A 56,223-nucleotide genomic window follows, 5' to 3' on the forward strand; every position below is an offset into this window, starting at 1 on the left:
GCGCGGCCGAGCCGGCCCGCCAGCGCGGGTCCGGCGATGCTTGCGCCCGAGATCAGCACCTTCTTCGCGGACATTTCCACTCCTTCGGCTAATTGCGTCTCGTGGACACAATAGCTAACTGATTACACTGGACGCAATTGTTTCCAGGAGGCTCACATGACGTCCGACGAAACGGTGTCCGGGGCATCGGCCTCGCCGGACGACCTGCTGTGGCCTGGCCCGGCAGCCGTGCGCCGCGGTCCGAAGCCCAGGTTCACGGTCGCCGAGATCGCCGACGCCGGCACCCGCATCGCCGATGCGGAGGGCCTGTCAGCCGTGACGATGCAGCGCATCGCCCACGACCTGGGCAGCACCAAGATGGCGCTCTACCGGTATGTCCCCGGCCGCGCCGAGCTGGACGCGGTGATGCTCGACCGGGCCTTCGGCGCGCCCGCACGACACGATTCCGACGACTGGCGGCGCGCATTGGCGGCATGGGCGGAGGGCGTCCACAGCCGCGCCCTCGCCCATCCGTGGTCGGTCGAACTGGCCCAGCGCCCGCACCGCCCAGGGCCCTTCGAACTGGCCTGGTACGAGGCGGGGCTGGCCGCGATGGCGCAGCTGGAGCTGCACGGCAGCGAGAAGCTCGACGTGCTGGCGCTGCTGGCCGGTCACGCGATGTCGATCGTCCGGCAGGAGTCGGCGAGCGCGGCACCCGAGCAGGATCTCGCCGCCGCGATGGCGCGGATACTGACCGACCGGGCCGCGGACCACCCGTTCACTGTCGCCGCGTTCGCAGACCCCGCGGGCGCGCGGGGCGATGCGCTGCGCTTCGGTGTGGAGCGCATCATCGCCGGTGTGGAGGTGCTCGCGGCAGCGCGCCGCGAAGCGTGACGCTCCCCGCGGTGCTGCTCCCCCGGGACGACGACGGATGCCTCCCGCGGGCGGATGCGCGCCGCCGAGGAGCGAGCGAGCATGGACGCATGGCCTCCTTCCGATTCGGCGTCGTGACCGGCGCACACGGTGACGCGCGGGCGTGGAGCGAGACGGCCCGGCGCGTCGAGGGCGACGGCTTCGCGGCGCTGCTCGTGCCCGACACGCTCTTCACGCCCTCGCCCTTCCTCGCACTGTCGGTCGCCGCGGCCGCGACCTCGACGCTGCACCTCGGCACGTGGGTGCTCGCGGCGCCCCTGCGCAGCCCGGCCGCGACCGTCCGCGAGACCCGTACGCTCGTCGAGCTGTCGGGTGGCCGCTTCGAACTCGGGCTGGGAGCGGGGCGGCCGCAGGGTGAGGCGGATGCCGTCGCCCTGGGTGTTCCCTGGGGCTCCGGCCGTGAGCGCGTCGATCAGGTCGAGGCCACGATCGCGGCGGTGCGCGGGGCGCTGGGCGACGACCTGCCGCTGACGCTCGCGGCGGGCGGCGACCGTATGATGCGGATCGCCGGACTCCAGGCGCACACTGTCGCGCTGCCGCTGCCGCCGCACGCCGATCTCGCAGCGGTGACCGAGGTGGTCGCCCGCGTGCGCGCGGCCACTGTGGCGGGCCGGCCGCCGGTCGAGCTGTCACTGCAGATCGCGGGCGTGGGCGACGCGGTGCCCGAGTGGCTGCGCCGCGGCGGTCTGACGCCCGAATCGCTGCGCGATGCGAGGGCTGTCGCCGCGCTGTCGGGCGACGTCGCCCGCGATACCGAGGCGCTGCGCGCGCTGCGCGACGCGACCGGGGTGTCGTTCTTCACGGTGCCCGACGAGCTGTCGGCACTGCTCGCGCCGCTGGTGGCCGAGCTCACGAGCACCTGAACGGCGGATCACTCGCCGCGGAACTCAGGCTTGCGCTTCTCCTGGAACGCCGCGAAGCCCTCGCGGTAGTCGGCCGTGGCGCGCAGCGCCTCCTGGCTGCGCGATTCCTCGGCGACGGCATCCCACAGCCGCGCGTCGCGCAGGTGCGCGACCAGCCGCTTGGACGCAGCGAACGCCGCCGTGGGCCCGGATGCCGTCATCGCAGCGCGCTCGCGCGTGAAGGCGAGCAGCTCGTCAGCCGGCAGAGCGCGGCTGAACATCCCGGCCGCCACGGCATCGGCGCCCGAGATCAGTTCGCCCGTGAAGATCAGGTCGAGGGCGCGGTGTGCGCCGAGCCGGTCCAGCAGCAGCGCGTGCGCCCCCGAGTCGGGGATCGCCCCGAGGTTCGCGAACGGCGAGCCGACCTTGGCGTTCTCGGCGACATAGACGACATCGGTCGCGATCGCGAGCCCCAGCCCCACTCCGAGGCACGCGCCCTGCACAGCCGCGAACGTGGGCACCGGGAACGCCGCGATCCGCCGCATCACCTGTTCGAGCGCACCGAGGTAGCCCGGCACGTCGTCGGTCTCGGGGTCGACGCCGGCGATGTCGCGGCCCGCGCAGAAGGCACGGCCTTCCCCGCGCAGCACGAGCGCACGGACCCCGGATGCCGCCGCCTCGGCGTACGCGTCGTCCAGTCGCCGCAGCGCCTCGAGCGAGAGCGCGTTGAGCCTGTCGGGCGCGTTCAGGGCGATCTCGGCGACGGCGCCGTCGAGGGCGAGCTCGATCATGGGGACCTCCTAGACGTCGTAGTCGACCACCACGGCCTCGGTCGTGGGGTGGGACTGGCAGGTGAGCACGTAGCCGCGCTCGAGCTCGTCGGGCTCGAGCGCGTAGTTCTCGGTCATCGTGACCGACCCCTGCAGCAGGCGCGCACGGCACGTGCCGCACACGCCGCCGGCGCACGCGAACGGCACGTCGGGCCGCACCCGCAGCGCCGCGGTGAGGATCGACTCGCGCGCGGCCACCGGGCTGTCCACCGACTGCGACTGTCCGTCGAGGGTGAACTCGATGCGCGTGACAGGTTCGTCCTCGGCGATCGCCACCGGCCCGGCGGCGGGCTCGTCGCGCGGGCCGTCGGCGGGTGTGAACAGCTCATAGCGGACGTGGGCGGCATCCACGCCGATGTCGGCGAGGGTGTCGCGGCACAGCTGCACGAGCGCGAACGGTCCGCACAGGAACCACTCGTCCACGGTGTCGGGCAGTACGAGCTCGTCGACGATGCGCCGCAGCCGCGGCTCGTCGAGCCGGCCCGACAGCAGGGGTGCGGTGCGCTGCTCGCGCGAGAGCACATGGTGCAGCGCGAGGCGGGTGGGGTAGCGGTCCTTGAGGTCCGACAGGTCATCGAGGAACATGACGTCCAGGCTCGAGCGGTTCGTGTACACGAGCGTGAACCGCGACGTGGCCGAACGGGCCAGCACGGTCGCGGCGAGCGCCATCAGCGGAGTGATGCCCGAACCGGCCGCGATGCCCGCGACGTGCGCACCGTCGAGGTCTGCCAGCGACGATGTGAACGAGCCCTGCGGGTTCATCACGTCGATCTCGTCGCCGACCTTCAGCTCGGTCTGCGCCCATGTCGAGAATCGGCCGCCCCGGTCGCGCTTGATGGCGACGCTGACGGTCCCCTCCTCGGTCGCCGGACCGAGCGACGGCGGCCGGCACAGCGAGTACGACCGGCGCAGCTCGCGCCCGTCGACGTGGGCGCGCAGCGCGACGTGCTGTCCGGCGAGATACGCGAACTCGCCGTGCAGCGCGGCGGGGACGGCGAAGGTCACTTCGATCGCGGCATCCGTCAGCGGCCGGATCTCGGCGACCCGCAGCGTGTGGAACCGCGCGCGGCGCCTGCCGCCCGACGGTCCGCCGACCGCGCTCGCGAGCAGGGCGTCGGCGACCAGCTCGTCGTCGCCCGGTCCGTCCGCAGTCATCAGTGCACCTTGAAGTGGTCGAAGGGCTCCAGGCATGCGCGGCACTCGTACAGCGCCTTGCACGCGGTCGACCCGAACCGCGCGAGCTCGCGGGTGTCGAGCGAGCCGCACCGCGGGCAGCGCACCGCCAGCTGCAGCGGGATCGGCCCGGTCACCGCGCGGCGACCGTTCGGCGGGGCGATGCCGTACTCCCGCAGCTTGTGCTTTCCGGCATCCGTCATCCAGTCCGTGGTCCAGGCGGGCGCGAGCACGAGCCGCACCTCGACGTGCGCGAACCCGGCGGCGGTGAGCGCGAGCACGACGTCGTCGCGGATCGCCTCGATCGCCGGGCACCCCGAGTAGGTCGGCGTGATGGTGACGGTCACCCGGTCGCCGTCGAGCTCCACGGCGCGCAGCACCCCGAGGTCCTCGATCGTGAGGACCGGCACTTCCGGGTCGAGGACGGATGCCGCCACCTCCCACGCGCGGTCGGTCATCGTGGCGCTCACCACGTCACCCCCGGGTGCCGCCGGGCGAGCACCTGCATCTCGGCCAGCAGATAGCCCAGAGTCGGGAAGTGCGCGCCGCGGCGGCCGCCCGCCGACGACATCGGACCCTGCGGCACGTCGAGCCCGGCCTCGGCGAAGACCGCGGCGATCACGGCGTCGAACCCCGGCTGCAGCATCGAGGGGCGCACGGCGATCCCCTCGAGCCGGTCGATCAGCGGCTCGTCGACGAACAGCTCGCCGATGTACGGCCACACCTCCCCCACCGCGCGCACCATCCGCCGACGGGACTCGTCCGTGCCGCCGGCGAGGCGCAGTGTCCACTGCACCGCATGGTCGCGGTGGTACTCCACCTCTTTGACGGCCTTCGCAGCGATCGCGGCCAGCGTCTCGTCGGTCGACCACTGCAGTGCGGTGTACAGCTCGAACAGATACGTGGATGCCGCCAGCTGGCGCGCGATCGTCTGCCCGAAGTCGCCGTTCGGCTGCTGGAAGAGCCACGCGCAGCGGAACTCGGGCTCATCGCGCCAGTACGCCAGGTCGTCCTCGCTGCGCCCGTCGAACGTGCCGGCGTAGCGCAGGAACGAGCGGGCGTGCCCGAGCAGGTCGAGGGCGATGTTGGCGAGGGCGACGTCCTCTTCGAGCTCGGGCGCACGGGCGATCCACGCGCCCAGCTGCTGCGACAGGATCAGCGCGTCGTCGCCGAGCCACAGCGCGTACTCCGCGACATCGGCCGATCCGGCGCGCCCCTCGCCGCCCGCGAGCTCGGCCGACAGCATGACCTCGTCGACCGTGACCTCGCCGTGCGGCTCGTTCCCGCGATCGGCGTGCGACGTCTCGCTCACAGGTGCGGCACCCCCTCGGACGCCGTGTAGTACGACGCGTGCCGGTAGTTCTTGCCCGCGGGGCTCTCGAAGAACGCGCCCTTCGAGTCGGGGTCGCTCGTGGTGATGGCGTCGGCCGGCACGACCCAGATCGAGGTGCCCTCGCCGCGCCGGGTGTACAGGTCGCGGGCGTTGCGCAGCGCGAACTCGGCATCCGGCGCGTGGAGCGACCCGGCGTGCACGTGGCTGAGCCCGCGGCCGGCCCGCACGAACACCTCCCACAGCGGCCACGTCTCGCGGTCGGCCGCACCCGGGGTCGTCATCATGCCACCTCGCGTCGTGCGAGCTGCTGCTTGCGGGCATACTCCGCGGCCGCCTCGCGCACCCACGCACCGTCCTCGTGGGCACCCCGGCGGTTGCGGATGCGTTCCGCGTTCATCGGCCCGCGGCCGGCGAGCACCTCGTGGAACTCGGTCCAGTCGATCTCGCTGGTCCGCCAGCGCCGGGCTGCGGCATCCCATTCCAGTTCCGGATCGGGGAGCGTCACCCCGAGCACCTCGGCCTGCGGCACGAGCATGCCGATGAACCGCTGCCGCAGCTCGTCGTTCGAGAAGCGCTTGATGTTCCACGCCATCGACTGCGCCGAGTTGGGCGACTCGTCGTCGGGCGGCCCGAACATCATGAGCGACGGCCAGTACCAGCGGTCCACGGCATCCTGAGCCATCTCGCGCTGCGCGGGCGAGCCCTGCATGAGCGTCAGCAGGATCTCGAACCCCTGTCGCTGGTGGAACGACTCCTCCTTGCAGATGCGCACCATCGCGCGCCCGTACGGTCCGTACGAGGCACGGCACAGCGGCACCTGGTTGCAGATCGCGGCGCCGTCGACGAGCCAGCCGATCGCCCCCATGTCGGCCCAGGTGGGCGTCGGGTAGTTGAAGATCGACGAGTACCGGGCGCGGCCCTCGATGAGCTGCTCGGTCATCTCGTCGCGCGTGATGCCGAGGGTCTGCGCGGCCGAGTACAGGTACAGGCCGTGACCCGCCTCGTCCTGCACCTTGGCCATCAGGATCGCCTTGCGCTTGAGGCTCGGCGCCCGCGTGATCCAGTTGCCCTCGGGCTGCATCCCGATGATCTCGGAGTGCGCGTGCTGCGAGATCTGCCGGATCAGCGTCTTGCGATAGGCCGCAGGCATCCAGTCCCGCGGCTCGATCCGCGAGTCGCCCTCGATGATCGCGTCGAACGCCGCCTGGGCGTCCGCCTCGTCGATCAGCATCTCGGTCGTCATCGTCGACTCCGTTCGATTCCTGTGTCCGCGCCTTCGGCTCCAGTGCCTGCCGAAGGATTACAGACCGTTCGTTCAGTAAAGTCTACGCCGTCCGCCGCGTGGTCAGCGAGCGGCCGCGGAACTCCGCCACCACATCGCCCGTCTCGTCCGTCACCGTCACGTCGTAGAGGCCGGTGCGGCCCGTCACGGCACGGCGGCGCGCGTGCGCGGTCAGCGTCTGGCCGGCGTAGGTGGCCTTGAGAAAGGAGATGTCGGCTCCCGCGGCGACCGTCACGGCGGCGTCTTCGTTGCACGCCATGGCGAACGCGGTGTCGGCGAGCGCGAAAACGATCCCACCGTGGGTGATCGCGAACCCGTTCGTCATGTCGTCCCGCACCCGCATGGACACGACCGCCTCTCCCGGTTCGTCGCACTCGACGAACATGCCCATCGCGGCCGACGCCCGGTCGCGCCGGAGCATGTCGCGCTGCCCCGCGAAGTGCTCGGCCGGATCGGTCACGGCGTCACCGGCGCTTCGGCGGTGCGGGATGCCGCGCCGCCGGCTGGGCCCTCGTCCCACGTCTTCGCGACGAGGGTGAGCACGTCGTACGTCGCGACGATCTCATCGCGCTGGTTGAGCAGCACGGCGTCCCACCGCACCTCGCCGTACTCGTCGGTCTCGCGCGGCGTGATCTGCTTGGCGGTGAGCACGACGCGCACCTCGTCGTCGGGCGACACCGGCGTGACGAAGCGCAGGTCCTCGAGGCCGTAGTTGGCGAGCACGGGGCCCGGCGCCGGGTCGACGAACAGCCCGGCGGCCCATGACACGAGCAGGTAGCCGTGAGCGACGCGGCCCGGGAAGAACGGGTTGGCGGCCGCGGCCTCCTCGTCCATGTGGGCGTAGAACAGGTCGCCGGTGAAGTGCGCGAACGTCTCGATGTCGTCGAGCGTCACGGCGCGCAGCGGTGAGACGAACTGGTCACCGATGCGCAGTTCGGCGAGCGGCTTGCGGAACGGATGCCGGTCGGACCGGGATGCCGCCCCCTGATGCCACACACCGGTCAGGGCCGTGAGCATCGCGGGCGAGCCCTGCACGGCCGTGCGCTGCATGTGGTGCAGCACCGCGCGGATGCCGCCGAGCTCCTCGCCGCCGCCGGCACGGCCGGGTCCGCCGTGCACCAGGTGGGGCACCGGGGCGCCGTGCCCGGTCGAGGAGCGGGCGTCGTCGCGGTCGAGGAAGAGCAGCCGCCCGTTGAAGGCCGCGGTGCGGGCGAGCAGGGTGGCGGCGACGGCGGGGTCGGCGGTGGCGACGCTCGTCACGAGCGAACCTCCGCCGCGGCCCACGAGGTCGGCGGCCTCGTCGACGGTGCGGTATGCGAGCACGCTCGCGACGGGCCCGAACGCCTCGATGTCGTGCACGGCGCCAGGCAGCGCCGTGGCCTCGCCGTCGAAGCCGATGACGAGCGGCGCGACGAACGCCCCTTCGGGCGCCGGACCGGTCGATCCGTCGGCGCGCATCACGTCCGGAGCGTCGGTCGTGCCGAGCACGAGTCGGCCGCCGGCGGCCTCCAGTGCTGCGACCGCGCGCAGCACCTCGTCGCGCTGCTCCCGCGAGACCAGCGGACCCATCGTGACGCCCTCGGCGTGCGGATCGCCGACGACGACGCGTTCGGCGATCTTGTCGCGCAGCGCCGCGACGAGCGGCTCGACAGCCCCCGCGGGCACGATCGCGCGGCGGATCGCCGTGCACTTCTGGCCGGCCTTCGTCGTCAGTTCGACCATCAGCTGCTTCACGTACGCGTCGAACTCGGGCGTGCCCGGGACGGCGTCGGGGCCGAGCACCGACGCGTTGATCGAGTCCGTCTCGCTGGTGAAGCGCACGCCGGGAGCAGCCTGCTCGCGGAGCCGGGACGCGGTCGAGGCGCTGCCGGTGAAGCCGACGAGGTCGCCGAGGCCGAGGTGGTCGAACAGGCCCGGCACGGATCCGCTCACCAGCTGCAGCGACCCGGCGGGCAGGCGCCCGGACTCGACGAGGATCCGCACCCACGCCTCGGCGATGTACGCCGTCGGCGTCGCGGGCTTCACGAGGCTCGGCACGCCCGCGAGGAACGCCGGCGCGAACTTCTCCAGCGCGCCCCACATCGGGAAGTTGAACGCGTTGATCTGCACGGCGACGCCGGGCAGCCGCGTGTACACGTGGCGGCCGAGGAACGAGCCGTCCTTCGCCAGCGACTCGACCGGACCGTCGAGGTACACCTGCGCGTTGGGCAGCTCGCGGCGCCCCTTCGATGCGTAGGTGAAAAGCACGCCGATGCCGCCGTCGACGTCGCCCTGCGAGTCGCGCACCGTCGCACCCGCACGCTTGGACAGCTCGTACAGCTCCTCTTTGCGTGCGGTCAGCGCGATCGCGAACTCCTTGAGCAGCAACGCGCGCTGGTGGAACGTGAGCCCACCGAGGCTCGCCTGCCCGACCGTGCGCGCGTGGTCGAGCGCGCCGGCGAGGTCGATGCCGTCGGTGCTGACGTGCGTCACGACCTCACCGGTCGAGGCGTCGCGCACCGCCACCGCGTCGGCCGCGTCGGCCGGAGACCACCACCGGTCGCGCAGGTAGCTGGGAAGGATGTCGGTCACTGATCGCTCCATTCGTAGAAGCCGCGGCCGCTCTTGCGGCCGAGATGCCCTGCGGCGACGAGTCGCCGCAGCAGGTCGGGAGGGGCGAACCGGTCGCCGAGCTCGCGGTGGAGCTCTTCGGCGATCGCGAGCCGCACATCGAGTCCGACGAGGTCGGTGGTGCGCAGCGGTCCGACCGGATGCCGGTACCCCAGCTCCATCGCCGCGTCGATGTCGGCGGCACTCGCGACGCCCTCCTCGAGCATGCGGATCGCCTCCAGCCCGAGCGCGACGCCCAGCCGGCTGGAGGCGAAGCCCGGACTGTCGCGCACGACGACCGCGGTCTTGCCGATCCCGTCGACCCACGCGCGCGCGTCGTCCACGAGCGCAGCCTCGGTCGCCGTGCCGACGACGACCTCGACCAGCTGCGACGCCGGCACCGGGTTGAAGAAGTGCAGGCCGAGGAACCGCCCGGGCCGCCCGAGCGCGGTCGCGAGCTCGTCGATCGAGATCGACGACGTGTTGGTCGCCAGCGCGCCCTCCGGCGCCAGCACCGCTTCGGCGCGCGTGAGCGCGTCGATCTTGAGCGCCCGGTCCTCGGGCACGGCCTCGATCACGAGCCCGCACCCGGCGAGCGCGGCGACGTCGGTCGCGGTCTCGACCGCTGCCGCGAGCTCATCGGCGGTGCGGTCCGCCGCACCGCGTTCGACGCTGCGTCGCAGGCTCTCGAGAAGACGAGTGGATGCCGCGTCCGCCGCATCCTCGTCGCGCTCGACGATCACCACGCGGGCGCCGGCGAGCACGAACGCGTGGGCGATGCCCGCACCCATGCGCCCTCCGCCGATCACCCCGACGCGCCCTGGCACGCCCCGCTCCCCGCTCGTTGAGCGAGCGGAACGAGACGAAACGCCCCGGCTGCCCGTGAACTCCCGGTCGCTCATCGCCCGCGCCCCTCGAGGAACGCCGTCATGCGGTGCTGCTTCTCGGGACTCTCGAACAGCTCGCCCTGCAGCTCCAGGTCGATCTCGGGGTGCGCGGCACGCGGTGCGAGCAGCGCCGTCTTGGTGTGCCGCGTCGCGAGCGCGTCGTTGCGCGCGATGCGGTCCGCCAGCGTGTGGGCGGCGGTGAGCAGGTCGGCAGGCTCGTAAAGGGACGACACGAGCCCCCAGTCGACGGCAGTGGCGGCATCCAGGATCCGGCCCGTCAGCAGCATCTCCGCCGCGCGACCCTCGCCCACGATCTCGCGCAGGCGCCACGTGGCGCCGGCCGCGGCGATGATGCCGAGCCCCGTCTCGGGGTTGCCGATCTGCAGGCGCGGAGTGCCGATGCGGATGTCGGCGGCGTAGGCGAGCTCGGCACCGCCGCCGAGCGCGTAGCCGTCGATCGCGGCGATGACGGGCATCGGCAGGTCTCGCACCCGCTGGAAGGCCCGCGTGTTGATGCCCCGGCGCGCGTCTGCGGCGCGGCGCTCGCGCAGCTGCGCGATGTCGGCGCCCGACGCGAACACGCCGTCCGTGCCGATGAGGATCAGCGTGCGGGGGTCGCGCTCGAGCTCGGCGCACACGTCGTGCAGCGCATCGATCGTGCGCTGGTCGATCGCGTTGCGCACGGCGGGCCTGGACAGCGTGGCGACGACGCGGTCGGCGCGGCGCTCGACGACGAGCGGCAGCTCATTCGTGACCGGCATCGGGGTCCTCTCGCACCGCTCCGTCGCGGCTGTCTCACATAGTACGTGACCGATCGTTCAGTATTGCCTCTAGTGGTGCGAGACTGGGCGCATGTCCGCGAACGCCGCCCCCACCCCCGCGCGGCGCGGCCGCCCGGGCTACGACCGGGCGCAGGTGCTCGCCGTCGCGGTCGAGCTGTTCAACGAGCAGGGGTACGACGCGACCTCCGTCGCCGACCTCGCGCAGCGGCTTGGGCTCACGAAGTCCGCGCTGTACCACCACTTCGATTCGAAGGAGCAGCTGCTCGCCCTCGCCCTGGACGAGGCGCTCGGCGGCCTCGAGGGCGTGCTCGACGACCCCGCGATCGCCGAGGCCGCCCCGGCGGAGCGGCTCGCCGCCGTGCTGCACGGTGCCGTGCTCGTGCTGGTCGACCGGCTTCCCTACGTGACGCTGCTGCTGCGCGTGCGCGGCAACAGCGACGTCGAGCGAGCGGCCCTCGAGCGCCGCCGGACGTTCGACCATCGGGTGACCGCCCTCGTGGCCGAGGCGCAGCGCACCGGCAGCGTGCGCGCCGACGTCGACGGAGCCGTCGTCACGCGCCTCGTGTTCGGCATGGTCAACTCGCTCGTCGAGTGGTACCGGCCGGGCGGACCCGTCGACCGCGAGCGCCTCACGCACGATGTGGTCACCGTCGCCCTCGACGGCATGCGCACCCGCTGAGGCGGCATCCGGCTCCGTCCGTGTCCCACTTCCGCACGCTCCGCGCCGCGGGTGCGGCGTCTTCTGGGACGCGACCGCCGGTAAGTGGGACACGAGCGCACGGGAACAGGGATGCCGCCGCCCGGGGCTCACGAGAAGCCCGGGGCGACGGCATCCACTCCCGAAGGGTCAGGCCTTGGCGAGACCGTAGATCGGGCTGACCTCCTGCTCGGCCTCGTGCTCAGGGCCGAGCGGGATGCCGGAGCGGTCGCGCAGCAGCAGCGTCGCGAGGAGTCCGAGCACCGTCATGCCGGCGAGGTACCAGGTGACCGACATCGTCGAGCCGGTGGCCTGCACCAGCGCCGTCGCGATGGTCGGGGCGAACGCACCTCCCAGGATCGCGCCGATCGCATACGAGATCGAGACGCCCGAGAAGCGGATCGATGCCGGGAACAGCTCGGAGTACAGGGCAGCCTGCGGACCGTACGTGAAGCCGAGGCCGATGGTGAGGATCGCGAGACCCAGGAACAGCAGCCAGATGCTCCCGGTGTTCACGAGCGGGAACAGCAGGAAGACGCCGGCGAGCTGCAGGATCCAGCCGATGATGTAGGTCGTGCGCCGGCCGATGCGGTCCGAGATGAAGCCCGCGGCCAGCGTCGACAGCAGCCATGTGACGGCCGAGGCGGCGACGGCCCACAGGACCGGACCGCGCTCGAGGGCGAGCGGGCCGTCGGGGTTCGTCGAGTAGCCCTGGATGTAGCCGCCCGTCGTCATGTAGCCGACGGCGTTGTTGCCCGCGAAGACCAGCGCGGCGATGATCACGAGCAGCAGGTGCTTGCGGAAGAGCGTGATGATCGGCATGCGCGCCTTCTCTTTGCGCTCGGCGAGCTCGGCGAAGACCGGGCTCTCTTCGACGCGGCGGCGGACGTAATAGCCCACCAGGATCAGCACGACGCTGAGCAGGAACGGCACACGCCATCCCCACACGAGGAACGCGTCGCCGGGCGCGATCATCGCCATGAGGGCCATGACGCCCGAGGCGAGCAGCAGACCGAGCGGCACGCCGATCTGCGGCGCCGCGCCGAACGCGCCGCGGCGCGTCTTGGGGGCGTGCTCGACGGCCATCAGCACCGCACCGCCCCACTCGCCGCCGGCCGAGATCCCCTGCAGGATGCGCAGCAGCACGAGCAGGATGGGCGCGGCGACGCCGATGGCCTCGTAGGTCGGCAGCACGCCGATGAGCGCGGTCGAGGCGCCCATCAGGATCAGCGTCCACATCAGCACGACCTTGCGGCCGTACTTGTCGCCGAAGTGGCCGGCGAGGAACGCGCCGAGCGGGCGGAACAAGAAGCTCACGCCGACGGTCGCGAAGGCGATGAGGGCGCTGTTGGCGCCGAGCGGCGCGAAGAAGAGCTGGCCGAAGACCAGCCCGACCGCCGTGGCGTAGATGAAGAAGTCGTACCACTCGACGGTGGTGCCGATGACGGTCGCGAAGACGACCCTCTTGCGATCGACCGACGCCGCGATGGTGCCGGTGGGGGTGAATCCCTCGTGGGGGGCTGTGCTCATTAGTGACTCCTGTGTCGGGCTGACGTCGTCGTCCGCCGGCGACCTTTCGGGATGGTTGCCGGATTGCCCACGATCATATACGATTTCGGATACGACGCAAGAGTGAGGGAGCTCATGACGGTAGACACGCCATCGATGGATGCCGCTGATCAGCGGTTCTCGGGTCTGCCCGGGCGTCCCGGCAAGATCATCGCGATCCACCTCAGCTACGCCTCCCGCGCCGACCAGCGCGGACGCCGGCCCGCCCATCCCTCGTACTTCTTCAAGCCGTCGAGCTCGGTCGCGGCATCCGGCAGCACCATCGAACGCCCGGCCGGGACCGAACTGCTCGCCTTCGAGGGCGAGATCGCGCTCGTGATCGGCGCGCCGGCACGACGGGTCGCCCTCGGCGAGGCATGGAGCCACGTCGCCGCGGTCACCGCGGCCAACGACTTCGGCCTGTACGACCTGCGTGCGAACGACAAGGGCTCCAACGTGCGCTCGAAGGGCGGCGACGGCTACACGCCGGTCGGCCCCGGCCTCATCGACGCCCGCGCGATCGACCCCGGCGAACTGCGTGTGCGCACGTGGCTGAACGGCGACCTCGTGCAGGACGACCGCTCCGCCGGCATGATCTTCCCGCTCGCCCAGCTGGTCGCCGACCTGTCGCAGCATTTCACGCTCGAGACCGGCGACGTGATCCTCACCGGCACGCCCGCCGGCTCGTCGGTCGCCGTCCCCGGCGACGTCGTCGAGGTCGAGGTGTCGGTCGACGGCGGTCCCACCTCGGGCCGCCTGGTCACGACGGTCGCGCAGGGCGACGCCGCCTTCGACGGCGCTCTCGGCTCGCTGCCCGGCGTCGACGACCTGCAGCGCACCGAGGCCTGGGGCTCGCGCGAGGCGGCCGGGCTGCCGGCCGAGCCTGTCCCCGCCGGAACACCTGTTCTGAGCGACGCGCTGCGCGCGAAGCTGACCTCCGCTCCCACGGCGGGCCTGTCGGCACAGCTGCGCAAGCGCGGACACCACTCCTGCTTCATCGACGGCGTCACCGCCAACCTCGCGGGCGCCAAGATCGTCGGCACCGCCAAGACGCTGCGTTTCGTGCCTTTCCGCGAAGACCTGTTCCAGACTCACGGCGGCGGCTACAACGCGCAGAAACGGGCGTTCGACGCCGTCGCCGAGGGCGAGGTCATCGTGATCGAGGCGCGCGGTGACGACAGCACCGGGACGCTCGGCGACATCCTCGCGCTCCGCGCCCGCGCGCGCGGCGCGGCCGGCGTCGTCACCGACGGCGGCGTCCGCGACTTCGATGCCGTGGCCGAGATCGGGCTGCCGGTGTTCTCGAAGGGCGCGCACCCGTCGGTCCTCGGCCGCAGGCACGTCCCGTGGGAACACGACGTCACGGTCGCGTGCGGCGGCGCGACCGTCCAGCCGGGCGATGTCATCGTCGGCGACAGCGACGGCGTCATCGTCATCCCGCCGGGGATCGCCGAAGAGGTCGCCGACGCGGCCCTCGCACAGGAGGTCGAGGACGCGTGGATCGCCGAGCGCGTCGCGGAGGGGCATCCCGTCGACGGGCTGTTCCCGATGAACGCCGAGTGGCGCGGCCGCTACGACGAGGCCCTTCGACAGGCTCAGGGACCGGCACAGACTCAGTCCCCGGCGCAGACCCAGGGACCGACCGCATGAGCACCCTGCTGGGGCAGTCCCCCGCGGCTGCCGGCGGCAGCAAGTCCGAGCAGGCGTACGAGTGGCTGCGTGCGCGGATCACGCGCCACGAATACGGCCCCGGGTACCGTCTGGTGCTCGGCTCCATCGCCGACGAGCTCGGGATGAGCGTCGTGCCGGTGCGCGAGGCCATCCGCCGGCTCGAGGCCGAGGGTCTCGTCACGTTCGAGCGCAACGTCGGTGCCCGCGTCGCCGTCGTGGACGAGAGCGAGTACGTGTTCACGATGCAGACGCTCGGCCTCGTCGAGGGCGCCGCGACGTCGCTGTCGGCCCCGCTGCTGACCCCCGCCGACCTCGATCGCGCTGCGCTCGTGAACGACCGCATGGTGCAGCTGCTCGACAACTTCGACGCGCACCTGTTCACGCAGCTCAACCAGCAGTTCCACTCGGTGCTCTACGAGCCCTGCCCGAACCCGCACATCCTCGACCTCGTGCACCGCGGCTGGTCCCGGCTGTCGGGTCTGCGCGACTCGACGTTCGCGTTCGTCCCGGGGCGTGCGCAGCACTCGGTCGACGAGCACGCCGAGATCCTCGACCTCATCCGCAGCGGCGCCGATCCTCTCGAGATCGAACTAGCCGCCCGCACTCACCGCTGGCGCACGATGGACGCGTTCCTCGACGCGCGGCATCCCTCACCCGAACTCCCGGCCTGAGCCGGCTGAACCCGTCCGAACCGGAGGAACCCATGACCGACACCGACACCTCGCTCGCGACCCGGCACGTCCCCGAGGGGCTGCCCGAGCGCATCCGCCACTACATCGACGGCGAGTTCGTCGACTCGCTCGACGGCGACACGTTCGACGTGCTCGACCCGGTGACGAACGAGACGTACGTGCAGGCCGCGGCCGGCAAGAAGGCCGACATCGACCGTGCCGTCGCCGCCGCGCGCCGCGCGTTCGCCGAGGGTCCGTGGCCGCGCATGCTGCCCCGCGAGCGCTCGCGGGTGCTGCACCGCATCGCCGACATCGTCGAGTCCCGCGACGCGCGCCTCGCCGAACTGGAGTCCTTCGACTCCGGTCTGCCGATCACGCAGGCGCTCGGCCAGGCGCGCCGCGCGGCCGAGAACTTCCGCTTCTTCGCCGACCTGATCGTCGCCCAGGCCGACGACGCCTACAAGGTGCCCGGCCGCCAGATGAACTACGTCAACCGCAAGCCGATCGGCGTCGCGGGCCTCATCACGCCGTGGAACACGCCGTTCATGCTCGAGTCGTGGAAGCTCGGCCCGGCGCTGGCGACCGGCAACACCGTCGTGCTCAAGCCCGCCGAGTTCACGCCGCTGTCGGCGTCGCTGTGGGCGGGCATCTTCGAAGAGGCGGGGCTGCCCCAGGGCGTCTTCAACCTCGTGAACGGACTGGGAGAGGATGCCGGCGACGCGCTGGTGAAGCATCCCCAGGTGCCGCTCATCTCGTTCACGGGCGAGAGCAGCACCGGGCAGCTCATCTTCGGCAACGCGGCGCCGTTCCTGAAGGGTCTGTCGATGGAGCTCGGCGGCAAGAGCCCGGCCGTGGTGTTCGCCGACGCCGACCTCGACGCCGCGATCGACGCCACCATCTTCGGCGTCTTCTCGCTCAACGGCGAGCGCTGCACCGCCGGCTCGCGCATCCTGGTGGAGCGCCCGGTCTACGACGAGTTCGTCGCGCGGTACGCCGCGCAGGCCGACCGCGTCGTCGTGGGCTACCCGCACGACCCCGCCACCGAGGTCGGCGCGCTCGTGCACCCCGAGCACTACGACAAGGTCGTCTCGTACATCGAGATCGGCAAGTCCGAGGCGCGCCTCGTCGCCGGCGGCGACCGCCCCGAGGGCTTCGAGACCGGCAACTTCGTGCGGCCCACGGTGTTCGCCGACGTCGCCCCCGATGCCCGCATCTTCCAGGAGGAGATCTTCGGCCCGGTCGTGGCGATCACGCCCTTCGACACCGACGAGGAGGCGCTCGAGCTCGCCAACGGCGTGAAGTACGGCCTGGCCGCCTACGTGTGGACCAACGACCTCAAGCGCGCCCACAACTTCTCGCAGGCCATCGAGGCCGGCATGGTGTGGCTGAACTCGAACAACGTCCGCGACCTCCGCACACCCTTCGGCGGCGTCAAGGCCTCCGGCCTCGGCCACGAGGGCGGCTACCGCTCGATCGACTTCTACACCGACCAGCAGGCCGTGCACATCACGCTCGGCCCTGCCCACAACCCGACCTTCGGCAAGAACTGATGCGTTCCGTCTCGCTCGGCTCGCTCAACGACCGCGTTGCCCGGTCGTTGAACGAGCGAGGAACGAGCGAGACGAACCGCCCCGGACCCACGAACAACGCAAGGACGCGACATGACCAGCCGTGACGACATGACCCTCACCTCCTCGGGCTTCTACGTGAGCCAGGAGGCGCCCATCCTCTCCGACAACCCGATCCCGACGCCCACCGCGCCGGCCCCCGACATCCTGCGCTGCGCGTACATGGAGCTCGTGGTCACCGACCTCGCCGCATCCCGCACGTTCTACGTCGACGTGCTCGGCCTGTACGTCACCGAAGAGGACGACACCACGATCTACCTCCGCTCGACGGAGGAGTTCATCCACCACAACCTCGTGCTGCGCCAGGGGCCCGTCGCCGCCGTCGCCGCGTTCTCGTACCGCGTGCGCTCGGCCGAGGAGCTCGACCGCGCCGTCGCGTTCTACGAGGAGCTCGGCTGCGACGTGCGCCGCAACCCCGAGGGCTTCACGAAGGGCATCGGCGACTCGGTGCGCGTGACCGATCCGCTCGGCTTCCCGTACGAGTTCTTCTACGCCACCGAGCACGTCGAGCGCCTGTCGTGGCGGTACGACCTGCACACGCCCGGCGAACTGGTGCGCCTGGACCACTTCAACCAGGTGACCCCCGACGTGCCGCGCGCGGTGAACTTCATGCAGTCGCTGGGCTTCCGCGTGACCGAAGACATCCAGGACGACGAGGGCACCGTCTACGCCGCGTGGATGCGCCGCAAGCCCACCGTGCACGACACCGCGATGACCGGCGGCGACGGCCCCCGCATGCACCACGTCGCGTTCGCCACGCACGAGAAGCACAACATCCTCGCGATCTGCGACAAGCTCGGGGCGCTGCGCCGCTCCGACGCGATCGAGCGGGGGCCCGGCCGCCACGGCGTCTCGAACGCGTTCTACCTGTACCTGCGCGACCCCGACGGCCACCGCGTCGAGATCTACACGCAGGACTACTACACCGGCGACCCCGACAACCCGGTCGTCACCTGGGACGTGCACGACAACCAGCGCCGTGACTGGTGGGGCAACCCCGTGGTCCCGTCGTGGTACACCGAGGCATCCCTCGTCCTCGATCTCGACGGCAACCCGCAGCCGGTCGTCGCCCGCACCGACACGTCCGAGATGGCGGTCACGATCGGCGCCGACGGCTTCTCGTACACCCGCCCCGACGATGCGGCCGACGAGCTCCCGTCGTGGAAGCAGGGCGAGTACAAGCTCGGCCACCAGCTGTAAGGGTCACCACCGGACGACGAGAAAGAGGAGAACGGATGCTGCACCCCGATGACATCGCGGCGATCGCCGCCGAGCTGGCTGAGGCCGACCGCACGCACAGCGTGATCCCGCGGATCACCGCCCGCTACCCCGACGCGACGGTCGAGGACTCGTACGCCATCCAGGGTGTGTGGCGCGACCGCATGATCGCCTCCGGGCGCCGGCTCGTGGGCCGCAAGATCGGGCTCACCTCCAAGGCCATGCAGCAGGCCACCGGCATCACCGAGCCCGACTACGGCGTCATGTTCGACGACACCGTGTACGAATCGGGGGCGACCCTGCCCTTCGACGCGTGCTCGAACGTGCGCATCGAGGTCGAACTCGCCTTCGTGCTCGCCCGGCCTCTGGAGGGCCCGGACTGCACGCTGGAGGATGTGCTCGCCGCGACCGAGTCCGTGGTGCCGGCGTTGGAGGTGCTGAACTCCCACATCGAGCTGGAGGGCCGCACCATCGTCGACACCATCAGCGACAACGCCGCCTACGGCGCCATGGTGCTCGGGCCGGGCCGGTTCTCGGTCGACGAGGTCGACCTCCCCTGGGTGCCCGGCGTCCTGAGCCGCAACGGCGAGGTCGAAGAGACCGGCGTCGCCGCGGGCGTGCTCGGCAACCCCGCGATCGGGGTGGCGTGGCTCGCGAACAAGTTCCACCAGCACGGCTCCCGGCTCGAGACCGGCGAGATCATCCTCGCCGGATCCTTCACCCGCCCCATGTGGGTGCAGCGCGGCGATACCGTGAGATGCGACTACGGACCGCTGGGAGTGATCGAATGCCGCTTCGCCTGAACCCCACCTTCCGCGAGCGCCTCGACGCGTCGGATCGCGCGCTGGTCGGCCTGTGGGCGTGCTCCGGCTCGCCCCTGGCGGCCGAGATCCTCGCCGGCTCGGGAGTGGACTGGCTGCTCATCGACATGGAGCACTCGGCCAACACGCTCGGCTCCGTCCTCGCGCAGCTGCAGGCGGTCGCCGCCTACCCGGTGACCCCGGTCGTGCGCGTGCCGTACGGCGACGACGTGATCCTCAAGCAGGTGCTCGACATCGGCGCGCAGAACGTGCTCGTGCCGATGGTGTCGACGGCCGAACAGGCCCGCGAGCTCGTCGCCGCGGTCCGCTACCCGCCGCGCGGGCGCCGCGGAGTCGGCTCCGCGCTGTCGCGCTCGGCCCGCTGGAACCGCGTGGACGGCTATCTCGCCGATGCCGACCAGCACGTGTCGCTGTTCGTGCAGGTCGAGTCCGCCGAGGCCGTGGGCAACGCCGCCGAGATCGCCGCGGTCGACGGCGTCGACGGCATCTTCGTGGGCCCCGCCGACCTCGCCGGCTCGCTCGGCGTGCTCGGCCAGCAGACCCACCCGGACGTGATCGCCGCCGTCGAGCGCGCCTTCGACGCCGTCCGCGCCGCCGGCAAGCCCGTCGGCGTCAACGCGTTCGACCCGGCCGCGGCTGACGCGTACATCGCCGGCGGGGCGGCCTTCATCGCCGTCGCCGCCGATGTGTCGCTCCTCGCCCGCGGCTCCGAAGGCCTCGCCGCCCGCTTCATCCCCACCGACCCGGGCGCGCAGCGCGCCTCGTACTGAGCCGAGGACGAGTGGATGCCGGCGGCCACGGGCTCCGGCATCCATTCGTCCTCGCATCACGGCGCAAGCGAAACGTGGCACAGTGAACGCATGAAGAAGTGGGTCGTGCGGTTCGTGTCGCTGCTGGTGTTCAACATCGTCGTGCTGCTGATCGTCGGCTGGCTGACCCCGGCGCGCGTCGGCTGGGCGGCACTGTGGGCCGGCATCGTCATGACCGCGCTCGTCATCTGGATCAAGCCGCTCATCGAGAAGTGGTTCCGCTCCTCGGCGGCCAAGTCCGCCGGCGGGCGCACGAAGGCGGGCGAGAAGATCGTCGAGTTCTTCATCGCCTTCGCGGTGGCGTTCCTCATCTGGATCGCCACGGTGCTGCTGTCGGGCGTGCGCATCGGCGGCGGCTTCTTCGGCGCGATCTGGGCGTACGTGCTGCCGCCGGTCATCCTGCTCATCGGCTGGGCGATCTACGGCGCGATCGACGACAAGGTCGAGACCCACGCGGGCGCCCTGTACGACAAGGCGACCGGCACGAAGACGGAATCCGTGGATGCCTCAGCCCCGCCGGTCCCGAGCCCCGAGGCCGCCGCCGCCAAGCGCGAGCTGAACGACGGCCTCACCGACGAGCAGCGCCGCATGCTGGACGAGCTCGGCGGCTGATCCGGAGGATCCGGCGCCTGCTGTCGATCGGGACGCGCTCGGATCGTCATGTCGGTGTCGCAACCCACCAGAAAGGACGACACCATGCGGTACGCACTCCTCCTCCACTACCCCGAGATGACCGCCGACGACATCGGCCCCGAGGCCATCGCCGAAGGCATGCGCGAGTTCGACGAGTACGCGAAGGCGCTCCAGGATGCCGGCGTGCTGGTGTCTGCCGACGTGCTGCAGCCGTCGGCCGTGACGACCACCGTCACCGTCGCCGACGGCGCGCTGCGCGTCCAGGACGGGCCGTTCGCCGACACCAAGGAGCAGCTCGGCGGCTCGTTCGTGATCGAGGTCGACGACCTCGACGCCGCCATCGCGTGGGCGGGCAGAGCGCCGTCGGCGACGTGGGGTCCGGTCGAGGTCCGTCCGAGCTCCACCCACTTCCGCGACGGCGCCTGGACTGCGTTCGCGGGCTGATGCCCTCCCCCACGCCCCCTCCGCGCGGCGCCGACGCGCTGCGCGGAGGCCCCGGGCATGTGGGCACGGCCGACGGCGCCCGCGCCGCCGCCGAGCGCGCTGCCCGGACGTCGTACGGCCGGCTCCTGTCGATCGTGGCCGCATCTGCCGGAGCCTCCGCACGCGTCGGGCCCGACATCGCCCTCGCCGAGGACGCGCTCGGCGACGCCTTCGAGCGCGCGCTGCGGACGTGGCCCGACGGGGGCATCCCCGCCAATCCCGAAGGGTGGCTGGTCACCGTGGCCCGCAACCGACTGCGTGATGCGCTCGGCGCCGCCGCGCACCGCACCGGCGTGCCGCTGGACGACGAGCTGGCGGCGGTGCTCGCGGACGAGCGCGCCCCCGACGCCGTGACCGAGCTGTCGCGCCGCGACGCGATCCCCGACAAGCGGCTCGAGCTGCTGTTCGCGTGCGCCCACCCGGCGATCGATCCGGCGGCGCGGACGCCGCTCATGCTGCAGACCGTGCTGGGGTTCGAGGCGGCCGACATCGCACGTGCCTTCGGCGTGGCCCCGGCCACGATGGCGCAGCGGCTCGTGCGCGCGAAACGACGCATCCGCGACGCCGGGATCCCGTTCCGCGTGCCCGCGCGCGCCGACATGCCGGCCCGCCTGCCTGCGGTGCTCGAGGCGATCTACGGCGCCTACGCGATCGACTGGCTCGACCAGGGCGACGAGCCTCGCGAGTCGCTCGCCGACGAGGCCCGCTGGCTCGCCGTGCTGACTGCGGCACTGCTCGATGACGAGCCCGAGGCGTGGGGGCTGGCGGCGCTGCTGACGTACGCGCAGTCCCGCGCGCCGGCGCGGACCGGGCGCCCCTGGCCCGCGCTGGATGAACAGGACACGTCGCTGTGGGATCGCGCCCTCATCGCCGAAGCGGCCGCGCTGCTGCGGCGCGCGTCGGCCCTCGGCCGCCCGATCGGGCGCTTCCAGCTCGAAGCCGCGATCCAGTCCGTCCACTGCGATCGCGCCCGCACCGGTGAACTCGACGTCGACGCCCTCGTGACGCTCTACCGCGGCCTCGTCGCGATCGCGCCGACCGACGGCGCCCGCGCGGCGCTGGCCGCCGCCGAGGCCCGCCGCGACGCACGGTGACGGGCGCTCAGGGCATGCGCACGCCGACCACGTTCGTCGGCGGATAGGGGCCCACCTGCGCCGTGCCCACCAGCCGGTCGCCGACGACCTTCAGGACGAATCGCACCGACATCGGCAGGGGCGCGAGGAAGTCGATGCGGAACGAGGCGGTGTCGCCGGTGATGCTTCCATCGCGGATCGCGATCGGCCCGGTGTCGCCGACGGACGTGCCGGTCAGCGTCGTGCCGGCGCTGGCCAGCGAGAGGTCGTAGCGGCGGGAGCCGGCCAGGGTGACGACGTCGATCGCCCAATTTCCATCGATGCCGGCCACGTGCCCACCCCTCGTCGCTCGCGGCCCAGGCGGCCGTCGAGGCCATTGTGCACCCCGCCTTCCCGTCACGGCGGGATCGACGTGTGTAAACCTGTTGACTCACACTGAGTCAACTGGTTTACTCGGTGTCATGTCCGACCGCCTGAGCTTCACGCTCCACGAACTCGTCGCCGAGATCGACGCCTACGCCGATGCCGTCCTGCAGGCGGAGTACGGCGTCGGCTACAACCACTTCCAGTTCCTCGCCATCCTCGCCGGCGTCGAGCCCACCGACATGACGCGGCTCGCCTTCTGCCTGGGCGTCACCAAGGCCGCCGTGAGCAAGCGCGTGCCCGCACTCGTGGCCGACGGCTGGATCACCGCGGACTCCCCCGCGGGCTCGGGCCGCAGCATCCTGCTCTCGCTCACCGAGAAGGGCGCCGCGCTCGTGCAGACCGCCGGCGCACGGCTCGAACGCGACTTCGCCGAGATGCTCGCCGCCCCGGCCTTCGCGGCCGACCCGATCGACGCGCCGCGACTGAACACCCAGCTCAACACCCTCATCGCCTTCATCCAGAGCCAGCCGGCATCCGCCGCCGCACCCCAGGAGTGACCATGTCCGCCCCGCGCATCCTCGTCGTCATCGGCACGCCGCTGCCCGACAGCCTCAACCACGCCCTCGCCCATTCGTACGCCGACTCCGCCCGCGCCGCCGGCGCCGAGGTGCGCATCGTCGACCTCGCCTCCGACCCGGTGCCCGGGCACCCCACCGCTCGAGGAGAGGTGCGGATGCCGCGCACCGACGCCGACGGCCCGCTCTCGCCCGAGATCCGGGCGTACATCGCCGAGGTCGAATGGGCCGATCACCTCGCGATCTTCTTCCCGCAGTGGTGGGGATCGTCGCCGGCGGCGCTCAAGACCTGGATCGATCGCGTGTTCGTCTCGGGCTTCGCCTACCGGTACCGGCCCGCCGGCCGACTGTGGGACAAGCTGCTCACGGGGCGGACCGCGCGCATCGTCATGACGATGGACTCCCCCGGCTTCTGGAACACCCTCACCTACCGCGACGCGGCGATCCGGTCGCTGCGCGCGGCGACGCTGGAGTACTGCGGCATCAAGGTGCGCGGCGTCACCCGTCTCACCGAGGTGCGGCACCGCACCGAGGCCGACCGCGAGCGCTGGATCGGCGGCATGGCCTCCTTCGGAGCGACGGATGCCGCGGCCGCCGTCGCACGTCCGCGCGAAGCCGTCGTGGCCTGACCCTCATGCACCGAGGCCGCGTGCACTCAGGGAGCGCGCGCGGCCTCGGTGTGTGAGCAGAGGGCTCAGCGGGCGGCGATCTCGGCGGCCTCGACCACGTTCGTCATCAGCAGCGCGACGGTCATCGGGCCCACGCCGCCGGGGTTCGGCGACAGGTAGCCGGCGACCTCGGCCACGTCGGGAGCGACGTCGCCGTAGACGCGGGACTTGCCGGTCTCGGCGTCGGTCTCGCGGGTGACGCCCACATCCAGCACGGCCGCGCCGGGCTTGACGTCCGCAGCCTGCACGATGTGCTTGACGCCGGCCGCTGCCACGATCACATCGGCCTGACGCAGGTAGGACGGCAGGTCGACGGTTCCGGTGTGCGTGAGCGTCACCGTCGCGTTGATCTCACGACGGGTCAGCAGCAGGCCGATCGACCGGCCGATCGTCACACCGCGGCCGACGACCACGACATGCTTGCCCTTGAGGTCGTAGTCGTTGCGCAGCAGCAGCTCGATCACACCGCGGGGCGTGCACGGCAGCGGCGTCGTGATCGGCGCATTGACATTGAGCACGAGCCGGCCGAGGTTGGTCGGGTGCAGGCCGTCCGCGTCCTTCGCGGGGTCGATGCGCTCGAGGATCGCGTCGGTGTCGAGGTGCTTCGGCAGCGGCAGCTGCACGATGTACCCGTGGCACGCGGGATCGGCGTTGAGGCGGTCGATGACGGCCTCGACCTCTTCCTGTGTGGCCTCGGCCGGCAGCTCGACCTGGATCGAGTTCATGCCGATGGCCTCGGACTCGCGGTGCTTCATGCCGACGTACAGCTGCGATCCGGGGTCGGCGCCGACGAGCACGGTCGCGATGCCCGGCGTGATGCCGCGCGTCTTCAGGGCGGCGACGCGTTCGCGCAGCTCGTCCTTGATGGCGGCGGATGCTGCGCGCCCGTCGAGCTTGACGGCCGTCACTGCTGCAGCCCGGGGTACAGCGGGAACGCGGCGGTGAGGGCGGCCACGCGCAGACGCAGCGCCTCGACGTCGGCGCCCGGCTGCAGGGCGAGTGCGATGACGTCGGCGACCTCGGTGAACTCGGCGTCGCCGAAGCCACGGGTCGCGAGCGCGGGCGTGCCGATGCGCAGGCCCGACGTGACCATCGGCGGACGCGGGTCGTTCGGCACCGCGTTGCGGTTCACGGTGATGTGGATCTCGTGCAGCAGGTCCTCGGCCTGCTTGCCGTCGATCTCGGCGTTGCGCAGGTCGACCAGCACGAGGTGCACGTCGGTGCCGCCCGAGCGGACGGCGATGCCCGCACCGGCGACGTCGGGCTGCGAGAGGCGCTCGGCGATGATGTGGGCGCCGCGCAGCACGCGCTCCTGACGCTCCGTGAACTCGGGCGTCGCGGCGAGCTTGAACGCGGTCGCCTTGGCGGCGATCACGTGCATGAGCGGACCGCCCTGCTGGCCCGGGAACACCGCCGTGTTGATCTTCTTGGCGAGGTCGGCGTCGTTGGTCAGGATGAAGCCCGAGCGGGGGCCGCCGATCGTCTTGTGCACGGTGGACGAGACGACATGCGCGTGCGGCACAGGGCTCGGGTGCAGGCCTGCGGCGACGAGACCGGCGAAGTGCGCCATGTCGACCCACAGGGTCGCACCCACCTCGTCGGCGATCTCGCGGAACTTCGCGAAGTCGAGCTGACGGGGATAGGCCGACCAGCCGGCGATGATCACCTTGGGCTGGTGCTCGATCGCGAGGCGACGCACCTCGTCCATGTCGATGACGCTGGTCTCGGGGTCGACGCCGTACGCGACGATGTTGTACAGCCGGCCCGAGAAGTTGATCTTCATGCCGTGCGTGAGGTGGCCGCCCTGGTCGAGCGAGAGGCCGAGCAGCGTGTCGCCGGGGCGGGCGATCGCGTGCAGCACGGCGGCGTTCGCGGTGGCGCCGGAGTGCGGCTGGACGTTGGCGAACTCGGCGCCGAACAGCGCCTTGGCACGCTGGATCGCCAGCTCCTCGGCGACGTCGACCTCTTCGCAGCCGCCGTAGTAGCGGCGGCCGGGGTAGCCCTCGGCGTACTTGTTGGTCAGCACCGAGCCCTGCGACTGCAGCACCGACACCGGCACGAAGTTCTCGGAGGCGATCATCTCGAGGTAACCGCGCTGGCGTTCGAGCTCGCGCTCGAGCACCTGAGCGATCTCAGGATCGACCTCGGAGAGGGGGGCGTTGAAGAACTGATCGGTCATGCGATCTCCTGACTCACGGCTTTCGGAAAAGAGGTCCCCGCATCGGCCCAGGCGTGCGGTCGAATGCCGTAGTCGGTCGCTCCCCGGTGGTGTCCCACCTCAACGCCAGTCGCGACCCTCCGAGCATAACGGAACTCGACCCGCTAGGCTGGACCTCACCCCTTTTGTTAGGACTCTTTACATGTCACGTCGACGAGGACGGACCGCTGCCGCGGCCGTTCTGGCCGCCGTGCTCTTGGCCGGCTGCACGCCGGTCCCACAGAATGGAGACACCGTGTCGCTTCCCGCCGTCGTCCCCGCACCCGCCTCGATCGAGGCGGGTTCAGGAGCGCCGTTCCGGCTCACGTCCGCCACGTCCGTTTCGGCAGATGCGGATGCCGCCACAGCCCTCGCCGCGATCCTCACGGCTCGTGCGGGCCTGACGCCGGCCCACGCCGAGGGCTCGGCCGACGTCGAGCTGCGCATCGCCGGCGGCGGCGCGCCGGAGTCGTACCGGATCGCGGTGGACGAGGCATCCGTCGTCGTCACCGGCGCCGACGCTGCCGGACTCTTCTACGGAGTGCAGACGCTCGGGCAGCTCGTCGCCCGCGACGGCGGCGAGTGGATCTTGCCGGCGATCGCGATCGACGATGCGCCGCGCTTCGCCTACCGCGGCGTGATGCTCGATGTCGCGCGCCACTTCCACGGCATCGACACCGTCAAGGGCTACATCGACCGCGCGGCCTCGCTCAAGTTCAACGCGCTGCACCTGCACCTCACCGACGACCAGGGGTGGCGCATCCAGCTCGACTCGCGCCCCGAGCTCACCGAGAAGGCGTCGGGCACCGCGATCGGCGGCGATCCCGGCGGCTTCTACACGAAGGACGACTACCGCGCGATCGTCGAGTACGCGGCATCCCGTCACATGATCGTGGTGCCCGAAGTCGACATGCCCGGCCACACCCACGCCGTCGGCCTCGCCTACCCCGAGCTCGCCGAGGACCCGGTCATCTCTGACCACATGCGCGAGATCGTGGACGTGTACGGCGGCGGCGCGCTCCCCGAGCCCGGCGTGCCGTTCGAGGCGCTCGCGGTCGGCTTCTCGTCACTGAAGATCCACGACGAGGCGACCTACGACTTCGTGGCCGACGTGTTCGGCGAGCTCGCCGCGATGACGCCGGGACCGTACCTGCACTTCGGCGGCGACGAATCGCTCGCCACCGCCGACGACGACTTCGCGTACTTCGTGACGCGCGTGAGCGCCCTCATCGCCGACCTCGGCAAGACGCCGGTCGCATGGCACGAGGCGGGTTCGGCCAAGGACATCGCTGACACCACGATCGGCCAGTACTGGGGCTACGTCACGCCGCAGGACGGCTTCGCGGCCAAGGCGCAGACGTTCGTCGACAACGGCGCGGGCCTCATCCTGTCGCCCGCCGACGCGATCTACCTCGACATGAAGTACCCCAGCGGCCCCGAGCTCGGTCTCACCTGGGCGAACGGCCCGACGAGCGTGCAGGACGCGTACTCGTGGGAGCCCGCCGAGGTGGTCCCCGGTGTGGGCGACGCAGGCATCCTCGGCGTCGAGGCGCCGCTGTGGACCGAGACGATCCGCACCGCCGCCGACATCGACACGATGGTGTTCCCGCGCATCGCGGCCGCGGCCGAGGCCGGCTGGTCGCCCCGCACCGGCGAGAGCGACCTGCGCACGTGGGAGTCGTTCCGCAGCCGCGTCGGCGCGCTCGGCCCGCTGTGGACCAGTATGGGCATCGGATTCCACCCGTCCGAAGAGATCCCATGGGTCACCGAGTGACCCCGTCCACCTGACCGGAGCACCGCATGAGCACTCTCGTCCACTCCGTCCGCCTGTTCGGCTCGGCAGCCGTCGACAGCGACTCCCCCGAAGGGTGGGTGCTGTTCGACGGCGGCCGCGTCACGGCGGCCGGAGTGGGGGACGGCTCCCCGTCCGCTGACGAGACGGTGGACGGGAGCGGTGGATGCCTCGCCCCCGGGTTCATCGACGTCCACGGCCACGGCGGCGCGGGCGCGAGCTTCGACGACGGTCCCGAGGCGGTCCGCACCGCGCGTGCGGTCCACCGGCGCCACGGCACGACCCGCGCCGTGCTGTCGCTCATCACCGCGACGATCGACGACCTCGCGGCGCGCGTCGCGATGGTCGCGGACCTCACCGAGGCAGACCCGACGATCCTGGGGTCCCACCTGGAGGGGCCGTTCCTCGACCCCGGCCACAAGGGCGCGCACACCGAGTCGCTGCTGCGTGCACCCGACGAGGCGTCGATCGACCGGCTGCTCGAGGCCGGTCGCGGCACGATCCGCCAGGTGACGCTCGCCCCTGAGCGCCCCGGCGCGTTCGACGCGATCCGGCGCCTGACCGCGGCGGGCGTCACGGTCGCGGTCGGCCACACCGACGCGGACGCCGCGACCGCGCGCCGCGCCTTCGACGCCGGCGCGACGCTGCTCACGCATGCCTTCAACGCCATGCCCGGCATCCACCATCGCGCCCCCGGACCGGTCGTGGTGGCCCTGCGCGACGAGCGGGTGCGACTGGAGGTCATCGCCGACGGCGTGCACGTCGACCTCGACCTCGTGGCCACGCTGTTCGCGTCGGCGGGCGGGCGCATCGCGCTCATCACCGATGCCATGGCCGCCGCCGGCGCGGCGGACGGCTCCTACGAGCTCGGCGGGCTCGCCGTGCAGGTGACCGACGGCGTCGCACGCCTCGTCGAGGGCGGCGCGATCGCCGGCTCGACGCTCACGCAGGACGCCGCCGTGCGCCACGTCGTCGGCGCCGGGGTGCCACTCGAGGTCGCGCTGCGGGCCGTGAGCGAGGTCCCGGCGCTGGCGATCGGCCGTGCCGACCTCGGCAGGCTCGACATCGGCTCGGTCGCCGACGCCGTGCTGCTGGACGCCGACCTCACGGTGCAGCGGGTGTGGATCGACGGTCAGCCCGCCTGACGCCCGACCCGCAGCGGTCGCAGACGCGCGAAGGCGGGGCCGGAAGTCCCTCCCCCGAGATCCTTCCGTGCCCCGCCTGATCCGCGGGTGATACCGCGGGGGGCACTGCCGCCGTCGTGCCCCACACGTCGGGCGGCGTGCCGCTCTGACGTAAGAGACGGCGCCGACCGCCGTCTATTACGCGAGTTCTGAGAATTTCTTCGGCGGGCCTTCAGCAGGGGTGCGGCATCCACCCTGGCCAAAAGGCCCGACGGCGGCGAGAATGGATGTCGTCGCGCCGCCCGTCTGCGCGGCGTCGGGGAGTTCAGGTCGGGCAGGGGCCCGCGAACTGGGGTAATCACATGGATCACGACGACGTGCGCGAGCAGCCGGATCCCGTCGCGCTCGGCGATGCCGACCTCGTGCTGCGCACGCGCTCGGGCGATCCCGGGGCGTTCGGCGAGCTGTGGCGGCGGCACCATCGCGCAGGCATCACCGTCGCCCGCAACATGACATCCAGCCTCGACCCCGACGACCTCGTGCAAGAGGCGTACACCCGCATCTACCAGTCGATCGCCGCCGGCGGCGGACCCACCGGGTCGTTCCGCGCGTATCTGTTCACGAGCATCCGCAACACCGCAGCGGCATGGGGACGCGCCCGGCGCGAGACGCCCTACGACGAGCTCGACGGCGTCGAGGACCCCGCGTCCGGCGAGCACGCCAGCGAGGCGGCGCTCGATCGGGGCCTCACGCACCGCGCCTTCCGCAGCCTGCCCACGCGATGGCAGGAAGTGCTCTGGTACTCCGAGATCGAGCAGATGAAGCCGGCCGAGATCGCACCGCTGCTCGGCATGAAGGCGACCGCGGTCGCCCAGCTGACGTTCCGGGCCCGCGAAGGTCTGCGCGAGGCATGGATCCAGGCGCACCTGCAGTCGGTCCAGGACGGCTCGGACTGCCAGTGGACCATCGAACGCCTCGGCGCCTACTCGCGACGGAACCTCGGCCGTCGCGATCACGCCAAGGTCGAGGCGCACCTCGCCGCGTGCGTGCGCTGCTCCATCGTCGCCAGTGAGGCGAAAGAGGTCTCGAGCCGGCTCGCGCTCGTGCTCCTGCCGCTCGCTCTCGGCGCCGTCGGCACCGCCGGCTACCTCGCCACGCTGCAGGGCGGCAGCGCCCCGATCGTCGCCCTCGCCGCGATGCCGTCGTCCGTCGTCAAGGGCGCCGTCACCGGCAGCGCGGCAGGCTCGGGAGCCGCCGGCGGAGGCGCGGCGGTCGGCTCCGGCGCGGCAGTCGGATCCGGAGCAGCGGCCGGGGCAGGAGCCGGCGCCGCCGCGGGTGTCGGCACGGGTGTGGCCACCGGTGCGGGAGCGACGGCCGGCGCCGCCGCCGTCACGACCGTCGCCGCTGGTGGCACGGCGCTCGTCGGCATCGGCGCGGCATCGAGCCTCGCGGCAGCGAGCCTCGTCGTGGTCGGCGGAGTCGTCGCGGCGGCGGTCGCGATGCCGCCGACGTCGCCCGACCCCGCTCCCTCGGAGCAGTCCACCGTTTCTGACGTCGCGCCGGTCTCGCCCGCCCTCGTCCCGGAACAGGATGCCGCCGACACGGCTCTGCAGCTGACGACGACGGCCGGCCCCGACCCGGCCGACCTTCCGGTCGCCCTGCCTGTCGGCGACGCCCTCCTTCCTGCGACGGGTGACGCCGTGGGCGTGGGCGTGAGCGGGAGCACGGCCGACAGCGGAGGCACGCCCGGCCCGGCCGCGTCCGACGGCACCGGCGACGGCGCTGCGGCATCCGGCGACGGCGCCACCGGCGAGCAGGGCGAGGCGGCTCCCGGCCCCGGCACTGGTTCCACGGCCGGCGCTGCCGACCAGGGCGCCGACGGCCAGAGCGACGTCGGCGGTCAAGGCGACAGCAGCACCGAGAACAGCGGCACGAGCCAGGGCGGCGTCGGTCAGGGCGACGACAGCCAGGGCGACTCCCTCAGCCCTGACGATTCCGCGACCGGCGGAACCGGCAGCTCCGGGAACGGGAACTCCGGGAACGCCAGTTCCGGGAACGGGAACTCCGGCAACGCCAATTCCGGCAACGGCAGCACCGACAACAACGGCGCAGGCAACGGGAACACCGGCAACTCCGGCAACGGCGCGACGGGCAGCAACGGCAACGGGAACACCGACGACACGGGTGTCGGCACCCCCACGAACGGCACCGGCAACGGCAACGGCGGCACCACCGGCAACAACGGCTCCACGGGCAACGGCGATCCCACCAACGGCACCGGCAACGGCAACGGCGGCAACACCGGCAACGGCAACGGCGCCGCGAACGGCAACGCGGGCAAGGGCAAGGCGAAGGGCGCGGTCAACGTGCCGAAGAGCGTCGTCGCGGCGACGTCGACGTCCGTGGTGACGACCGAGGCCCTCGCCGCCGATGTGGTCGGTGCAGCGGGCGACGAGGACATCGGATCCGGCGACGCAGCCGGCACAGACGCCGAGCAGAACGGGAACGGCAACGGGAACGGTGCGGGCAACGGGAACGGTGCGGGCAACGGGAACGACGGATCCAACGGCAACGGCCACAACGGCGAAGGCAACGGGAACGGCAACAACGGCGTCGGCAACGGGAACGGGAACGACGGCTCCACCAACAACGGTGCGGGCACCGGGAACAACGAGGCCAGCGGCAACGGCAACAACGGCGTCCGCAACGGGAACGACGGCTCCACCAATCACGGCGGAGGCAACGGGAGCGACGACTCGACCAGCAACGGCAACGGCGGTTCCACCGGCAACGGAGAACCCGCCGACGGCAATGGCAACAACGGCAACAACGGCGCTGCGAACGGCAACTCCGGCAAGAAGCACGGCCTGGACCCCGAGTCACAGCCGGCTGCCGCGGCGGCGACGGAGGAACCGGACGACGCGACGACGACGAACGACGACCCCGGTCACGGCCGCGGCGCGCATGGTGCGGCCGCCGGCAAGAAGCACTGACCCCGGCGCGGGCCGCGGGCTTCCTCCGGCCCGGAGGCGCAGCATCCACTCGACGTAGACTGGAAGCCATGTCCGACACGCCGCACGTCACGCCTTCTCAGCCCGCCGAACCGGCGCCCGGAATGCGGACACCGCTGTCGGCGATCGACGTCATCGCGTTCGTGTGCGAGATGTTCGCCATCCTGACACTCGCGCTGTGGGGCTTCACCGCGTTCCCGTTCGCGTGGAACATCCTCACCGGTCTGGGTGCGCCGGCGCTGGCCATCCTGGTGTGGGCGCTGTTCGTGTCGCCGCGCGCCGTCTTCGCCGTGCACCCGTTCGTGCGTGCGATCGTCGAGCTGCTGGTCTACGCCTCGGCGACCGTGGCGTGGTGGCTCATGGGCAACGCCTGGATCGGCCTCGCGTTCGGCGTCGTGGCGGTGACCGTCGGAGTCATCGCGGGTCGTCGGCGCATCGCGTGACCGCCGCTGACGCGCTCGCACTTCTCGTCGACGCACTGGGCGACCGCGTCGACACCTCCCCCGCTGCGCTGAACGCGGCGCGTGCCGACAAGTCCGGCCACGCCGCCGCCGGCGTCCCGCTCGCCGTCGTCCGCGCCCGCAGCGTCGAGGACGTCCAGCAGACGCTGCGCATCGCGACCGCCACCGGCACTCCCGTCGTGACCCGCGGCGCAGGCACCGGCCTCGCCGGCGGCGCCAACGCCGGAACAGGTGAGATCGCCCTGTCGGTGCGCGAGATGGACCGCATCCTCGACGTCCGCCCCGACGATCTGCTCGCCGTCGTCGAACCGGGCATCCTCAACGCCGACCTCAACGCCGCGCTCGCCGAGCACGGCCTGTGGTGGGCACCGGATCCGGCGAGCCGGGCGATCTCGACAGTCGGGGGCAACATCGCCACGGGCGCCGGCGGACTCCTGTGCGCCAAGTACGGCGTGGTGCGCGATGCGGTGCTCGGGGTCGACCTCGTCCTCGCCGACGGCCGCCTGCTGCACCTCGGCCACCGCACCGTGAAAGGCGTCACCGGTCTCGACCTCACGTCGCTCGTCATCGGCTCCGAGGGGACGCTCGGCGTCGTCGTGGGCGCCACCCTCAAGCTCCGCAGGGTCGTCCCCGGCGAAGTGTGCACGATCGCCGCGACCTTCCCAGACGTGCGCACCGCCGCCGAGGCGTCCGCGGCCGTGACCGCCTCCGGCGTCCAGCCCGCGATCATGGAGCTGATGGATGCCGCATCCCTCGCCGCTGTGCACGCGCTGCTGTCGCTTCCGGCGCCGACGCCCGGCGCGGCCCAGCTCACGATCCAGACCGACGGGCCGGCCGCGGGCGTGGAGGCCGAGGCCATCGCGGACGTGCTGCGCGGGGTCGGCGGCACCGTGGCACTCTCGCACGACCCGCACGAGGGCGAACGGCTGCTCACGATCCGCCGGTCGATGCATCCCGCGATGGAGACGCTGGGCACCGCCCTCATCGAGGATGTGTCGGTCCCCCGCAGCGCCCTTCCTGCCATGTTCGACGAGATCGCCCGCGTCGAGCGCGAGCACGGGGTCGTGATCCCGACAGTGGCACACGCCGGCGACGGCAACCTGCATCCGAACTTCATCTTCGACGCCGAGCCCGACGAGTTCGGGGTGGTCGAAGCGCCCGCGTACATCTGGGCGGCCGCCGACGACCTCTTCCGCGCGGCCCTGCGCCTGGGCGGCACGCTCACCGGCGAGCACGGCGTCGGCGTGCTCAAGCGGCGCTGGCTCGCCGACGAGCTCGGCGACGATCAGTGGGAGCTGCAGCGCAGCGTCATGCGCGCGTTCGACCCGCAGGGCATCCTCAACCCCGGCAAGGTCTTCGCGCGCTGACCCTGGCCGCCCGCCATGCCCGGTCCCCACGGCACTCCTCCCCCACCCCACAGCGTTCGTTCGTCATATATGCACGCGATCTCGGCGAAAACGCGTGCATATACGACGAATGAACCTCTTCGAGGAATGGATAGCGGATCGCGGTCGATCAGGATGCCGGCGGGTAGACCTGCGTCGGCGGTGCGGGCTTCGGGGCCTCGCGCGGCGCAAAGACGATAGCGAGGATGCCGAGCAGCATCACACCGAGGGTTCCCAGCATGCTTGCGTAGAAGTACGCGGCGACGACGTCAGCGAGGACGAGATTGCTCGCCAGCGTCACTCCGACGATCGACATCGCGATCTGCGCGCCCGCCGCGACTGCGAGCACGATCAGCGGCACCCATCGGATCCGGTCCGGGACCGCGCCTTCGCGGCCGATCACGACGGTGGCCACGATGAGCGCGCCGAGAGTGACGAGCGTCGTGCCGTTCCCCACCATGACCGCCGTCGTGCTGTCCCACGCGCCGAGGGGAAAGAGCGCCCACCAGCTCTCGGACAACAGGGGCACTGCGGCCGCAATGACGAGGGCGACGACGCCGAGCGGGCGGCGTGCGACGACGCTACCCCGGCCTCGGATGCCGAAGGCGAGAACGAGGAGTGCGCCCGCCCACAGCCCCTCCAAGACGAACCCTCTGCCGGGGAACGAGAGCACCGCGTTGCCGTTCGCTGTCAGCACCAGCACGGCGTAGGCGATCAGCAGCGAGCCCCCGATGAGCCACGCCAAACGGGCGTTGCGCACCGCTTCGCCCGCGGCGGCGGAGGTCGCCAGAGCTTCGGGCTCGGCGGGTGCGGGCGCCGCAGGCCCAGGCGATGCGGCACCGGACGACGCCGCAGCGGAGGATGTGGCATCCCCCGCCGCCGGCGTCTCGGACGGCAGTGTCATGCCGTCAGCTTAGGGCTCAGATGCCCTGCCAGGCAGGCTTGTTCGCGTAGGCGTACCGGTAATAGTCAGACCGCGTGAGCTGCGACGCAGCGGCCTCGTCGACCACCACGGTGGCGCGCGCGTGCAGCTGGATCGCCGAGCCGGGCAGCGACGCCGACAGCGGTCCCTCGACGGCGCCGGCGACCGCCGCCGCCTTGCCCTCGCCGAACGCGAGCAGCACGAGGTGGCGCGCCCGCAGGATCGTGCCGAGGCCCTGCGTGATGCAGTGCATGGGCACGTCGTCGACGCTCTCGAAGAAGCGCGCGTTGTCTTTGCGGGTCTGCTCGGTGAGCGTCTTGACACGGGTGATCGACGCGAACGACGAACCCGGCTCGTTGAAGCCGATGTGGCCGTCGGTGCCGATGCCGAGGATCTGCAGGTCGATGCCGCCCGCCTCGCGGATGGCCGCGTCGTACTCCTCGCCGTGGTGCTCGATGCCGTCGGGCGTGCCGTCGGGCGTGCGGATCAGCGCCGGGTTCAGGCCGAGCGGCTCGACGACCTCGCGCGTGATCACCGAGCGGTAGCTCTCGGGATGCGCCGGGTCGATCCCCACGTACTCGTCCAGGGCGAACCCGCGCACGCGCGAGACGTCCACGCCGTCCAGGCGCGTGCGCAGCGCCTCGTAGACCGGCAGCGGAGTCGAGCCGGTGGCGAGACCCAGGACAGTCTCGGGGTTGTCGCGCACGAGCGCGGCGATGTGGTCGGCGACCAGCGCCCCCGCCGCCGCCTTGTCGCGGACGATGACGATCTCAGCCATGGAACAGCTCCTCAACCATGAATCAGGGCCTCCTCGGTGTCGTGTGTGATGTCGCCCTGCGCGCCGACGATCGCGGCGCCGAGCGCGGCCGCCGGCGAACCCGGCGGAAGCAGCTCGACCCGCTCCTGCAGACGCAGCGAGCGCATGAAGGGGGACGCTTCCGCGCTGGCCGCCAGTTCGGCTGCGACATCTGTCATCAGTCGATCGCCCAACGCCGTCACACCCCCTCCGAGCACCACGATATCGACGTCGGCGGTCAGCACCAGTACCCGGATCGCGGCGGCCACGCCGCGCGCCAGCCCGGTGCGCAGCTCCTGCGCCTCGAGGTCGCCCCCGTCGGCGGCGTCGAACACGTCGCGCACCGGCAGCGCAGACTTGCGCCCCCAGCGCTCTGCGATCGCGCCGCCGCCCGCGAACGACTCGATGCAGCCCCGCTGACCGCACCGGCACAGCGGTCCGTTCGGGTCGACCGAGATGTGCCCGACCTCGCCGGCGGTGCCTCGGGCGCCGCGCCACAGCACGCCGTCCGACACGATGCCCGCAGCGATGCCGGTGCCCAGATTGAGGTAGCCCATCGATCCGGGCGCCGGGACTCCGCCGCGCGTGTGCAGCGCATGCGCGCCGAGCGCCGCCGCCTTCACGTCGTTCTCGACCTGCACCGGCACGCCCAGCTGCGGCGAGACGAGTGCGGCGAGATCCAGCGACTCGACCCCCAGGTTCACGGCGTGCACGACACGACCCGTGCCGGGTTCGATCTGGCCCGGGATGCCGACCCCGACCGAGCGCACCGCGGCCAGGTCCACCCCGGCCTCGGCGCCCAGCGCGCGCACGGCGTCCACGACGGTCTGCCCGACGGCATCCGGACCCCATCCTGTGGGCATGCGGAGCCGGCCGAGGATCACTCCGGCGTTGTCGACGGCGACCGCATCGGTCTTCGTGCCGCCGACGTCGAGTCCGACCTTCATCCGCCGACCTCCCCGCGGGAGGCGGCGTCTGTGTGCGCGCCCATCAGCCCTTGACCGCGCCTGCGACGAGCCCGCTGGTCATGCGGCCCTGGACGATCACGAAGAAGATGATGACGGGGATCGCCACGATGGTCGATGCGGCCATCACCTCGCCCCAGTCGATCGCGCGGCTCGTGCTTTGCTGCACGAAGCCGCGCAGCCAGAGCGGCAGCGTCTGGTTCTCGGCATTCATGATCACCAGCGCGACGGTGAACTCGTTCCAGCACTGCAGGAAGGCGAAGACTCCGGATGCCACGAGCCCGGGTGCCAGCAGCGGCAGGGTGATGCGCATGAAGGCCTGGGTGCGGCTGAGCCCGTCGACCATCGCGGCCTCTTCGAGCTCGGCCGGGACGCCGGCGACGAAGCCGCGCAGCATCCACACCGTGAACGGCACGACAGCCGCGATGTAGAGCAGGCTCAGCCCGAGGATGTTCGACAGCAGGCCGAGCTCGCTCATCATCTTGTACTGCGCGATGAACAGGCCCTCGGCGGGCAGCATCTGGATGATCAGGATCGCGAGGATGAACGTCGTGCGGCCGCGGAAGCGGAAGCGGCTGATCGCCACCGACGCGAGGAACGCGAACAGCAGGCAGCAGAACACCGCGATCAGCGTCACCGACAGGCTGATCCCCAGCGCGCTGAAGAACCTCTCGTTGATGACGGCGCCGAAGTTGTCGAGGTTCCCGCCGAACGGCAGGAAGGTCGGCGTGAACGACTCGAGGGTCGACGACGAGAGCATCGACGAGTTGACCATCCAGTAGACCGGGAACACCCAGATGAGGGCGAGCACGATCGCGAGGATGCTCCATCCCCACTTGGCGCCGCGGCCGCGGGGGCGACGCTTCGCCGGGGCGGCCGGGGCCTGGGACGAGCGCGACACGCGGGTCGGCGCGGGCGCGAGCTGTGCAGAGGCGGACATCAGGCCTGGTCCTCCTTCAAGAGACTGCGGATGTAGAACCAGCTGAGGACGATCGTCAGCGCGAGCACGAAGATCGCCATCGCGGCGCCCTGACCGAAGTTCAGGCCGGCGACGCCCATCTTGTAGATGTAGGTGCCGAGCAGGTCGTAGCTGGTGGTCTTGGAGCCGGCATCCTGCAGCATCGTGATCTGCGTGAAGACGCGCAGGTCCCAGATCAGGTTCAGGAGCAGGACGATCATGATCACCGGACGGATGATCGGCAGCACGATGAAGCGCATCCGCTGCCATCCGGTGGCGCCGTCGAGGTGACTCGCCTCGACCATCTCGGTCGAGACCTGGGTCAGGCCCGCGTAGGCCGAGAAGGCCACGAACGGCACCGACATCCACGTGACGATGATCGACGCCACGAGGAAGAAGACGAACGGGTCTCCGCCGATCCAGTTGTACTGGTTCATGTCGACCCCCGGGATGAGGTCGAGCAGGTAGTTGACGACGCCGCGCCGGCGGTCGAACAGCCAGATCCACACGGTCATGGCGGCCACGACGGGCATCGCCCAGGCCAGCAGGAGGGCGATCTGCAGCGTGATGCGCACCCATCCGAAGACGCGGGTCATGAGCAGGGCCAGCGCCATGCCGATGACGACGGTGATGAACGCGGTGACGATGCAGAAGATCACCGAGCGCAGCGCCACTTCCCAGAAGGTGGGGCTCGTCGCGACCGCGATGTAGTTCTCGAGCCCGACGAACTCGGGCGGCTTGCCGCCCAGCTGCTGAAGGGCGCCGTACTTCTGGAAGGACGTGATGACCTGCCACACGACGGGATAGCCCATGCCGAACAGCAGGATGGCGATCGCGGGGATCAGCAGGAAGTAGGGAACGGGTGAGCGACGACGGGTTCCGACGGACTCGTCGGCCCTCTGGTCGTGCTCGAGGTTGGTGGGGGCAGGAACAGCCATGCCCGCCTCCTTCGGGGGGTCTCGCAGGGGACCGGGGTCGCGGGCACTGCCCACGACCCCGGCAGGTCAAGAAGGGTCTCAGCCGTTGATGATGGCGTCGATCTTCTCGTCGTACTCCTTGGCCAGGGACTCGATGTCGCCACCGGCGGCCACCTTGCCGAAGAACTCCTCGAGGATCTTCTGACCCTCGACGGCGGCCCAGCCCGGCGCGGCCGGGGTGAGCTTCGAGTTCAGCGCCGACTCGATGAGAGCCGAGGCGAAGATGTCGTCACCCAGCGAGTCGACGAACTTGGTGTTCGCAGGGCCCAGGCCGTTCTTGCCGAGCATCTGCTGGTACTCGTCGGAGAAGATGATGCGCAGCAGCTCCTTGGCGCCGGCCTGGTTCTTGCTCTTGGCCGAGATGCCGATGTTCGAGCCGCCGGCGAAGACCGGAGCGGCCTCGCCTTCGTTGACGCCCGGAAGCGGGAAGACGCCGAAGGTGTCGTCGTTCCACTGGCGGACCTCGGTCACCTTGCCGTCGTCGCCGGTCTTCTCCTCGACGAAGTCACCGATCGACCAGTGCGCCCAGCCGGGTGCGATGATCGTGGCGGCGGTCGGCGGGTTGCCGTTCTTGTCGTTGTTGATGTTGACCCACGGGGTGCTGTCGTCCTCGGTGGCCGGCGCGTTCGACGCGTTCTGGAACAGGTCCTGGAACTGCTCGAGGCCCTTGACGGTCTTCTCGTCGCTCAGCGTCGAGACCCACTTGTCGCCGTCCTTCTTGGCCAGGTCGCCGCCGTTCGCGAAGACCCACGAGACGCCGTTGCGCCAGTCCTCGCCACCGATGTAGAAGCCGGACTGGCTGTCGGTGCGGAGCTTCTTGACGTCGTCGTTGAACTCGGTGAGGGTCTTGGGGACGTCAAGGCCCGCGGCGCTCCAGATGTCCTTGCGGTACGTGATGTAGCGCGAGCCGAAGTAGTACGGCAGCGCATACTGGGCACCGTCGACCGTGCCGACGTCGACGAACGACTGCAGCAGGTCGTCGCCGCCGAGGTCGTCGTAGATGGCGCTCAGGTCGCTGAACGAGCCCGCCGTCGTGAACGTCGGCGACCAGGTGTTGCCGATCTCGGTGACATCGGGGGTGTTGTTGGCGTCGGGGAGCTGGTTCGCGAGCTTCGTGACCGCGTCGGTCCAGTCCTGCTGCTCGATGGTCAGCGTGCCGCCGGTGGCCGCCTTGTACTCGTCCTTCAGGTACTGGCGCAGCTCGTCGGGAGTGTCGCCGCCCATGACCCAGAACGTGATGTTCTGGCCCTTGGCGCCTTCGGGGTCGAACCCGGAAGCGTCGTCGGCCGAACCGTCGCCCGCGTTGCCGCTGCCGGCACAGCCGGCGAGCACCAGTGCCGAGGCGCCGATGAGCGCCACGGCTCCAAGCGTCTTCTTCATGGTGTGTTCCTTCATGTTCTCTTGGTGTTCGGGTGGGCCGGGTGGCCCATCCAGGGGGGTCCGGCGGCGCAGCGGCCGCCGGAGTGGTGATTGCGGGGTCCGGGCCGAGGCCTAGGACACCCCCAGTTGTCCGGACAGGACCATGACGGCCGCTCCGCGCAGGACGATGTCCTGGCCTTGCTCCGTCATCCGCACCCGCACGCCTTCGTCGTCGTTGGACGGCGCAAGCGTTCGCGCACGGAGAGCCTCGACGGCCTGATCCGCAAGGGGACCGCCGAGAAGTTCAGCAGGGCCGGAGAGCACGATCTCCGACACGTCGAGGGTGCCGACCACGGGCGCCAGCGCGATGCCCAGCCGCTCCCCCGCGTCGCGGAGGATGCCCTCGTGCGCCTCGGGATCCGAGGCCTCGGCCAGGCGCGAGGTCAGCGAGGGCACCGACAGCCAGGCTTCGAGGCATCCGACCTTCCCGCACGCGCACTGGGGCCCGCCGTCGGTGCCGACGGTGACGTGGCCGATCTCGCCGGCCGCGAAGCGGCTGCCGCGCATCGGCTGACCGGCCAGCAGCAGACCGGAGCCCACGCCTCGACCGACCTTGACGAGCAGCACGTCGTCGGGGGCGCCGCCGAACGTGTACTCGGCGAGCACGGCGGCGTTGGCGTCGTTGGCGACCAGCACGGGGAGCTCGAGGGCGCTCCGCAGCGCGCCCTCGAGGTCGAATCCGGCCCAGCCGAAGTTGGGGGCCGTGAGGATCACGCCGCGGTCGTCGATCACACCGGGTGTTCCGACGCCGACGCCCAGCACCGGCGCGTGCGCCTCGGCGACGAGCTTGCGGGCGAGGTCGACGACGGTCGTCACGACATCCTCGTCCGCGGGGAGCGGCACCTCGTGACGCGCGACGATGCTGCCGTCGAGCGTCAGCACGGCGCCGATGAACGTGTCACTGCCCGACAGGTCGAGCCCGACGATGCGGTGCCCCGCGTGGTCGAGGTCGACGAGGATGGCGGGCTTTCCGGGACCGGATGCCTCGCGCACGCCGATCTCGGCGACGAAGCCGTCGGCGATGAGCTCGGCGACGAGGTCCGAGATCGTGACGCGCGTGAGCCCCGTCTCTCGCGAGAGGTCGGCCCGACTCATGGCGCCCTGGTGGAACAGCGTCTGCAGCACCAGTGAGCGGTTGTGGCCGCGGGCGTGCTCGGGCAGTACTTTCGCTCCCTGGCGCAGGGTGCGGCCGGGAGCGAATGCGCGGGCATTCGCGGTGGGACTCTGCGGCGTGTCGATAATGGAAGAGCCGCGTCGCGCTTCCGAAGTAGGCATGTTTGTTAGTAGACCTTACGAACAAACATTCCGCAAGTCCTGGAGCCGATTTGGGCGGATGCTTTACAAAACTGTGATGCACACCGCAGGACCGGGTGCGGCCGGGGCCCTCGCTTTCATGCTGTGACCGGCGATTCGTGCGTGACCAGCCCGTGACCCACGCGCGCGCGGGCGTCGCTTACCATTGGGGGAAGCGTGAATCACATTCGGGGGGTGAAGGCGTGACGGATCTGGCGACCCAGCCACAGGCCGACGAGGCGTCCGCACAGGACGGCGTCGAGATCGACGAGGCCGCGGCGAACGCGGCCGACGCCGGCGCCGAAGGCTCCGACACCGAGGATTCGTCCGCCGGCGCGGAAGAGCCCGACGGGGACGAAGCCGGCGCCGAAGGGGCGGACGCCGCCGGGGCGGAGACTGTCGAAGCAGAGGCCGCCGAGGCGGACGCCGCTGACGGCGAGGTCGCTGAGGCTGCCGAGGCGGACGCCGCCGAGGCGACGGATGCCGAGTCTGAACCTGTCGATGACGAGAACGTCGAAGCAGCCGACGCGGAGGATGTCGAGGCCGAACCCGCCGCCGACGCCGCGAACGTCGAGACCGAGGTCTCCGAAGACGAAGCCGCCAAGAACGAGCTTCCCGAAGACGAGGCCCCCGAGACCGAGGCTCCTGAAGACGGCGAGTCCGATGAGGAACCCCCCGAGGACGAGCCGGTCGACGTCGTCGTCGGGAGCGCGGCAGAGGACGATCAGGTCGCCGACGCCGAGCCCGAGGATGCCGCGACGGACGACCCCACCGCTGCGGTCGACGCGGCTGACGCCGCACCTGAGGCTGACGAGCCCGATGACCCCGCCACCGTCGCCGTCGCGACCGCGGTCCTCTCCCCCGCCGCCGAGCCCCTCGCCGCCGCTGAACCGGCCGCCGCGCCCGCACGTGCGGAGGTCTCCGCGACCACCGCAGCCGCGGCGCCGCCGTCGGGATCGGACGGCTCGGTGTACGCGTGGGCAGACTCCGAACCACAGCCCCGTAAGAAGCGCACGGGCCTGTGGCTCGGCATCGCCGCGGGTGTCGCGGTCGTGGGTCTGGTCGTGTCGTCGCTCGTGCTGATCGCGCCGGGCACGACGGTCGCCGGCGTACCGGTGGGCTGGATGACCCCCGGCGCCGCGGCCGGCGCCATCGAGCAGCGGCTCGCCGAGACGACAGTCGTCCTGACCGGCGACGGCGGCGGCGCTGAGGTGACCGGCGCCGAGCTCGGCGCCTCCGTCGACGCGCAGGCGCTGGCCGACGCCGCGTTCGCGGAGCACCCGATGTGGAACCCCACGGCGTGGTTCGCCGAGACCCGCGCCGAGGTCGAGATCGACACCGCCGCCGCCACCGCGGCGCTGCACGACGCGGCGCCGGAGCTGTTCACCGACCCGGTCGACGCGACTGTGGCGTACGACGCCGACTCGGCGTCCTACGTCTCGACGCCGGCCACCGCCGGCAGCGGCGTCGACGTCGCCACGGTGCAGCAGGCGCTGCAGTCCGCGTTCGAGGCGGGCAAGACCCGGGTGAGCGTCGACCCCGTCATCGCAGAGGTCCCCGCGGCCGTCTCGACCGAGGCCGCCGGCGAGACGGCGACGAAGCTCAACGACGTGCTCTCGAACATCGGCTTCTATGTCGGCGACGAGCGCACCGTGCCCGTGGACCGCGCGGTGGCGGCATCCTGGATCACGCTCGGCCACGACGCCGACGGTGCGATCACCGTCGAGGCCGACCAGCAGAAGATCCAGAGCATCGTCGACACCCTGCCCGGCCTCGTGGACCGTGCCGCGGTCGACGCGACGGTCGTCACGAACAGCGCGGGCAAGGTGCTGCCCAATCCGATCTCCACCGGCCTCGAAGGCCGCACCCTCGACAGCACCGACGGCATGGCTGCCACCTTCGCCGATCAGCTCGCCGGCGGGAACGGCGTCTTCGAGCTGCCGGTCACCGCGACGCCGTTCACGACGACGACCCTCGCCCGGCGGATCGATGTCAACCTGAGCTCCCAGCAGGCCACCCTCTTCGAGAACGACCAGGTCGTGCAGAGCTTCGTGATCTCGTCGGGCGCTGCCGGCACCGGGACTCCGACGGGCAACTTCACCATCTACGCGTTCACGCAGATCACCGACATGGGCGCCCTCTGCTACAACCCGAACGCGGTGGGCAGCTACTGCACACCGGACGTACCGTGGGTGACGTGGTTCTACCCCGACATCGCGTTCCACGGGGCGAGCGCCTTCCGCTCCTCGCTCGGGTACCCGCAGAGTCACGGCTGCGTCAACATGTGGGACGACGCCGCGAAGTACATCTACGACTGGTCCCGCGTCGGCACCGAGGTGTCGGTGCACTACTGACGCGCGGCGGATCGATGCGACGAAGGAGCGTTGAGGCGTCGCGGGTCGAGTTCGAGCGGCACTTCGACTCGCTCCGCTCGCTCAGTGCAGGTCTTCGCGAGTCGAAACCCTCGTGACCTGAACGAAGAACGGAGTGGATGCCTCGGCCCGAGGCATCCACTCCATTCTTGTCGTTCGGGGTCAGAGCCCGTCGATCACCGCGTTGAACGTCGCCGACGGACGCATGACGGCCGTGACGAGGTCGGCGTCGGGACGGTAGTACCCGCCGATCTCCACCGGTGAGCCCTGCACCGCGATCAGCTCGTCGACGATCTGCTGCTCGCCGGCGGCCAGGGCCTGGGCGACGGGCGCGAAGGCGGCCGCGAGCTCGGCGTCCGCCGTCTGCTGCGCGAGCTCCTGCGTCCAGTACAGCGCCAGGTAGAAGTGGCTGCCGCGGTTGTCGATCGTGCCGAGGGCGCGGCCGGGCGACTTGTCGTTCTCGAGGAACGTGCCCGTCGCGGCATCCAGCGTGTCGGCGAGCACCTTCGCCTTCGCGTTGCCGGTGAAGTCGGCGAAGTGCTCGAACGAGGCCGCCAGCGCGAAGAACTCGCCCAGCGAGTCCCAGCGCAGGTAGTCCTCGGCGAGCAGCTGCTGCACGTGCTTGGGGGCCGAGCCGCCCGCGCCGGTCTCGAACAGGCCACCGCCGGCGAGCAGCGGCACGATGCTCAGCATCTTGGCGCTCGTGCCGACCTCGAGGATCGGGAACAGGTCGGTGAGGTAGTCGCGCAGCACGTTGCCGGTGACCGAGATCGTGTCCTCGCCCTTGCGCAGGCGGTCCAGCGAGTACTGGGTCGCCGCGGCCGGGGCCAGGATCTCGATCGTCAGGCCCTCGGTGTCGTGCGCCGTGAGGTACTCGCGCACCTTGGCGATGAGGGCCGCGTCGTGCGAGCGGTTCTCGTCGAGCCAGAACACGGCGGGGGCGCCGGTGGCGCGGGCGCGGGTGACGGCGAGCTTGACCCAGTCGCGGATCGCGACGTCCTTGGTCTGGGTCGCGCGCCAGATGTCGCCCGGCTCGACGGCGTGCTCGAGGAGCACGTCGCCGGCCTGGTTCACGATCTGGACGGTGCCTGCGGCGGCGAGCTCGAACGTCTTGTCGTGGCTGCCGTACTCCTCGGCCGCCTGCGCCATGAGCCCGACGTTCGGCACGGTGCCGATCGTGGCGGGGTCGAGCGGACCGCGGGCGATCACGTCGTCGATCACGGTCTGGTAGACGCCCGCGTACGACGAGTCGGGAATGACGGCCAGCGTGTCGTCCTCGCCGCCGTCGGCGCCCCACAGCTTGCCGCCGTTGCGGACGAGCGCCGGCATCGAGGCATCGACGATCACGTCGGACGGCACGTGCAGGTTGGTGATGCCCTTGTCGGAGTTGACGTACGACAGGCGCGGCGAGTCGGTGGCCGCGGCGATCGCGGCGGCGATCTCGTCGCCGCCCGGGGCGCTCGCGAGTCCCGCGAGGATGGCACCGAGCCCGTCGTTCGGGGTCAGTCCTGCCTCTGCGATCTTGTCGCCGTACTTGTCGAACACGTCGGCGTAGTACGCCTTGACGACGTGGCCGAAGATGATCGGGTCGCTGACCTTCATCATCGTGGCCTTGAGGTGCACGGAGTACAGGACGTCCTCGGCCTTGGCGGTCGCGAGAGTCTCGGCGAGGAAGGCGTCGAGCGCGGCGGCCGACAGGAACGTTCCGTCGACGATCTCGCCCGGGAGCACCTTGAGGCCGGTCTTGAGAGCGGTGACGGTGCCATCGGCAGCCACGTGCTGGATCGTCAGCACGTCGTCCGCGGGGATGACCGTCGACTTCTCGTTCGACTTGAAGTCGTCGTGGCCCAGGGTCGCGACGCGGGTCTTGGAGCCCTCGCCGAACGCCTTGTTGCGGTGCGGGTGCTTGCGCGCGTAGTTCTTCACCGACAGCGGCGCACGGCGGTCGCTGTTGCCTTCGCGCAGCACGGGGTTGACCGCGGAGCCCTTGATGCGGTCGTAACGCGCGCGCACGTCCTTCTGCTCGAGCGTCTCGGCGTCGTCCGGGTAGTCGGGGATGTCGTAGCCCTGCGACTGCAGCTCGGCGATCGCGGCCTTCAGCTGCGGGATCGAGGCCGAGATGTTCGGCAGCTTGATGATGTTCGCCTCAGGCAGCGTGGCCAGACCACCCAGTTCGGCCAGCGCGTCGCCGACCTGCTGCTCGGGGGCGAGGTTCTGCGGGAACGCGGCGAGGATGCGGCCGGCCAGCGAGATGTCGCGCGTCTCGATCGCGACCCCGGCCTGGCCGGCGACGGCCTGCACGATGGGAAGGAAAGACGCGGTGGCGAGGGCTGGAGCCTCGTCGGTGTAGGTGTAGATGATGGTGGAGTCGGTCACCTGAATCGGTCCTGTCGGTGCTGCGGACGGGTCGCGCACAGCCTATCGCAAGCACCTGGAGAGATATCTCGACGTCAAGATATCTCGGCACGTGAACATTGTGTTTCCGTGTGAAATCCACAGTGCCGGATGCCGCGTTCCGGGCTAGCCTGGGGCGCATGGGTGATCTGCGACTCGTCGAACTGTCCGCCTCGACCATCGTGGCGGTCAACAATATGTCGCTCAAACCCGGGCAGGAGGAGTTCCTCTCCCCCGTCAGCTACGGCATCGCGGCGACAGTCGTGAACCCGCAGACCACCTGGCAGCGCGTCGTGCTGGACGGCGAGGCCGTGGTCGCGTTCATCAGCGGCAACTTCGACCTCGAAGACCCGCAGGAGCACTTCCGCTCCGTCCTGTGGCGCATCAACGTCGACGCCGACGATCAGGGCAAGGGCATCGGCCGGTTCGCCGTCGAAGGACTCATCGAAGAGGCGCGCAACCGCGGCATGGACCACGTCAACGTCATCTATGAGGCGGGCGAAGGCGGCCCGCAGGCATTCTTCGAGCGTGTGGGCTTCTCTCCGGTCGGTGAGACCGAGTACGGTGAAGTCATCGCCGAGATCAGTCTCTGATCCGGCGGAACGGCGTCCGGCCTGGGGAACGGACGATCAGCGCCGGCCGGCGCTCCAGAGACCGGCGGCGGGGCCTCGAATACCCCTCCCCCATCGAGGCCTCGTCGCCTTCTCCCGAGGCGGCTTCGAAGCGCTTCCTGACAAGGCGTTAGGGTAGGCGCGTGCCGAGATTCGACCTGTCCCCTGCGGAACTCGAGGCGTACGCGCCCGACGTCCGCGAACCTGAAGACTTCGACGACTTCTGGGCGACGACGCTCACCGAGTCGCGTCGATGGGATGCCGCACCCGACGTCGTGCGCGCCGACACCCCGTACACCGCGCTCGACGTGTTCGACGTCACGTTCCCGGGCTTCGGCGGCGACCCCGTCAAGGCATGGCTGACGCTGCCCGCCGGCATCGACGGGCCGCTTCCCGCCGTCGTCGAGTACCAGGGGTACGGCGGCGGCCGGGGTCTTCCCGGCGAGCACCTCGGCTGGGCGGCCGCCGGCTATGCGCACCTGTTCATGGACACGCGCGGTCAGGGCTCGATGTGGGGCTCGGGCGGCGACACCCCCGACCCGCACGGCACCGGTCCGTCGTCGACAGGCTTCATGACCCGCGGCATCGAGGACCCCGCGGACTACTACTACCGCCGCGTGTTCACCGATGCGGTGCGCGCCATCGACGCGATGCGGACGCTCCCCCAGGTGGACGCCGACCGCGTCGCAGTGTGCGGGGCGAGCCAGGGCGGCGGCATCGCGATCGCGGCCGCCGGCCTGTCGGACGGCGTCGTCGCGGTGATGCCCGACGTGCCGTTCCTGTGCCACTTCGAGCGTGCCGTCGGGCTCACCGACGCCGACCCGTACCAGGAGGTCGTGCGCTACCTGTCGGTGCACCGCGGGCTGGACGACCGGGTGTTCCAGACGCTGTCGTACTTCGACGGGGTCAACATGGCGAAGCGCTCGGATGCCGCAGCCCTCTACTCCGTCGCGCTCATGGATGCCATCTGCCCGCCGTCGACCGTCTACGCCGCCTTCAACCGGCAGCAGACCGGCACGAAGCAGATCGAGGTCTACACGCACAACGGCCACGAGGGCGGCCAGGCGTTCCAGTTCCCGAAGCAGGCCCGCTTCCTCGCGGCCCTCGTGTGACGTCCTCGTCCGGTCGTTGAGCGACGATTCGTCTCGACTCGCCGCTCAACGACCGGGCCTACACCGCTTCGAGGTGCAGCACGAAGGCCTGCACGGGCCACAGCGTCGGCAGCTGCAGACCCACGTCGGCCAGCAGCGCACCGGGCAGCTCGACCTCACCGGCGGTGAACCACTCCGGCGCGATCCAGCCGTACTCGGCCGCACCGATCTCGGTGCGCACGCGCACGCGGTAGCGCCGGTCACGGTCGAGCCCGGGGATGCGCAGGCGCTCGGCACGGGCATCCTCGAGGCTCGCCACCGTGGCGACGATGAACACCGCCGCAGCCTCCGCGACGAAGCCGGTGACGCGCCATGCGGGGTCCCGCAGGTCGGGATGCACGACGGTCCCGGTGTGGACGATGGGCCGCAGCTCCTTGTACAGCGCCGCGAACCGCGTGATCGCCGCGGTCTCGTCGGCGTCGCACGACAGGATGTCCCACTCGAACCCGGCGGAGCCCATGAGGCTCGTCGCCATGCGGTACGACAGCGCGGTGGTGCGACCGGACGAGTGCGAGGTCGTCGGGCCGACATGGGCTCCGACGAGCTCGGGCGGCAGCAGCAGGCCCGTCCAGCGCTGGATGTCCTGACGCTCGACCGGGTCGTTCGAGTCGCTCGCCCACACGCGGTCGGCGACCTCGAGCACGCCCAGGTCGGTGCGTGCGCCGCCGCTGGAGCAGGACTCGATCTCGAGCGAGGGATGCCGGCGCTTGAGCGCGGCCATCAGCCCGTACACGGCGACCATCTGGGCGTGCCCGCCGGGGCGGCCCGAGTGGACGCTCTCGACGAGGTCGCGGTTGTGGTCCCACTTGATGAAGTCGATGCCGAGCCCGCCGACGAGCGCGTCCATCTGGCCGAGCACATGCGCGTACGCGTCGGGGTTCGCGAGGTCCATGACGTACTGCCCGCGCCACGACAGGCCGGGCTCGTGGTCGAGATGCCCCGGGTCGTGCAGCAGCCAGTCGGGGTGGGCGCGCGCGACATCGGAGTCGAGGCTCACCATCTCGGGCTCGAACCACAGCCCGAACTGCATGCCGAGCCCGTGCACCTGGGCCGCGAGGGGTCCCAGCCCGTCGGGCCACACCTCGCGGTCGACGACCCAGTCGCCGAGGCTCGTGGTGTCGTCGCGGCGCCCCTGGAACCAGCCGTCGTCGAGCACGAACCGCTCGATGCCGACCTCGGCGGCGCGCGCGGCGAGCGCGGCGAGCCGGGCCGGGTCGTGGTCGAAGTACACGGCCTCCCACGTGTTCAGCACGAGCGGACGAACGGATGCCGGGTGCTGCGGCCGCGCGCGCATCCAGGTGTGCACACGACCGGCGAAGCCGTCCAGACCGTGCCCGCTGTGGACGAACGCCGCGCGCGGCGCCGCATACTCGTCGCCCGGCGAGAGGCGGATCTCGCCGGGACGCAGCAACTCACCCGCGCCGATCAGAGTCACCGCGTCGGTGATGCGGTCGATGCGCGTCGTGAGGTCGCTCGACCACGCCAGGTGGACGCCCCACAGCTCGCCCTCGCGCCAGCGCGGGGCGCCGATCCCGGCGATCGCGGCCACCGGGTTGTCGTGGCCCGGGCGGCCGCGACGGGACTGCCGGACCGTCGCACCCGCGGGCACGGGGGTGACCACGGGCCGCTTCTCGCGCGTCCAGCGCCCGTCGAACGTGAGCAGCGTGTCGGTCGTCGTCGGCACCGGGAGCGCCGCCTCGAGCCAGTCGACGTCGACGGGTGCGGCATCCGCCCCGCCCTCGTGGCGCAGCACGTGCTGCACCCACACGACGCCGCCCGCCTCGATGGCGACCTCGATCGTGAGGAGCAGAGCGGATGCCGCATCCCGGGCGCGGAACTGCGCCCCGCGCTCATCGGCCTCGACGCCGTCGAGCAGCCAGCGCGGGTGGTGCACGATGCCCGCGGCGCGCAGCTGCATCCCCGGGCGCCCTGTCCACCCGTCGCCCTCCTGCGGCGACAGCGACACCTGCCAGGCGGCGTCGAGGGTGCCCGGCGGGGTCTGGCGGCTCAGCGCCTGAGCGAGCGCGACGCCGTCGGCATCGGTGAGCGGGCCGGTCGCCGGGCCCCAGTGGAGCACACTGGGCACACCGGAGCCGCGGGCGTCGATGATGACGCCGACGCCGTCGCGTTCGAGGTGGATGAAGCCGGAGGTCATGCGGTGGTCCTCTCTGCGGGGGGTCGTTCGCCCGTGCCGCGCTCGACGATCCACGTGGGCATCTCGAGCTGGCGGGTGAAGCCCGCCGGGTCCTGCATCCGCTCGATCGCGAGCGTCGCGGCGGCCTTGCCGAGCGCGAGCGGGTCGTAAGTGATGACCGACACCCCCAGCACGTCGGCGGTGTCGAAGTCGTCGAAGCCGATCAGGGCGGTCCGCCCGTCGTCGTCGCGGTCGCGCAAGGCGCGCAGCGCGTCGATCGTGACGCGGTTGTTGCCGGTGATGATGGCGGTGGGCGGATCGGCACGGTCGAGCAGATCCGAGATCAGGCCGTCGGCCGGACGCGCCAGGTCGTCGGCCAGCCGCTCCCACGGCGAGGAGTCGCGGATGCCGTACGCGGCGAGCGCATCGCGGTACCCGCGCAGGCGCTCGGCCTGCGTGTAGACCGATGCCGGGTTGCAGATGTAGCCGATGCGGCGGTGCCCGCGCTCGAGCAGCCGCGTGGTCGCCTCGAACACCCCACGGTGGTTCTCCAGCACGATGGAGTCGGCGACGAGGTTGCGCGCCGGGCGGTCGATCGCGATGATCGGCGTCCCCAGGTGACGCTCGCCCTCGAGATAGGACTGGTCGTCGGCGACCGGGATGAGCAGCAGCGCACCGAGGCGCTGCCCGAGAAGCGCATCGGCGACGCGCTCCTCTCCCTCGGGGGTGTCGTCGGTGGTCGCCACCACCAGCGAGAAGCCGTGCGCCGACAGCTCGCGCTCGATCCCGGCGGCGAGCTTGTAATAGAACGGGTTGTTCAGCTCGCCCATGATGAACCCGATCGTGTCGGTGGGGCCGCCGCGACGCAGATTGCGCGCGAGCGGGTTGGGGCGGAACCGCAGTCGCTTGGCGGCCGCCAGCACGCGGTCGACGGTCTCGGGCGCGACCAGGTCACGGTGCGTGAAGACGCGCGACACGGTCTTCGAGCTCACGCCGGCGAGCCGTGCGACGTCCTCGAGAGTCGCGCGCTGTTGAACGTTCATCGATGGCCTCCTTGCCGGGCGCGGTTCACGCTAGCAGTCATCGTGACGAAATGTCTACGTAGGACATTCTCTGGACATTGCCGATTCTTCGGCTTTCCAGATGCCAATCATTACCCAGATAAATAGACATTTCTCAACCGGCACTTCCCTGCGGACAGGACAAGACAGCGCTGACATCGGCTACTTGCGGAACCGCTTCGAAGCGCTCTAATCTGACGGCGCGACGAACCACGCGACGGTGCGATGATCCGCACCGGCAGTTCAAGGGCGAACCTGACAAGGAGAATCACATGGCGAAGAAGGCAATCGCGTCCCTCGCGTTGCTGGCGACCGCCGCGGTCGCGATGAGCGGCTGCGCGGGCAGCGGCTCCGACGACGCGAGCAACACCATCGACGGCGACATCAAGGGCGAGATCAAGGTGCTCACCTGGCGCACCGACCTCGTGCAGGACGGCACGTACGACCGTTACGTCAAGGAGTTCGAGGCGAAGTACCCCGACGTGAAGGTCAAGATCGAGGCCGTCACCGACTACGCGACCGAGATGCAGACCCGCATGTCGACCAGCAACTACGGCGACGTCATCGGCATCCCGACGATCAAGCCCGACCAGTTCGACCAGTTCCTGGAGCCGCTCGGCAAGACGTCGAGCTTCGAGGACACGTACCGCTTCCTGCCGGCAGCGAGCTACGACGGCACCCAGTACGGCATCGCCTGGGGCGGCAACGCCAACGGCGTCGTCTACAACAAGAAGGTCTGGGAGGAGGCGGGCATCACCGAGCTCCCCACCACCGAGGACGAGTGGCTCGAAGACCTGCAGAAGATCAAGGACAAGACCGACGCGGTCCCGCTCTACACCAACTACAAGGCCGGCTGGACGCTGACCCAGAGCTTCGGCAACCTGGGCGCGATCACCGACGACCCCGACGCCCCCATCACGCTCGCCGAAGACAAGGCGCCGTGGACCGAGGGCACCGACCAGTACGCGATCGACTCGCTGCTGTACGACAGCGTGGCCGCCGGTCTCACCGAGGACGACCCGCTGACCACCGACTGGGAGCAGTCGAAGGTGCTCATCGGCACCGGCAAGATCGGCGCCATGACGCTCGGCTCGTGGGCCGTCTCGCAGATGAAGGCCGCCGCCGAGGACAACGGCGCATCGGCCGACGACATCGGCTTCATGGCGTTCCCCGCGAACGTGGACGGGCAGCAGTACGCCGTCATCGGCGGTGACTACAACCTCGGCGTGAGCAAGCACTCGAAGGCCAAGGCCGCAGCGTGGGCGTTCATCCAGTGGATCGTCGGCGAGTCCGACTACGTCGAGGTGCAGGGCATGGTCCCCACGGTCAAGAGCCAGCCGCTGCCCGAGGCGCTCACCTCGTTCGAGGACGCCGGCGTCGAGCTCATGGAGATCAACCCCGCCCCCGCCGGCAAGGAGGCCCTCCTCAACACGACCGCCGACAAGGCGCAGATCGACCTGTACGGCCCGATCTACCGCCAGAAGATGGTCGACATCGCCCGCGGTGCGGCCGACGGCGACAAGGAGAGCTACTTCGCCGAGCTCAACGACAAGTGGGGCGCCGCCGTCGAAAGCGTCAAGGGCTGACGGAAGGAGGGCGACAGACAATGGCCATCGCAACACCTGGCGCGGCACCCGCGGACGCCCCTGCCGCCCTCTCCGCCCCGGTCCGGGGTCGGCTCGCCGGGATCTCCCGGCGGGCCGGCCGCCGCGACCGGAAGGGCGGCTCCGCCGGCGGCGGGATCATGAAGCACCTCACGCCGTGGCTGTTCCTCGCCGCGGCGGTGGGACTGCTGCTGCTGTTCACCTACTGGCCTGCGGCCAACCTGTTCTACTACAGCATCACCGACTGGGACGGGTTCGATCAGACCAAGAACCTCGTCGGGTTCGACAACTACGTGCAGGTCTTCACCGACCCGCGCATCTTCCCGGTGTTCTTCGTCAGCCTCTACTACTTCGTGGCGTCGTTCTTCCAGATCGCGATCGCGCTGTACTTCGCCACGATCCTGAGCTTCTCGACGAGGTTCTCGAACTTCTTCCGCGGCGTGCTGTTCTTCCCCTACCTCATCAACGGGGTCGCGGTCGGGTTCGTGTTCCTGTACCTGTTCCAGCCCGACGGCACGCTCGACACCGTCCTCGGCTGGTTCGGCGTCACCGATCCGCCGCAGTGGCTGGGCGATCCCGACATCGTGAACTGGTCGCTGGCCGGCACCTCGGTGTGGCGCTACACGGGCATGGGCTTCGTGCTCTTCCTCGGCGCGATCCAGTCCATCCCGCACGAGCTGTACGAGGCGGCCGAGATCGACGGCGCGAACCGCTGGTCGCAGTTCTGGGCGATCATCTTCCCCGGCATCCGCCGCGTCGTCGGGCTCACCGTGATCCTCGCGATCTCGGGCAGCCTCAGCGTCTTCGAGGTGCCCTTCATCATGACCGGCGGCGCGAACGGCTCCAACACGTTCGTGATCAACACCCTGCAGACCGCGTTCAGCTACCGGCAGGTCGGGCTCGCGTCGGCGATGGCCGTCGTCCTCCTGTTCATCGTGCTGATCGTGACCTGGATCCAGCGCAAGGTCTTCCCCGACGAGAAGGTCGATCTGACATGACCACCACCGAACCCCTGCGCACGATGCCGGTGCGCACCGCCCTGCCCGAGCGCAAGATCCGCGGCCGCTCCCCGTGGGAGCGCCTGCGCGGCGGTACGGCGACGACCGCGAAGTACACGAGCCTCGTCGTCGCGTCGATCGTCACGATCCTGCCGCTGTCGGTGCTGCTGTTCGCGGGTCTCAAGACCAAGACCGAGTATGCGCAGACCGGCCCGTTCACACTGCCGTCGAACTGGCTGAACTTCGACAACTTCGTCACCGCGTTCGTCAGCGGCAAGATGCTCGAGGGCTTCGTGAACACGACCATCGTGCTGGCGGTGTCGCTGGTGGGCACGATCTTCATCGGCACGGCCGCCGCCTATGCCCTGGACCGGTTCAACTTCCGCGGCAAGCGGCTCGTGCTCGCACTGTTCCTCATCGCGACGCTGATCCCCGGAGTCACGACGCAGGTCGCGACGTTCCAGCTCATCAACGCGTTCGGCCTCTACGATTCGATGCTGGCCCTGATCATCCTGTTCATGGGCACCGACATCATCGCGATCTACCTTTTCATCCAGTTCATGCAGTCGATCCCGATCTCACTCGACGAGGCTGCCATGATCGACGGTGCGAACCGCTGGACGATCTACTGGCGGATCGTGCTTCCCCTCCTCCGCCCGGCGATCGCGACAGTCGTGATCATCAAGGGCATCGCCATCTACAACGAGTTCTACCTGCCCTTCCTCTATCTGCCGTCGCAGGGATTCATCTCGACGTCGCTGTTCCGGTTCAAGGGACCGTACGGCGCCCAGTGGGAGGTGATCGCCGCCGGGACGCTCCTCGTCATCATCCCGACGTTCATCGCCTTCCTGCTGCTGCAGCGCTGGATCTACAAGGGCCTGACCGCAGGAGCCGTCAAGTGACCACTGCCCTCACGTTCCGTCCGATCGACACGGGGTGGACGCTGCGCGCGTCGGCCGGCCCCGCGCCGACGGGCCTCGACGCCGCGATCCCCGCGGTCGTGCCCGGCTGCGTGCACACCGACCTGCTGTCGGCCGGGCTCATCCCCGACCCGTTCCTCGACGACAACGAGTCGGCGCTGGCCTGGATCGGCCTCGTCGACTGGACGTACGGGACGTCGTTCGACTGGACGGCGGATGCCGCCGACCGCACGGATCTCGTCTTCGAGGGTCTCGACACCGTCACCACGATCCGCCTGAACGGCCGTGAGATCGGGGCGACCGCCAACCAGCACCGCTCGTACCGGTTCGACGTGCGGGACGCGCTGGTCGACGGCGAGAACGACCTGGTCGTCGCGTTCCGCTCGCCGATCAAGTACGCCAACGAGCAGAGCGTCTCCCTCGGAGTGCGCCAGCGCCCCTACCCGCTCCCCTACGACGCGATCCGCAAGTCGGCCTGCAGCTTCGGGTGGGACTGGGGCATCGCGACCTATACGAGCGGGATCGTCAAGCCGGTGGGCCTGGAGTCCTGGTCCGTCGCCCGCCTGGCCGAGACCCGGGTGGTCGCGACGCCGTCGGGCGATGGCGGCACGGTCACCGTCGAGGTCGCCGTCGAACGGGCGCCGGGGGCGGCATCCACTCCGCTCTTCATCAGCGTCGCCGCCGCGGGACCGAAGGCCGCGCTCGACGATGGGACCGCGCCCAGCGCGACCGCCGAGGTCGTCGGCGACCGTGCGCGCGTCGTGCTCGAACTGGCCGAGGTGGAGCGCTGGTGGCCAGCGGGATACGGCGCTCAGGCGCTCTACGTCGTCGACGTGCGGCTCCACGGGGCCGGCGAGGCGCGGGTGCTCGACGCGACGCACCGGTCGGTCGGCTTCCGCGACGTGCGGTGGGACCTGACCGCCGACGAGTCAGGCACGCCGTTCACCCTCGTCGTGAACGACCAGCCCGTCTTCGTGAAGGGCGTCAACTGGATCCCCGACGACGCCCTGACGGTGCGGATCACGCGTGACCGGCTGCGGCGGCGGTTCGAGCAGGCGCTCGACGCGAACCTCAACCTGATCCGGGTGTGGGGCGGCGGGCTGTACGAGTCCGACGACTTCTACGAACTGGCCGACGAGCTCGGGCTGCTCGTGTGGCAGGACTTCCTGTTCGCGTGCGCCGCATACGCAGAAGAAGACCCGCTGCGCTCCGAGATCGAGGCCGAGGCGCGCGAGAACATCATCCGGCTCGGCCACCACGCCTCGCTCGTGCTGCTCACCGGCAACAACGAGAACCTGTGGGGCTACGAGGACTGGGGCTGGAAGCTGCGCCTGGACGGCAAGACGTGGGGCGCCCACTACTACTACGAGCTGTTCCCGGCGCTCGTCGCCGAGCTCGCCCCGCACGTGCCCTACGCTCCCGGCAGCCCGTTCAGCCCCGGCATGGGCTGGGACGGCGAGCAGCAGACCGGTCCACACCCCAACGACGAGCTGCACGGCTCGATGCACCTCTGGGAGCAGTGGAACCGTCGCGACTGGACCACGTACCGCGAGCACACGCCGCGCTTCGTGGCGGAGTTCGGCTGGCAGGGGCCGCCGGCGTGGTCGACGCTCGTCCGCTCGGTCTCGGATGCGCCCCTCACCCCCGAGTCGCCGGGCATGATCGTGCACCAGAAGGCGGCCGACGGCAACGCCAAGCTCACCAGCGGGCTCATCCCCCACTTCCGGCTGCCCGAAGACATGGAGACCTGGCACTGGGCGATGCAGCTCAACCAGGCGCTGGCCGTGCGCACGGCGCTGGAGCACTTCCGCTCGTGGGCGCCGCACACGCAGGGCGCCATCGTGTGGCAGCTCAACGACTGCTGGCCGGTCACCTCGTGGGCCGCGATCGACGGCGACGAGCGCCCGAAGCCGCTCTACTACGGCCTCAAGAACGCGTTCGCCCCGCGCGCCGTGACGATCCAGCCCCGCGACGGCGGCCTCGCCGCGGTGCTGTCGAACGACACCTCCGACGCGTGGAGCGGCGAGCTCGTCGCGCGCCGGCTCGGGTTCGACGGCGCCGAACTCGACCGGTTCACGAGCGCTGTCTCGCTCGCACCGCGCGAGACCGTCGTCGTCCCGCTCCCCACCGGGGTCGCGGATGCGCGGGACGCCGCCGGCGAGCTGGTCGTGGCGGGCGTCGACGACG

At 70.8% G+C, this 56,223-nt stretch carries 51 protein-coding genes and 1 riboswitch (2 of these 52 cut by a window edge); of the genes, 26 read left to right on the forward strand and 25 right to left on the reverse strand.

Annotated features, from left to right (window positions below; genetic code table 11):
- Window positions 1–74, reverse strand: the start of a protein-coding gene (locus tag ABEA46_RS08115; protein ID WP_345543917.1) for an FAD-dependent monooxygenase. The gene continues 1,123 nt to the left of window position 1, outside the view; 74 of the gene's 1,197 nt are visible here — the first part of the coding sequence; the start codon lies at window positions 72–74; its stop codon lies off the left edge, out of view.
- 82 nt (window positions 75–156) lie between these two features.
- On the opposite strand from ABEA46_RS08115, the gene ABEA46_RS08120 reads away from it, so the two are divergent.
- Together ABEA46_RS08120 and ABEA46_RS08125 are read left to right on the forward strand one after the other, a co-directional pair.
- Window positions 157–873 carry a TetR/AcrR family transcriptional regulator gene (locus ABEA46_RS08120; RefSeq protein ID WP_345543918.1) on the forward strand — a complete coding sequence of 239 codons (717 nt, stop codon included), beginning with the start codon at window positions 157–159 and terminating at the stop codon, window positions 871–873.
- Window positions 874–962: 89 nt separating this feature from the next.
- Window positions 963–1,775, forward strand: a complete 813-nt coding sequence (locus tag ABEA46_RS08125; protein WP_345543920.1) for an LLM class flavin-dependent oxidoreductase — start codon at window positions 963–965, stop codon at window positions 1,773–1,775.
- An 8-nt stretch (window positions 1,776–1,783) separates the two neighbouring features.
- Here ABEA46_RS08125 and ABEA46_RS08130 read toward each other — a convergent pair whose 3' ends face one another.
- The 10 genes from ABEA46_RS08130 to ABEA46_RS08175 form a co-directional block, all read right to left on the reverse strand.
- Entirely contained in the window at window positions 1,784–2,545 is a 762-nt protein-coding gene (locus tag ABEA46_RS08130; protein ID WP_345543921.1) for an enoyl-CoA hydratase/isomerase family protein, read from the reverse strand.
- A gap of 9 nt (window positions 2,546–2,554) precedes the next feature.
- Window positions 2,555–3,739 carry a 1,2-phenylacetyl-CoA epoxidase subunit PaaE gene (gene paaE / locus ABEA46_RS08135; RefSeq protein ID WP_345543922.1) on the reverse strand — a complete coding sequence of 395 codons (1,185 nt, stop codon included), beginning with the start codon at window positions 3,737–3,739 and terminating at the stop codon, window positions 2,555–2,557.
- A complete protein-coding gene (paaD, locus tag ABEA46_RS08140; RefSeq protein ID WP_345544236.1) occupies window positions 3,739–4,215 on the reverse strand; it encodes a 1,2-phenylacetyl-CoA epoxidase subunit PaaD in 477 nt (158 codons plus the stop codon). Before paaD ends, paaE begins: the two co-directional genes overlap by 1 nt.
- An 8-nt stretch (window positions 4,216–4,223) precedes the next feature.
- The gene (gene paaC / locus ABEA46_RS08145; protein ID WP_425563172.1) at window positions 4,224–5,069 is read right to left on the reverse strand and encodes a 1,2-phenylacetyl-CoA epoxidase subunit PaaC; all 846 of its coding nucleotides are present in this window, start codon (window positions 5,067–5,069) and stop codon (window positions 4,224–4,226) included.
- The gene (paaB, locus tag ABEA46_RS08150; protein ID WP_345543923.1) at window positions 5,066–5,371 is read right to left on the reverse strand and encodes a 1,2-phenylacetyl-CoA epoxidase subunit PaaB; all 306 of its coding nucleotides are present in this window, start codon (window positions 5,369–5,371) and stop codon (window positions 5,066–5,068) included. Before paaB ends, paaC begins: the two co-directional genes overlap by 4 nt.
- Window positions 5,371–6,333, reverse strand: coding sequence for a 1,2-phenylacetyl-CoA epoxidase subunit PaaA (paaA, locus tag ABEA46_RS08155; RefSeq protein ID WP_345543924.1), 963 nt, complete (start codon window positions 6,331–6,333; stop codon window positions 5,371–5,373). Before paaA ends, paaB begins: the two co-directional genes overlap by 1 nt.
- Window positions 6,334–6,415: 82 nt before the next feature.
- Window positions 6,416–6,832 carry a hydroxyphenylacetyl-CoA thioesterase PaaI gene (gene paaI, locus ABEA46_RS08160; protein ID WP_425563173.1) on the reverse strand — a complete coding sequence of 139 codons (417 nt, stop codon included), beginning with the start codon at window positions 6,830–6,832 and terminating at the stop codon, window positions 6,416–6,418.
- Window positions 6,829–8,955 carry a phenylacetic acid degradation bifunctional protein PaaZ gene (gene paaZ, locus ABEA46_RS08165; RefSeq protein WP_425563174.1) on the reverse strand — a complete coding sequence of 709 codons (2,127 nt, stop codon included), beginning with the start codon at window positions 8,953–8,955 and terminating at the stop codon, window positions 6,829–6,831. The genes paaI and paaZ overlap by 4 nt, the downstream gene beginning before the upstream one ends.
- Window positions 8,940–9,788 (reverse strand): 3-hydroxyacyl-CoA dehydrogenase family protein, encoded by an 849-nt coding sequence (locus tag ABEA46_RS08170; protein WP_345543926.1) that lies wholly within the window; start codon window positions 9,786–9,788, stop codon window positions 8,940–8,942. The genes paaZ and ABEA46_RS08170 overlap by 16 nt, the downstream gene beginning before the upstream one ends.
- A gap of 71 nt (window positions 9,789–9,859) precedes the next feature.
- A complete protein-coding gene (locus tag ABEA46_RS08175; protein ID WP_345543927.1) occupies window positions 9,860–10,609 on the reverse strand; it encodes an enoyl-CoA hydratase/isomerase family protein in 750 nt (249 codons plus the stop codon).
- 91 nt (window positions 10,610–10,700) lie between these two features.
- On the opposite strand from ABEA46_RS08175, the gene ABEA46_RS08180 reads away from it, so the two are divergent.
- Complete coding sequence (locus ABEA46_RS08180; protein WP_345543929.1) at window positions 10,701–11,309, forward strand: TetR/AcrR family transcriptional regulator; 609 nt, start codon at window positions 10,701–10,703, stop codon at window positions 11,307–11,309.
- 168 nt (window positions 11,310–11,477) lie between these two features.
- Here the strand turns inward: ABEA46_RS08180 and ABEA46_RS08185 are convergent, their stop codons facing one another.
- Complete coding sequence (locus tag ABEA46_RS08185) at window positions 11,478–12,857, reverse strand: MFS transporter (protein ID WP_345543930.1); 1,380 nt, start codon at window positions 12,855–12,857, stop codon at window positions 11,478–11,480.
- A gap of 135 nt (window positions 12,858–12,992) precedes the next feature.
- On the opposite strand from ABEA46_RS08185, the gene ABEA46_RS08190 reads away from it, so the two are divergent.
- From ABEA46_RS08190 to ABEA46_RS08230, 9 genes are all read left to right on the forward strand, one after another.
- Window positions 12,993–14,525: a fumarylacetoacetate hydrolase family protein gene (locus ABEA46_RS08190; RefSeq protein ID WP_345543931.1), complete on the forward strand. Its 1,533-nt coding sequence runs from the start codon at window positions 12,993–12,995 to the stop codon at window positions 14,523–14,525.
- On the forward strand, window positions 14,522–15,217 hold the full coding sequence (locus ABEA46_RS08195; protein WP_345543932.1) for a GntR family transcriptional regulator: 696 nt from the start codon (window positions 14,522–14,524) through the stop codon (window positions 15,215–15,217). The genes ABEA46_RS08190 and ABEA46_RS08195 overlap by 4 nt, the downstream gene beginning before the upstream one ends.
- A gap of 32 nt (window positions 15,218–15,249) precedes the next feature.
- Complete coding sequence (gene hpaE, locus ABEA46_RS08200) at window positions 15,250–16,767, forward strand: 5-carboxymethyl-2-hydroxymuconate semialdehyde dehydrogenase (protein ID WP_345543933.1); 1,518 nt, start codon at window positions 15,250–15,252, stop codon at window positions 16,765–16,767.
- A gap of 111 nt (window positions 16,768–16,878) precedes the next feature.
- Window positions 16,879–18,045 (forward strand): 3,4-dihydroxyphenylacetate 2,3-dioxygenase, encoded by a 1,167-nt coding sequence (gene hpaD / locus ABEA46_RS08205; protein ID WP_345543934.1) that lies wholly within the window; start codon window positions 16,879–16,881, stop codon window positions 18,043–18,045.
- A gap of 35 nt (window positions 18,046–18,080) precedes the next feature.
- Window positions 18,081–18,866: a 2-keto-4-pentenoate hydratase gene (locus tag ABEA46_RS08210; protein WP_345543936.1), complete on the forward strand. Its 786-nt coding sequence runs from the start codon at window positions 18,081–18,083 to the stop codon at window positions 18,864–18,866.
- Window positions 18,851–19,654 carry an HpcH/HpaI aldolase family protein gene (locus tag ABEA46_RS08215; protein ID WP_345543937.1) on the forward strand — a complete coding sequence of 268 codons (804 nt, stop codon included), beginning with the start codon at window positions 18,851–18,853 and terminating at the stop codon, window positions 19,652–19,654. Before ABEA46_RS08210 ends, ABEA46_RS08215 begins: the two co-directional genes overlap by 16 nt.
- 90 nt (window positions 19,655–19,744) lie before the next feature.
- Entirely contained in the window at window positions 19,745–20,305 is a 561-nt protein-coding gene (locus tag ABEA46_RS08220; protein WP_345543939.1) for a hypothetical protein, read from the forward strand.
- Between the two features lie 84 nt (window positions 20,306–20,389).
- Window positions 20,390–20,770 carry a YciI family protein gene (locus ABEA46_RS08225; protein WP_345543940.1) on the forward strand — a complete coding sequence of 127 codons (381 nt, stop codon included), beginning with the start codon at window positions 20,390–20,392 and terminating at the stop codon, window positions 20,768–20,770.
- Window positions 20,770–21,903, forward strand: a complete 1,134-nt coding sequence (locus tag ABEA46_RS08230; protein ID WP_345543941.1) for an RNA polymerase sigma factor — start codon at window positions 20,770–20,772, stop codon at window positions 21,901–21,903. The genes ABEA46_RS08225 and ABEA46_RS08230 overlap by 1 nt, the downstream gene beginning before the upstream one ends.
- A gap of 7 nt (window positions 21,904–21,910) precedes the next feature.
- Here ABEA46_RS08230 and ABEA46_RS08235 read toward each other — a convergent pair whose 3' ends face one another.
- Window positions 21,911–22,213 (reverse strand): hypothetical protein, encoded by a 303-nt coding sequence (locus ABEA46_RS08235; RefSeq protein ID WP_345543942.1) that lies wholly within the window; start codon window positions 22,211–22,213, stop codon window positions 21,911–21,913.
- Between the two features lie 130 nt (window positions 22,214–22,343).
- On the opposite strand from ABEA46_RS08235, the gene ABEA46_RS08240 reads away from it, so the two are divergent.
- Both ABEA46_RS08240 and ABEA46_RS08245 read left to right on the forward strand, forming a co-directional pair.
- The gene (locus tag ABEA46_RS08240; protein WP_345543944.1) at window positions 22,344–22,805 is read left to right on the forward strand and encodes a MarR family winged helix-turn-helix transcriptional regulator; all 462 of its coding nucleotides are present in this window, start codon (window positions 22,344–22,346) and stop codon (window positions 22,803–22,805) included.
- 2 nt (window positions 22,806–22,807) lie between these two features.
- The gene (locus ABEA46_RS08245) at window positions 22,808–23,452 is read left to right on the forward strand and encodes an NAD(P)H-dependent oxidoreductase (RefSeq protein WP_345543945.1); all 645 of its coding nucleotides are present in this window, start codon (window positions 22,808–22,810) and stop codon (window positions 23,450–23,452) included.
- A gap of 65 nt (window positions 23,453–23,517) precedes the next feature.
- On the opposite strand, the gene ABEA46_RS08250 is transcribed toward ABEA46_RS08245, so the two are convergent.
- Window positions 23,518–24,399, reverse strand: a complete 882-nt coding sequence (locus ABEA46_RS08250) for a bifunctional methylenetetrahydrofolate dehydrogenase/methenyltetrahydrofolate cyclohydrolase (RefSeq protein WP_345543946.1) — start codon at window positions 24,397–24,399, stop codon at window positions 23,518–23,520.
- Entirely contained in the window at window positions 24,396–25,670 is a 1,275-nt protein-coding gene (gene glyA, locus ABEA46_RS08255) for a serine hydroxymethyltransferase (RefSeq protein ID WP_345543948.1), read from the reverse strand. The genes ABEA46_RS08250 and glyA overlap by 4 nt, the downstream gene beginning before the upstream one ends.
- A gap of 38 nt (window positions 25,671–25,708) precedes the next feature.
- Window positions 25,709–25,793, reverse strand: a riboswitch (ZMP/ZTP riboswitch).
- Between the two features lie 151 nt (window positions 25,794–25,944).
- On the opposite strand from glyA, the gene ABEA46_RS08260 reads away from it, so the two are divergent.
- The 5 genes from ABEA46_RS08260 to ABEA46_RS08280 all read left to right on the forward strand — a co-directional run bounded on the left by ABEA46_RS08260 (window position 25,945) and on the right by ABEA46_RS08280 (window position 33,443).
- Window positions 25,945–27,462: a family 20 glycosylhydrolase gene (locus ABEA46_RS08260; protein WP_345543949.1), complete on the forward strand. Its 1,518-nt coding sequence runs from the start codon at window positions 25,945–25,947 to the stop codon at window positions 27,460–27,462.
- A gap of 26 nt (window positions 27,463–27,488) precedes the next feature.
- The gene (gene nagA, locus ABEA46_RS08265; RefSeq protein WP_345543950.1) at window positions 27,489–28,625 is read left to right on the forward strand and encodes an N-acetylglucosamine-6-phosphate deacetylase; all 1,137 of its coding nucleotides are present in this window, start codon (window positions 27,489–27,491) and stop codon (window positions 28,623–28,625) included.
- A 341-nt stretch (window positions 28,626–28,966) separates the two neighbouring features.
- Window positions 28,967–31,597, forward strand: coding sequence for a sigma-70 family RNA polymerase sigma factor (locus tag ABEA46_RS08270; RefSeq protein ID WP_345543951.1), 2,631 nt, complete (start codon window positions 28,967–28,969; stop codon window positions 31,595–31,597).
- Between the two features lie 68 nt (window positions 31,598–31,665).
- Window positions 31,666–32,058 carry a YrdB family protein gene (locus tag ABEA46_RS08275; protein WP_345543952.1) on the forward strand — a complete coding sequence of 131 codons (393 nt, stop codon included), beginning with the start codon at window positions 31,666–31,668 and terminating at the stop codon, window positions 32,056–32,058.
- Window positions 32,055–33,443: an FAD-binding oxidoreductase gene (locus ABEA46_RS08280; protein WP_345543953.1), complete on the forward strand. Its 1,389-nt coding sequence runs from the start codon at window positions 32,055–32,057 to the stop codon at window positions 33,441–33,443. Before ABEA46_RS08275 ends, ABEA46_RS08280 begins: the two co-directional genes overlap by 4 nt.
- A gap of 148 nt (window positions 33,444–33,591) precedes the next feature.
- On the opposite strand, the gene ABEA46_RS08285 is transcribed toward ABEA46_RS08280, so the two are convergent.
- The 7 genes from ABEA46_RS08285 to ABEA46_RS08315 form a co-directional block, all read right to left on the reverse strand.
- Window positions 33,592–34,365: a hypothetical protein gene (locus ABEA46_RS08285; protein ID WP_345543954.1), complete on the reverse strand. Its 774-nt coding sequence runs from the start codon at window positions 34,363–34,365 to the stop codon at window positions 33,592–33,594.
- A gap of 16 nt (window positions 34,366–34,381) precedes the next feature.
- Window positions 34,382–35,161, reverse strand: coding sequence for a glucosamine-6-phosphate deaminase (locus ABEA46_RS08290; protein WP_345543955.1), 780 nt, complete (start codon window positions 35,159–35,161; stop codon window positions 34,382–34,384).
- 11 nt (window positions 35,162–35,172) lie between these two features.
- On the reverse strand, window positions 35,173–36,126 hold the full coding sequence (locus ABEA46_RS08295) for an ROK family protein (RefSeq protein WP_345543956.1): 954 nt from the start codon (window positions 36,124–36,126) through the stop codon (window positions 35,173–35,175).
- 43 nt (window positions 36,127–36,169) lie between these two features.
- The gene (locus ABEA46_RS08300) at window positions 36,170–37,084 is read right to left on the reverse strand and encodes a carbohydrate ABC transporter permease (RefSeq protein ID WP_345543957.1); all 915 of its coding nucleotides are present in this window, start codon (window positions 37,082–37,084) and stop codon (window positions 36,170–36,172) included.
- Window positions 37,084–38,040, reverse strand: a complete 957-nt coding sequence (locus ABEA46_RS08305; protein WP_345543958.1) for a carbohydrate ABC transporter permease — start codon at window positions 38,038–38,040, stop codon at window positions 37,084–37,086. The genes ABEA46_RS08300 and ABEA46_RS08305 overlap by 1 nt, the downstream gene beginning before the upstream one ends.
- A 78-nt stretch (window positions 38,041–38,118) precedes the next feature.
- Window positions 38,119–39,459, reverse strand: a complete 1,341-nt coding sequence (locus tag ABEA46_RS08310) for an extracellular solute-binding protein (protein WP_345543959.1) — start codon at window positions 39,457–39,459, stop codon at window positions 38,119–38,121.
- A 111-nt stretch (window positions 39,460–39,570) separates the two neighbouring features.
- Window positions 39,571–40,773: an ROK family transcriptional regulator gene (locus ABEA46_RS08315; protein ID WP_345543960.1), complete on the reverse strand. Its 1,203-nt coding sequence runs from the start codon at window positions 40,771–40,773 to the stop codon at window positions 39,571–39,573.
- A gap of 221 nt (window positions 40,774–40,994) precedes the next feature.
- Between ABEA46_RS08315 and ABEA46_RS08320 the strand changes: the two genes are divergently transcribed.
- Window positions 40,995–43,145, forward strand: coding sequence for a L,D-transpeptidase (locus ABEA46_RS08320; protein WP_345543961.1), 2,151 nt, complete (start codon window positions 40,995–40,997; stop codon window positions 43,143–43,145).
- 180 nt (window positions 43,146–43,325) lie between these two features.
- On the opposite strand, the gene ABEA46_RS08325 is transcribed toward ABEA46_RS08320, so the two are convergent.
- On the reverse strand, window positions 43,326–45,539 hold the full coding sequence (locus tag ABEA46_RS08325; RefSeq protein WP_345543962.1) for an NADP-dependent isocitrate dehydrogenase: 2,214 nt from the start codon (window positions 45,537–45,539) through the stop codon (window positions 43,326–43,328).
- A 158-nt stretch (window positions 45,540–45,697) separates the two neighbouring features.
- On the opposite strand from ABEA46_RS08325, the gene ABEA46_RS08330 reads away from it, so the two are divergent.
- Together ABEA46_RS08330 and ABEA46_RS08335 are read left to right on the forward strand one after the other, a co-directional pair.
- Window positions 45,698–46,150, forward strand: coding sequence for a GNAT family N-acetyltransferase (locus ABEA46_RS08330; RefSeq protein WP_345543963.1), 453 nt, complete (start codon window positions 45,698–45,700; stop codon window positions 46,148–46,150).
- Between the two features lie 161 nt (window positions 46,151–46,311).
- Window positions 46,312–47,280, forward strand: a complete 969-nt coding sequence (locus tag ABEA46_RS08335) for an acetylxylan esterase (RefSeq protein ID WP_345543964.1) — start codon at window positions 46,312–46,314, stop codon at window positions 47,278–47,280.
- Between the two features lie 58 nt (window positions 47,281–47,338).
- On the opposite strand, the gene ABEA46_RS08340 is transcribed toward ABEA46_RS08335, so the two are convergent.
- Both ABEA46_RS08340 and ABEA46_RS08345 read right to left on the reverse strand, forming a co-directional pair.
- A complete protein-coding gene (locus ABEA46_RS08340; RefSeq protein ID WP_345543965.1) occupies window positions 47,339–49,474 on the reverse strand; it encodes an alpha-galactosidase in 2,136 nt (711 codons plus the stop codon).
- Window positions 49,471–50,496 (reverse strand): LacI family DNA-binding transcriptional regulator, encoded by a 1,026-nt coding sequence (locus ABEA46_RS08345; RefSeq protein ID WP_345543966.1) that lies wholly within the window; start codon window positions 50,494–50,496, stop codon window positions 49,471–49,473. The genes ABEA46_RS08340 and ABEA46_RS08345 overlap by 4 nt, the downstream gene beginning before the upstream one ends.
- Before the next feature lie 290 nt (window positions 50,497–50,786).
- Between ABEA46_RS08345 and ABEA46_RS08350 the strand changes: the two genes are divergently transcribed.
- The 4 genes in view from ABEA46_RS08350 to ABEA46_RS08365 are tightly spaced (at most 20 nt apart) and all read left to right on the forward strand, a layout consistent with a single transcriptional unit that may run on beyond the window.
- On the forward strand, window positions 50,787–52,100 hold the full coding sequence (locus ABEA46_RS08350; protein ID WP_345543967.1) for an ABC transporter substrate-binding protein: 1,314 nt from the start codon (window positions 50,787–50,789) through the stop codon (window positions 52,098–52,100).
- Between the two features lie 20 nt (window positions 52,101–52,120).
- The gene (locus ABEA46_RS08355) at window positions 52,121–53,116 is read left to right on the forward strand and encodes a carbohydrate ABC transporter permease (RefSeq protein WP_425563175.1); all 996 of its coding nucleotides are present in this window, start codon (window positions 52,121–52,123) and stop codon (window positions 53,114–53,116) included.
- On the forward strand, window positions 53,113–54,018 hold the full coding sequence (locus ABEA46_RS08360) for a carbohydrate ABC transporter permease (RefSeq protein WP_345543969.1): 906 nt from the start codon (window positions 53,113–53,115) through the stop codon (window positions 54,016–54,018). Before ABEA46_RS08355 ends, ABEA46_RS08360 begins: the two co-directional genes overlap by 4 nt.
- On the forward strand, window positions 54,015–56,223 hold the 5' portion of the coding sequence (locus tag ABEA46_RS08365) for a glycoside hydrolase family 2 protein (RefSeq protein ID WP_345543970.1). Its footprint extends 305 nt past the window's final position; only the first 2,209 of its 2,514 coding nucleotides appear in the window; its start codon is at window positions 54,015–54,017; its stop codon lies off the right edge, out of view. Before ABEA46_RS08360 ends, ABEA46_RS08365 begins: the two co-directional genes overlap by 4 nt.

The organism is Microbacterium jejuense (assembly GCF_039544225.1).
GTDB lineage: Bacteria > Actinomycetota > Actinomycetes > Actinomycetales > Microbacteriaceae > Microbacterium > Microbacterium jejuense.

Excerpts from the sequence above, each read along its gene's own strand:
- ABEA46_RS08120 (WP_345543918.1), top strand. The coding sequence starts at position 157 with ATGACGTCCGACGAAACGGTGTCCGGGGCATCGGCCTCGCCGGACGAC.
- ABEA46_RS08125 (WP_345543920.1), top strand. The coding sequence starts at position 963 with ATGGCCTCCTTCCGATTCGGCGTCGTGACCGGCGCACACGGTGACGCG.
- ABEA46_RS08130 (WP_345543921.1), bottom strand. The coding sequence starts at position 2,545 with ATGATCGAGCTCGCCCTCGACGGCGCCGTCGCCGAGATCGCCCTGAAC.
- paaE (WP_345543922.1), bottom strand. The coding sequence starts at position 3,739 with ATGACTGCGGACGGACCGGGCGACGACGAGCTGGTCGCCGACGCCCTG.
- paaD (WP_345544236.1), bottom strand. The coding sequence starts at position 4,215 with ATGACCGACCGCGCGTGGGAGGTGGCGGCATCCGTCCTCGACCCGGAA.
- paaB (WP_345543923.1), bottom strand. The coding sequence starts at position 5,371 with ATGACGACCCCGGGTGCGGCCGACCGCGAGACGTGGCCGCTGTGGGAG.
- paaA (WP_345543924.1), bottom strand. The coding sequence starts at position 6,333 with ATGACGACCGAGATGCTGATCGACGAGGCGGACGCCCAGGCGGCGTTC.
- paaZ (WP_425563174.1), bottom strand. The coding sequence starts at position 8,955 with ATGGAGCGATCAGTGACCGACATCCTTCCCAGCTACCTGCGCGACCGG.
- ABEA46_RS08175 (WP_345543927.1), bottom strand. The coding sequence starts at position 10,609 with ATGCCGGTCACGAATGAGCTGCCGCTCGTCGTCGAGCGCCGCGCCGAC.
- ABEA46_RS08180 (WP_345543929.1), top strand. The coding sequence starts at position 10,701 with ATGTCCGCGAACGCCGCCCCCACCCCCGCGCGGCGCGGCCGCCCGGGC.
- ABEA46_RS08185 (WP_345543930.1), bottom strand. The coding sequence starts at position 12,857 with ATGAGCACAGCCCCCCACGAGGGATTCACCCCCACCGGCACCATCGCG.
- ABEA46_RS08190 (WP_345543931.1), top strand. The coding sequence starts at position 12,993 with ATGGATGCCGCTGATCAGCGGTTCTCGGGTCTGCCCGGGCGTCCCGGC.
- ABEA46_RS08195 (WP_345543932.1), top strand. The coding sequence starts at position 14,522 with ATGAGCACCCTGCTGGGGCAGTCCCCCGCGGCTGCCGGCGGCAGCAAG.
- hpaE (WP_345543933.1), top strand. The coding sequence starts at position 15,250 with ATGACCGACACCGACACCTCGCTCGCGACCCGGCACGTCCCCGAGGGG.
- hpaD (WP_345543934.1), top strand. The coding sequence starts at position 16,879 with ATGACCAGCCGTGACGACATGACCCTCACCTCCTCGGGCTTCTACGTG.
- ABEA46_RS08210 (WP_345543936.1), top strand. The coding sequence starts at position 18,081 with ATGCTGCACCCCGATGACATCGCGGCGATCGCCGCCGAGCTGGCTGAG.
- ABEA46_RS08215 (WP_345543937.1), top strand. The coding sequence starts at position 18,851 with ATGCCGCTTCGCCTGAACCCCACCTTCCGCGAGCGCCTCGACGCGTCG.
- ABEA46_RS08220 (WP_345543939.1), top strand. The coding sequence starts at position 19,745 with ATGAAGAAGTGGGTCGTGCGGTTCGTGTCGCTGCTGGTGTTCAACATC.
- ABEA46_RS08225 (WP_345543940.1), top strand. The coding sequence starts at position 20,390 with ATGCGGTACGCACTCCTCCTCCACTACCCCGAGATGACCGCCGACGAC.
- ABEA46_RS08230 (WP_345543941.1), top strand. The coding sequence starts at position 20,770 with ATGCCCTCCCCCACGCCCCCTCCGCGCGGCGCCGACGCGCTGCGCGGA.
- ABEA46_RS08240 (WP_345543944.1), top strand. The coding sequence starts at position 22,344 with ATGTCCGACCGCCTGAGCTTCACGCTCCACGAACTCGTCGCCGAGATC.
- ABEA46_RS08245 (WP_345543945.1), top strand. The coding sequence starts at position 22,808 with ATGTCCGCCCCGCGCATCCTCGTCGTCATCGGCACGCCGCTGCCCGAC.
- glyA (WP_345543948.1), bottom strand. The coding sequence starts at position 25,670 with ATGACCGATCAGTTCTTCAACGCCCCCCTCTCCGAGGTCGATCCTGAG.
- nagA (WP_345543950.1), top strand. The coding sequence starts at position 27,489 with ATGAGCACTCTCGTCCACTCCGTCCGCCTGTTCGGCTCGGCAGCCGTC.
- ABEA46_RS08270 (WP_345543951.1), top strand. The coding sequence starts at position 28,967 with ATGGATCACGACGACGTGCGCGAGCAGCCGGATCCCGTCGCGCTCGGC.
- ABEA46_RS08275 (WP_345543952.1), top strand. The coding sequence starts at position 31,666 with ATGTCCGACACGCCGCACGTCACGCCTTCTCAGCCCGCCGAACCGGCG.
- ABEA46_RS08285 (WP_345543954.1), bottom strand. The coding sequence starts at position 34,365 with ATGACACTGCCGTCCGAGACGCCGGCGGCGGGGGATGCCACATCCTCC.
- ABEA46_RS08290 (WP_345543955.1), bottom strand. The coding sequence starts at position 35,161 with ATGGCTGAGATCGTCATCGTCCGCGACAAGGCGGCGGCGGGGGCGCTG.
- ABEA46_RS08295 (WP_345543956.1), bottom strand. The coding sequence starts at position 36,126 with ATGAAGGTCGGACTCGACGTCGGCGGCACGAAGACCGATGCGGTCGCC.
- ABEA46_RS08300 (WP_345543957.1), bottom strand. The coding sequence starts at position 37,084 with ATGTCCGCCTCTGCACAGCTCGCGCCCGCGCCGACCCGCGTGTCGCGC.
- ABEA46_RS08305 (WP_345543958.1), bottom strand. The coding sequence starts at position 38,040 with ATGGCTGTTCCTGCCCCCACCAACCTCGAGCACGACCAGAGGGCCGAC.
- ABEA46_RS08310 (WP_345543959.1), bottom strand. The coding sequence starts at position 39,459 with ATGAAGAAGACGCTTGGAGCCGTGGCGCTCATCGGCGCCTCGGCACTG.
- ABEA46_RS08315 (WP_345543960.1), bottom strand. The coding sequence starts at position 40,773 with ATGCCTACTTCGGAAGCGCGACGCGGCTCTTCCATTATCGACACGCCG.
- ABEA46_RS08330 (WP_345543963.1), top strand. The coding sequence starts at position 45,698 with ATGGGTGATCTGCGACTCGTCGAACTGTCCGCCTCGACCATCGTGGCG.
- ABEA46_RS08340 (WP_345543965.1), bottom strand. The coding sequence starts at position 49,474 with ATGACCTCCGGCTTCATCCACCTCGAACGCGACGGCGTCGGCGTCATC.
- ABEA46_RS08345 (WP_345543966.1), bottom strand. The coding sequence starts at position 50,496 with ATGAACGTTCAACAGCGCGCGACTCTCGAGGACGTCGCACGGCTCGCC.
- ABEA46_RS08350 (WP_345543967.1), top strand. The coding sequence starts at position 50,787 with ATGGCGAAGAAGGCAATCGCGTCCCTCGCGTTGCTGGCGACCGCCGCG.
- ABEA46_RS08355 (WP_425563175.1), top strand. The coding sequence starts at position 52,121 with ATGGCCATCGCAACACCTGGCGCGGCACCCGCGGACGCCCCTGCCGCC.
- ABEA46_RS08360 (WP_345543969.1), top strand. The coding sequence starts at position 53,113 with ATGACCACCACCGAACCCCTGCGCACGATGCCGGTGCGCACCGCCCTG.